Source organism: Streptomyces sp. NPDC002926, assembly GCF_053591755.1.
Genome location: NZ_JBSFUK010000022.1, coordinates 52884 through 95713, shown reverse-complemented (window position 1 = coordinate 95713; position 42830 = coordinate 52884). Strand labels below are relative to the sequence as shown.

General features: G+C 69.9%; 38 protein-coding genes and 3 tRNA genes (1 of these 41 only partly in view). 19 read left to right on the top strand and 22 right to left on the bottom strand.

The window, feature by feature from the left end:
- The first annotated feature begins 148 nt into the window (after nucleotides 1–148).
- The 5 genes from ACWDZ6_RS26080 to ACWDZ6_RS26060 all read left to right on the top strand — a co-directional run bounded on the left by ACWDZ6_RS26080 (nucleotide 149) and on the right by ACWDZ6_RS26060 (nucleotide 4533).
- Nucleotides 149–1771: a hypothetical protein gene (locus ACWDZ6_RS26080; RefSeq protein WP_451504767.1), complete on the top strand. Its 1623-nt coding sequence runs from the start codon at nucleotides 149–151 to the stop codon at nucleotides 1769–1771.
- A 43-nt stretch (nucleotides 1772–1814) separates the two neighbouring features.
- Complete coding sequence (locus ACWDZ6_RS26075; protein ID WP_451504766.1) at nucleotides 1815–3152, top strand: AAA domain-containing protein; 1338 nt, start codon at nucleotides 1815–1817, stop codon at nucleotides 3150–3152.
- 158 nt (nucleotides 3153–3310) lie between these two features.
- Nucleotides 3311–3649, top strand: a complete 339-nt coding sequence (locus ACWDZ6_RS26070; protein ID WP_366730768.1) for a hypothetical protein — start codon at nucleotides 3311–3313, stop codon at nucleotides 3647–3649.
- 163 nt (nucleotides 3650–3812) lie between these two features.
- A complete protein-coding gene (locus ACWDZ6_RS26065) occupies nucleotides 3813–4469 on the top strand; it encodes a bifunctional DNA primase/polymerase (RefSeq protein WP_451504765.1) in 657 nt (218 codons plus the stop codon).
- Nucleotides 4460–4533, top strand: a tRNA-Lys gene (locus tag ACWDZ6_RS26060). Before ACWDZ6_RS26065 ends, ACWDZ6_RS26060 begins: the two co-directional genes overlap by 10 nt.
- A 119-nt stretch (nucleotides 4534–4652) precedes the next feature.
- Here the strand turns inward: ACWDZ6_RS26060 and ACWDZ6_RS26055 are convergent.
- The gene (locus ACWDZ6_RS26055; protein WP_451504774.1) at nucleotides 4653–5915 is read right to left on the bottom strand and encodes a M6 family metalloprotease domain-containing protein; all 1263 of its coding nucleotides are present in this window, start codon (nucleotides 5913–5915) and stop codon (nucleotides 4653–4655) included.
- A gap of 398 nt (nucleotides 5916–6313) precedes the next feature.
- On the opposite strand from ACWDZ6_RS26055, the gene ACWDZ6_RS26050 reads away from it, so the two are divergent.
- A complete protein-coding gene (locus ACWDZ6_RS26050) occupies nucleotides 6314–8128 on the top strand; it encodes a putative bifunctional diguanylate cyclase/phosphodiesterase (protein WP_451504764.1) in 1815 nt (604 codons plus the stop codon).
- 161 nt (nucleotides 8129–8289) lie between these two features.
- Here the strand turns inward: ACWDZ6_RS26050 and ACWDZ6_RS26045 are convergent, their stop codons facing one another.
- The 4 genes from ACWDZ6_RS26045 to ACWDZ6_RS26030 form a co-directional block, all read right to left on the bottom strand.
- The gene (locus ACWDZ6_RS26045) at nucleotides 8290–10008 is read right to left on the bottom strand and encodes a glycosyl hydrolase family 18 protein (protein ID WP_451504763.1); all 1719 of its coding nucleotides are present in this window, start codon (nucleotides 10006–10008) and stop codon (nucleotides 8290–8292) included.
- Between the two features lie 220 nt (nucleotides 10009–10228).
- On the bottom strand, nucleotides 10229–11347 hold the full coding sequence (locus ACWDZ6_RS26040) for an LLM class flavin-dependent oxidoreductase (protein WP_451504762.1): 1119 nt from the start codon (nucleotides 11345–11347) through the stop codon (nucleotides 10229–10231).
- Between the two features lie 100 nt (nucleotides 11348–11447).
- Nucleotides 11448–12173: a maleate cis-trans isomerase family protein gene (locus tag ACWDZ6_RS26035; protein ID WP_451504761.1), complete on the bottom strand. Its 726-nt coding sequence runs from the start codon at nucleotides 12171–12173 to the stop codon at nucleotides 11448–11450.
- On the bottom strand, nucleotides 12170–13006 hold the full coding sequence (locus tag ACWDZ6_RS26030) for a maleate cis-trans isomerase family protein (RefSeq protein ID WP_326650085.1): 837 nt from the start codon (nucleotides 13004–13006) through the stop codon (nucleotides 12170–12172). The genes ACWDZ6_RS26035 and ACWDZ6_RS26030 overlap by 4 nt, the downstream gene beginning before the upstream one ends.
- A gap of 96 nt (nucleotides 13007–13102) precedes the next feature.
- Here ACWDZ6_RS26030 and ACWDZ6_RS26025 point away from each other — a divergent pair, with 96 nt between their 5' ends.
- Both ACWDZ6_RS26025 and ACWDZ6_RS26020 read left to right on the top strand, forming a co-directional pair.
- On the top strand, nucleotides 13103–14065 hold the full coding sequence (locus ACWDZ6_RS26025) for a D-2-hydroxyacid dehydrogenase (RefSeq protein WP_451504760.1): 963 nt from the start codon (nucleotides 13103–13105) through the stop codon (nucleotides 14063–14065).
- Complete coding sequence (locus tag ACWDZ6_RS26020) at nucleotides 14049–15464, top strand: amidase (RefSeq protein WP_451504773.1); 1416 nt, start codon at nucleotides 14049–14051, stop codon at nucleotides 15462–15464. The genes ACWDZ6_RS26025 and ACWDZ6_RS26020 overlap by 17 nt, the downstream gene beginning before the upstream one ends.
- Here the strand turns inward: ACWDZ6_RS26020 and ACWDZ6_RS26015 are convergent.
- A complete protein-coding gene (locus ACWDZ6_RS26015) occupies nucleotides 15442–15945 on the bottom strand; it encodes a DUF3830 family protein (protein WP_326650088.1) in 504 nt (167 codons plus the stop codon). The genes ACWDZ6_RS26020 and ACWDZ6_RS26015 overlap by 23 nt on opposite strands.
- 42 nt (nucleotides 15946–15987) lie before the next feature.
- On the opposite strand from ACWDZ6_RS26015, the gene ehuB reads away from it, so the two are divergent.
- The 6 genes from ehuB to ACWDZ6_RS25985 all read left to right on the top strand — a co-directional run bounded on the left by ehuB (nucleotide 15988) and on the right by ACWDZ6_RS25985 (nucleotide 20110).
- Complete coding sequence (gene ehuB, locus ACWDZ6_RS26010) at nucleotides 15988–16869, top strand: ectoine/hydroxyectoine ABC transporter substrate-binding protein EhuB (protein ID WP_451504759.1); 882 nt, start codon at nucleotides 15988–15990, stop codon at nucleotides 16867–16869.
- A complete protein-coding gene (gene ehuC / locus ACWDZ6_RS26005) occupies nucleotides 16866–17594 on the top strand; it encodes an ectoine/hydroxyectoine ABC transporter permease subunit EhuC (RefSeq protein ID WP_451504758.1) in 729 nt (242 codons plus the stop codon). Before ehuB ends, ehuC begins: the two co-directional genes overlap by 4 nt.
- A complete protein-coding gene (gene ehuD / locus ACWDZ6_RS26000; protein ID WP_366730777.1) occupies nucleotides 17591–18241 on the top strand; it encodes an ectoine/hydroxyectoine ABC transporter permease subunit EhuD in 651 nt (216 codons plus the stop codon). The genes ehuC and ehuD overlap by 4 nt, the downstream gene beginning before the upstream one ends.
- Nucleotides 18231–19025, top strand: a complete 795-nt coding sequence (locus ACWDZ6_RS25995) for an amino acid ABC transporter ATP-binding protein (protein ID WP_451504757.1) — start codon at nucleotides 18231–18233, stop codon at nucleotides 19023–19025. The genes ehuD and ACWDZ6_RS25995 overlap by 11 nt, the downstream gene beginning before the upstream one ends.
- Before the next feature lie 167 nt (nucleotides 19026–19192).
- Complete coding sequence (locus ACWDZ6_RS25990) at nucleotides 19193–19951, top strand: IclR family transcriptional regulator (protein ID WP_366730778.1); 759 nt, start codon at nucleotides 19193–19195, stop codon at nucleotides 19949–19951.
- 85 nt (nucleotides 19952–20036) lie between these two features.
- Nucleotides 20037–20110, top strand: a tRNA-Lys gene (locus ACWDZ6_RS25985).
- 127 nt (nucleotides 20111–20237) lie between these two features.
- Here ACWDZ6_RS25985 and ACWDZ6_RS25980 read toward each other — a convergent pair.
- The 4 genes from ACWDZ6_RS25980 to ACWDZ6_RS25965 all read right to left on the bottom strand — a co-directional run bounded on the left by ACWDZ6_RS25980 (nucleotide 20238) and on the right by ACWDZ6_RS25965 (nucleotide 25305).
- Nucleotides 20238–21902, bottom strand: a complete 1665-nt coding sequence (locus ACWDZ6_RS25980; RefSeq protein ID WP_451504756.1) for an AMP-binding protein — start codon at nucleotides 21900–21902, stop codon at nucleotides 20238–20240.
- A gap of 26 nt (nucleotides 21903–21928) precedes the next feature.
- Nucleotides 21929–22540: a lytic polysaccharide monooxygenase auxiliary activity family 9 protein gene (locus ACWDZ6_RS25975; protein ID WP_366730780.1), complete on the bottom strand. Its 612-nt coding sequence runs from the start codon at nucleotides 22538–22540 to the stop codon at nucleotides 21929–21931.
- Between the two features lie 127 nt (nucleotides 22541–22667).
- Nucleotides 22668–23825 (bottom strand): SPFH domain-containing protein, encoded by a 1158-nt coding sequence (locus ACWDZ6_RS25970; protein ID WP_451504755.1) that lies wholly within the window; start codon nucleotides 23823–23825, stop codon nucleotides 22668–22670.
- A 109-nt stretch (nucleotides 23826–23934) separates the two neighbouring features.
- The gene (locus tag ACWDZ6_RS25965; protein WP_451504772.1) at nucleotides 23935–25305 is read right to left on the bottom strand and encodes a peptidoglycan-binding protein; all 1371 of its coding nucleotides are present in this window, start codon (nucleotides 25303–25305) and stop codon (nucleotides 23935–23937) included.
- Between the two features lie 191 nt (nucleotides 25306–25496).
- Here ACWDZ6_RS25965 and ACWDZ6_RS25960 point away from each other — a divergent pair.
- The 3 genes from ACWDZ6_RS25960 (at nucleotide 25497) to ACWDZ6_RS25950 (ending at nucleotide 29890) form a co-directional block, all read left to right on the top strand.
- Nucleotides 25497–25570: transfer RNA gene (locus tag ACWDZ6_RS25960), tRNA-Lys, on the top strand.
- 445 nt (nucleotides 25571–26015) lie between these two features.
- Nucleotides 26016–27941, top strand: a complete 1926-nt coding sequence (locus tag ACWDZ6_RS25955) for a glycosyltransferase family 2 protein (protein ID WP_451504754.1) — start codon at nucleotides 26016–26018, stop codon at nucleotides 27939–27941.
- Nucleotides 27938–29890, top strand: a complete 1953-nt coding sequence (locus ACWDZ6_RS25950; RefSeq protein ID WP_451504753.1) for a galactose oxidase-like domain-containing protein — start codon at nucleotides 27938–27940, stop codon at nucleotides 29888–29890. The genes ACWDZ6_RS25955 and ACWDZ6_RS25950 overlap by 4 nt, the downstream gene beginning before the upstream one ends.
- Before the next feature lie 87 nt (nucleotides 29891–29977).
- Here the strand turns inward: ACWDZ6_RS25950 and ACWDZ6_RS25945 are convergent, their stop codons facing one another.
- Nucleotides 29978–30982: a glycoside hydrolase family 6 protein gene (locus ACWDZ6_RS25945; protein ID WP_351447709.1), complete on the bottom strand. Its 1005-nt coding sequence runs from the start codon at nucleotides 30980–30982 to the stop codon at nucleotides 29978–29980.
- A 203-nt stretch (nucleotides 30983–31185) separates the two neighbouring features.
- Here ACWDZ6_RS25945 and ACWDZ6_RS25940 point away from each other — a divergent pair, with 203 nt between their 5' ends.
- Both ACWDZ6_RS25940 and ACWDZ6_RS25935 read left to right on the top strand, forming a co-directional pair.
- Entirely contained in the window at nucleotides 31186–31902 is a 717-nt protein-coding gene (locus ACWDZ6_RS25940; RefSeq protein ID WP_451504752.1) for an ANTAR domain-containing protein, read from the top strand.
- Nucleotides 31903–31907: 5 nt separating this feature from the next.
- Complete coding sequence (locus tag ACWDZ6_RS25935) at nucleotides 31908–32660, top strand: ANTAR domain-containing protein (RefSeq protein ID WP_451504751.1); 753 nt, start codon at nucleotides 31908–31910, stop codon at nucleotides 32658–32660.
- A gap of 304 nt (nucleotides 32661–32964) precedes the next feature.
- On the opposite strand, the gene ACWDZ6_RS25930 is transcribed toward ACWDZ6_RS25935, so the two are convergent.
- From ACWDZ6_RS25930 to ACWDZ6_RS25880, 11 genes are all read right to left on the bottom strand, one after another.
- Nucleotides 32965–33630 carry a class F sortase gene (locus ACWDZ6_RS25930; RefSeq protein WP_451504750.1) on the bottom strand — a complete coding sequence of 222 codons (666 nt, stop codon included), beginning with the start codon at nucleotides 33628–33630 and terminating at the stop codon, nucleotides 32965–32967.
- Nucleotide 33631: 1 nt separating this feature from the next.
- Nucleotides 33632–34240 (bottom strand): hypothetical protein, encoded by a 609-nt coding sequence (locus tag ACWDZ6_RS25925; RefSeq protein ID WP_451504749.1) that lies wholly within the window; start codon nucleotides 34238–34240, stop codon nucleotides 33632–33634.
- A gap of 94 nt (nucleotides 34241–34334) precedes the next feature.
- Entirely contained in the window at nucleotides 34335–35114 is a 780-nt protein-coding gene (locus ACWDZ6_RS25920; RefSeq protein WP_366730788.1) for an HAD-IIA family hydrolase, read from the bottom strand.
- Nucleotides 35115–35249: 135 nt separating this feature from the next.
- Complete coding sequence (locus ACWDZ6_RS25915) at nucleotides 35250–36320, bottom strand: 2-aminoethylphosphonate ABC transporter substrate-binding protein (protein ID WP_451504748.1); 1071 nt, start codon at nucleotides 36318–36320, stop codon at nucleotides 35250–35252.
- A gap of 14 nt (nucleotides 36321–36334) precedes the next feature.
- The gene (locus ACWDZ6_RS25910; RefSeq protein WP_451504747.1) at nucleotides 36335–37132 is read right to left on the bottom strand and encodes an ABC transporter permease; all 798 of its coding nucleotides are present in this window, start codon (nucleotides 37130–37132) and stop codon (nucleotides 36335–36337) included.
- Nucleotides 37119–38165 (bottom strand): 2-aminoethylphosphonate ABC transporter permease subunit, encoded by a 1047-nt coding sequence (locus ACWDZ6_RS25905; protein WP_451504746.1) that lies wholly within the window; start codon nucleotides 38163–38165, stop codon nucleotides 37119–37121. The genes ACWDZ6_RS25910 and ACWDZ6_RS25905 overlap by 14 nt, the downstream gene beginning before the upstream one ends.
- Complete coding sequence (locus tag ACWDZ6_RS25900; protein ID WP_451504745.1) at nucleotides 38158–39225, bottom strand: ABC transporter ATP-binding protein; 1068 nt, start codon at nucleotides 39223–39225, stop codon at nucleotides 38158–38160. The genes ACWDZ6_RS25905 and ACWDZ6_RS25900 overlap by 8 nt, the downstream gene beginning before the upstream one ends.
- Nucleotides 39222–39914 carry a phosphonatase-like hydrolase gene (locus ACWDZ6_RS25895; RefSeq protein WP_451504744.1) on the bottom strand — a complete coding sequence of 231 codons (693 nt, stop codon included), beginning with the start codon at nucleotides 39912–39914 and terminating at the stop codon, nucleotides 39222–39224. The genes ACWDZ6_RS25900 and ACWDZ6_RS25895 overlap by 4 nt, the downstream gene beginning before the upstream one ends.
- Complete coding sequence (locus ACWDZ6_RS25890) at nucleotides 39911–41032, bottom strand: TIGR03364 family FAD-dependent oxidoreductase (protein WP_451504743.1); 1122 nt, start codon at nucleotides 41030–41032, stop codon at nucleotides 39911–39913. The genes ACWDZ6_RS25895 and ACWDZ6_RS25890 overlap by 4 nt, the downstream gene beginning before the upstream one ends.
- 140 nt (nucleotides 41033–41172) lie before the next feature.
- Nucleotides 41173–41955 carry a GntR family transcriptional regulator gene (locus ACWDZ6_RS25885; RefSeq protein ID WP_451504742.1) on the bottom strand — a complete coding sequence of 261 codons (783 nt, stop codon included), beginning with the start codon at nucleotides 41953–41955 and terminating at the stop codon, nucleotides 41173–41175.
- 30 nt (nucleotides 41956–41985) lie between these two features.
- A protein-coding gene (locus tag ACWDZ6_RS25880; RefSeq protein WP_451504741.1) for a hypothetical protein crosses the window boundary here: on the bottom strand, nucleotides 41986–42830 show its 3' portion. Its footprint extends 100 nt past the window's final position; only the last 845 of its 945 coding nucleotides appear in the window; its start codon lies off the right edge, out of view; the stop codon is at nucleotides 41986–41988.

Genomic DNA, 42830 nt, shown 5'->3' with positions numbered 1-42830 from the left:
GTGTTTTCAGACGTGTGCCCTTCACTTCTGCGGTGCTTGGGGGGGTTACCGCGCCCGCCCCCCCGGTGTCGGTTCCGGCGACGTATCCGCCGGTCGCGGCCCTGCGCAGGGCCGCGACGCTGCGGGCCGAGGCGCTGGAGGAGGCCGGATGTCGCTGATCTCCATCCTTGCCCGGCTGGAGGCCGTGGAGTCGGGGCGGGCCACCCCGCTGGCGACCGTGCGGCACCGGCATCTGTCCGAGCGGCCGCTGGTACTCGTACCGCTGACCACGGCCGGTGAGGCGGGTGCGCCGCTGGGCGCGCTGGTGGGAACGGATCCCCAGGAGCCGCGACTGCTGGTCGTGCTGCAGCCGCGCGACCGCGATCTGCGCTTCACCTTCCTGGCCGAGCTGGCCGATGCCGTACTGCCGCACCTCGACGCGTACGCCGACGATGTCGAGCCTGTCGAGCCCGGGGGCACCTCCCGGCCGAAGGCTGGGGGAGAAACCGGCCCCGAGACCGGCAAGGGCGACAAGGCCGATGTCGAACTGTGCGCGGACGCACCGCAGTTGATCGTGCCTGGACGGGCCGGCGTCGACTTCGTACGGCTCCTCGGCCGCTCGATGCGCTTCCGGCGTACGGCCGAGGACGACCCCGACGCGCCCTACCCCGCGCCGCCTCGCGTCCCGCTCCTCGGCCGCTGGCTGACGCACTACGGCGAGCGCGCCCGGGTGCCCGGCTCCTCGCTGCTGCTCGCGGCGACCGATCTGCTGAACCGGCACTGGGCGACCGGCCAGTCGAGCCTGGAGGACCAGCATCTGGGCGCGTTGCTCGCCTGGATCGACCCGCCCGACGGCACATCGGGCGCTCAGGCCGCGCTGCGGGCGGAGCTGGCGCGGGACCGGGCCGGGCAGTTGCTCTGCCCGCCGGCCGGCCCGGCAACCGACCCGGCCTTCGACAACAGGCTGCTGGCCCCGGCCGTCGAGCGCTACGACCGGGCGCGCCAGGCGCTGGCGGCGGCCGAGGACGGTGCGGCGGCCGACGCGCGTCTTGGCGAACTGACCGTCGCCGAGCGGGAGATCCGCCGACTCGTGGCCGGCCAGCTGCAGCCCACCTGGCAGGCGGTGTGGCGCGGCCTCGAGCTGCTCCGGGAGCTGCCGGAGGGGTCGCGGGCGGCGGATCGCTGGACGCGCGACCGCTGGTCGTTCACCGCGCACCGCGATCGCGTACGGGCCGGGGAGCCGCCGCAGCCCCGGCGCGACGACGCGGTGACGGCCGCGCGGAAACTCGCCTCCCGCGAGACGGCCCAGGCGCAGCTGAAGGCCCAGGAGGCGCTGGACGACCCACTGGTGCTGGCGGGGCGCAGGCTGGCGGGCGAGGCGTTCATGGGTGAGGTGACCGAGGTCGTGATGGCCTGGTCCGAGTCGAAGCGGCCGAGCCCGCGTCCCCTGCTGACCGTCCGCACGGACGACCGCCCGCATCTGAGCGAGCGCGTGAAGGTGTACCGCTCGCTGGACGGCAAGCCGCAGACGGCCGAGTTCGTCGGGTTCACAGGGTCCGAGGCCGAGGGTGTGCTGGTGCTGCGGCTGACCGACCGCATGGGCCGGTCCAGGGACCCTGCGGCAGGCTCCGTACCGGAGAAGGGCGAGCGGATCGCGTGGACCCTGTTCGAGCACGGCCGGCGGGGCGGCCCGAAGCTGCCGGACCAGGAGGAAACCCCATGGACCCACGGCGGCCCTCCGGGCACGGCCGCGGAGAGCCCGGACCCCGTGACCCCGGAGGACATTCTGTGACGGCCACTGTTGACCCCTCCGCCGCTGCGGGCGGAGGTGCGCTGTGAGCGGGCGCGTCTTCGATCCGTCCGCCGAGGCCGGCCGGGCCACCGACGCGATCCTCTCCGACACACTGCACGGGACACACCGTGGCGTCGTCGTGGACTCGCCTCCCGGCGCGGGCAAGTCGACGCTCGTCGTGCACACCGCGCGGGAACTGGCGGCTGCCGGGCGACCGTTGATGGTCATCGCGCAGACCAATGCGCAGGTCGACGACCTGGTGGTCCGGCTCGCCGAGAAGGAGCCCGACCTGCCGGTCGGACGGCTGCACAGCAACGAAGCCGACCCGTACGACAAGGCCCTCGACGAGCTCGACAACGTACGCAAGTCCGCCAAGGCCGGTGACCTGGCAGGCCTGGACGTCGTCATCTCGACCGCCGCGAAGTGGGCGCATGTGCAGGGCGTGGAGCCCTGGCGGCACGCCATCGTCGACGAGGCGTACCAGATGCGTTCCGATGCGCTGCTCGCCGTCGCCGGGCTCTTCGAACGGGCGCTGTTCGTGGGTGACCCGGGCCAGCTGGACCCGTTCTCGATCGTGGGCGCGGACCAGTGGGCCGGGCTGTCGTACGACCCGTCCGCGAGCGCGGTCTCGACGCTGCTCGCGCACAACCCGGAGCTTCCGCAGCACCGGCTGCCGGTCTCCTGGCGGCTCCCGGCGTCCGCCGCACCGCTGGTCTCGGACGCGTTCTACCCGTACACACCCTTCCGCAGCGGCACGGGCCCGGACGACCGGCGGCTGGCCTTCGGTGTGCCGTCGGACGGCTCGGGGCCGGACCGGGTGCTGGACGAGGCGGCGGAGTCCGGATGGGGTCTGCTGGAGCTGCCCGCGCGCAGCACGCCCCGTACGGACCCCGAGGCGGTACGGGCCGTGGCCCTGGTGGTCCGCCGGCTGCTGGACCGCGGTGGCGCGGCGACCAGCGAGCGGTCGGCGGACCCGGTCCCGGTGACCGCGGAGCGGATCGCGGTCGGCACGGCCCACCGCGACCAGGCGGCGGCGGTGCGGGCGGCCTTGGCCGAGGTGGGCGTCGCCGACGTCACCGTGGACACCGCGAACCGTCTCCAGGGCCGGGAGTTCGACGTCACGGTGGTCCTCCACCCGCTGTCGGGCCGCCCGGACGCGACGGCGTTCCATCTGGAGACGGGCCGGCTGTGCGTACTGGCCTCCCGCCACCGGCACGCGTGCATCGTGGTGTGCCGCGCGGGCGTCACGGACCTGCTGGACGAGCACCCCTCGACGGAGCCTGTCCAGCTGGGCGTCACGGTCAAATTCCCGGATGGCTGGGAGGCGAACCACGCCGTGCTGGCCCACCTGGCGGAACACCGTGTGAGCTGGCGACCGTGAGTACCGGGAAACGCGGTGTGCGGCGGCAACCGCAGGCCCCCTTGCGGGGACCGGGACAATGGACGGTGGCCCCGGGCACCGGGCGGAGTCCGGCCACACGCGCGAGTCGAGGAAAGGCGGCCGGATCAGGGGCCGCACCGTACGAGGAGGAGAACCACATGGCGGATCCCGAGCGGAGCGAGCGGAAGCTGCGACCGGCCCCGCTGCTCTTCGAGCCGTCGGAGGCTGCCGCCGATCCCGAGCACTTCTTCGACCTGGAGTCCATCGAGGACCCACGGGAGCTGCTGGCCCGGGCCACGGAACTGACCCTGGCGTTCCGCGCGGCGACCGACCGGGCGGCGGAGTACCAGGCGCTCGCGGCGGCCCAGCTCGCCGACCCGCGGCGCTTCGACCGGCTCACCCCCGCGGACATCGCCGAGCGGGCGGAGTGGACGGAGGACTACGCCAAGAAGATGATCGAGTTCGGCCGCGACCTGCTCCGCAACACCACCCCGTAGCCGCCGGAAGCAGCCGAACGGGCACCGGCACGCACGGGGCACGCACCGGCCAACATCCCGCCTGGCATATGCAGGGGGGCAAGGTACCCCTCCCCGTCCCGCCCTGTCCTCATTTCCGCAAACTCTCAGAGACAGAACCGTCACTCACGGTAGATCTTGTGTCATGAGCGCATGGCTGCGAGACGAACTCCTGCGAGACCCCGGCGTCGCTGACGACGAGCGCCGTACGGACATCCTCGCCCTCCTGCAGGAGGAGGGCAGCCATCGCGCGGCACAGGTGACCACCCCCGGCGCCCGCTGGCTCACCTCGGCCGGGGCGTATCCGCGCTCGATACTCTCCCTTTGGGAGACCCGGCCGACCGCCCCCGCCGTGCTCCCCTGCGGCGCCGTCTTCGATGTCGTGAACGTGCCCACGATCTTCGGCCGGCGGATGCTCGACCGACTCTGGGAGGAGGGGCCGGGATCCGGCCCCGTCGCCATGCACCGCGGCCGGATGATGATCTTCGCCGCGCCCGGCACCGCCCAGCGTCTGCCGTCCCTGCTCGACTGGGAGGAGTGGGGCTGTTCCGTACCGCCGATGATCTACCACGGCATCGGCGACGCCGTGACCGTCCCGCCGCTGGCGCAGAGCCAGGACGCCACCGGGCCGCGCTGGCTGGTGGCCCCGGACGCCCGCCATCCGTGGCTTCCGGGGCCCGAGGTACTGCTCTGGTCGTGCGTCCGGGCGGTCCGTGCGGCCTCGTCATCGAGCGTGCGTATATCGATTTTTCCTCCCGCCGATCAGGATGCTAAGGTCTACGACGTCAGCAGGCGCCGCTAGCTCAGTTGGTTAGAGCAGCTGACTCTTAATCAGCGGGTCCGGGGTTCGAGTCCCTGGCGGCGCACAGACGGAAGAAGCCCCTCGCGAGAGCGAGGGGCTTCTTCGCTTTCCCGCACCGGGGCGACCCGAAGGGCCACCGCACCAAGGCGACGCCCCGCATCGCGGCAGCCCGCACCCGCGCCGCTACGCCGTCGTGATCCTGATCGTCCACGCGCCCGACCGCGTCCGATCCACCACCTGCACCCTTGTGCGCTCGCCCGGCGTCCCCGGCATCGTGAACGTCTCGCCGACCCCCAGCGGCGCGTCCGCGAGCGGCGGATAGACCGACCGGTCCCAGCACGCCTCGGTGTCCGGATGCGTGTCCACGACCTCGATCGGACCGCCGCCCGACGCCGTCTCGGCCTGTACGCGGTACAGCAGCACACCCTCGGCGCAGGTATCCCGGTCGTTGCCCATCGAGCTGCGCGCCTCGATCGCGAGCGCGGTGTCCTCCCCGGTCCTGACGACGGCGAGCCGCGTGCCGAGGCTGCCGCCGGGCGCGGCCTCCACCGTCTCCAGCGTGATCAGCTCGGACTTCTGCACACAGCGCACGGACCGCTGGTCCAGCCATCCCAGCTTCCACTTGTGCCAGGCGAAGAGATCCGGCGCGAGCCCGAACTGGCTGCCCATCACATCCCAGTCCCCGACGTAGGTGTCCCAGTCCCCCTTGCCGTCCGTCGGCCGGTGGTAGAGATCCGGCAGGTCGAAGGCGTGCCCGGTCTCATGGGCCAGCACGTTGTGGTCCGGCGGATGGCTCTCGAAGACGGTGACGACCCGTTTGATGTCCGTGCCGTCGGCATGCAGCGGCTGCTCCAGGTTGACGACCTTCGTCGCGTCGGCGTCCACACCGGGCGCGTCCGGGTCGGCGACGAGATAGACGACGTCGTAACGGGAGAAGTCGACCGTCGAGTCCGCCGCGGCGACCGCGTCCCGCAGATAGGCGCTGCGCCGCGGCGAGTCCCAGTCCCGCTTTATCCCGTACCCGGTCGAGGACTTCGGCATCGGCACCCACTGGTGCTGCGGATGCGGGCGCAGCGCGAACTTCCCGTACGAGGCACGCGCGAAGAACTGGCTGGTGGCCGGGAAGTGGTCCCTCGCGAGGTCGTCCGGTGAGTTCAGCGGCACCGAGTCCGGGAACGACAGGAAGATCATGACCGCGTCCAGGTTCCCGACAGGTCGCGGGTAGGCGGAGTCCCAGGAGTCGACGCCGAGCGAGTGGTGAGCGGCAGTGCGGGGCAGCGCACAGGGCCCTCCGGGTGACTCGGCCACGGCCGGGCCGGCCACCAGGCCCGTGGCGGCGAGCGCCGTGAGGGAGGTGAGGGCGGCCGCGGCGCTGCGCAGGCGCCCCCATTCCACTCCCGGGGCCACTCCCACGGGTGTTCCCTCGGGTGACTGCTGACCCTCCACGTGGACCTCCGGCTGAGGAATGCGGGACACCTCACCCACCCTGTGTTGATTTCAGCTGGTACGCCCTGCCGGCTGCCCCACTCGGGTGACCGACCCGACACCGGGCCGACACCGACCCGAGACCCGCCGACACTCCGATGGCTCACGGAACGTCACAATCGGTCAGGACGGAATCGGCCCCCGCGCAGACCTGTGCAGAAACGATCGTCCGTAGCCCTGGGGCGGCCTGATCCACTACGCCACAGCTGGAACAGCCGCCGGGCGGCCTCTATGATCGGCACACTTTCCAGGCGTCTTCCCCGAGTTCATACCGGCTTCATCGCCGATCGCGTGGGGCGGCCATCCCGACCACATCTGTACGACCCTGTACGAAAACAACTGCACTGCGGGAGCGAGCGGTGAGCGGAACCTCCGAAGGAACAGGGCCGGCCGGAGTCGCAGTCCCCGGAAGCAACCGGCCGTTACTCACAGAGCGTCACAGCGCCGGCCGGGCGGCCGCCGAACTGCGTGACTACCGCGCCGCGTTCAACGCCGCGCACCTCGCGATGGCCGTCGTCGACCACGAGGGCCTGACGGTCACCGCGAACGAGGCCTTCGCCGCGCTGCTCGGCACCGAACCCGTCACCCTTCTGGACCAGTCCGCGGCCGATCTCGTCGACCTGGCGTCGGACGGCCGTACCTGGCAGGCGTACCGCGAAGTGCTGCGCGGCCGCCGCTCCAGGTTCCGCTGCACGCGCCGCCTCAAGCACCCGGACGGCCGCACGCTCTGGGCCGAGGTCACCGTCGCGCCGGTGCCGGAGAGCAGCAATGTGCTGCTCTCCATCACGGACGTCAGCGACCGGCGCGAGCTGCTCGCGCGGCTGCGGCAGGTCCAGATGCACGACCCGGTGACGCGGCTGCCCAACCGCACCCTCTTCTTCGAGCGGCTCTCGGCGGCGCTGGAGTCATCGGCCTACGACCAGGGCTCCACCGGGCGGATCGGGCTCTGCTACCTGGACCTGGACGGCTTCAAGGCCGTCAACGACACGCTCGGGCACCGGGTCGGCGACCGGCTGCTGGCCGCCGTCGCCACCCGGCTGACCGAGTGCGCGGACAGCGACGGCCACACGCGCAGCGGCAGCCATCTGGTGGCCCGCCTCGGGGGCGACGAGTTCGCGATCCTCGTCGAGGACTCCACCGGTACGGAGCAGCTCGCCGACCTCGCCAGATCCGTACTGGTCGCGCTCCAGCAGCCGTTCGACCTGGCGGGACAGCGGCTCTCGGTGTCGGCGTCGATCGGGGTCGTGGAGCGGGTAGCGGCCGGGACGACCGCGACGGGTCTGATGCAGGCCGCGGACACCACGCTGTACTGGGCGAAGGCGGACGGCAGGGCTCGCTGGACCCTCTTCGACCCCGAGCGCAACGCGCACCGGATGACGAGACAGGCGCTCTCCTCCACGCTCCGGCCGGCCGTGGAGCGCGGCGAGTTCGCCCTGGAGTACCAGCCGCTGGTGGGGATGGCGGACGGGGTGCCGCGGGGCGTGGAGGCGCTGGTGCGCTGGAACCACCCGCAGTTCGGCACGCTCGCGCCGAATCGGTTCATCGCCATCGCGGAGGAGGACGGCTCGATCGTCCAGCTCGGCCGGTGGGTGCTGCGTACGGCGTGCCGCCAGGCCCGCCAGTGGCAGAAGGACCACCCGGACGCCCTGCCGCTGTTCGTGAGCGTCAATGTCGCCGTACGGCAGGTCTGGGACTCCGACCTGGTCGCGGACGTGGCGGAGATCCTGGCCGAGACCGGCCTGCCACCGCATCTGCTGCAGCTGGAGCTCACCGAGTCCGCGGTGATGGGTTCGGCGGGTCGCCCGCTCCAGGCGCTGCAGGCACTGAGCGACATGGGTGTGCGGATCGCGATCGACGACTTCGGGACCGGGTACTCGAACCTGGCGTATCTGAGCCGGCTGCCGGTGTCCGTACTGAAGCTCGACGGATCGTTTGTCCGCGGCTTCCAGGACGAGGCGCACCCGAACCCGGCGGACGAGACGATCGTCGAGGCGATGGTGCAACTGGCGCACCGGCTGGGCCTGACGGTCACGGCGGAGTGCGTGGAGACGGCCGGCCAGGCGTCGCGTCTGCGACGGATCGGGTGCGACACGGGTCAGGGCTGGCTGTACTCACGGGCGGTGGCGCCGGAACGGATCGCGGAGCTGATCGGCTCCGGCGCGCTGTCGGTCTGAGGTCGTCGGCCGGGAGACAGGCCGGGAGGCAGACCGGGAGACAGACCGGGAGACAGACCGGGAGACAGGCCGGGAGACAGGCCGGGAACGCCGAACCGCCCCCGGCCGGAACTGGGTTCCGGCCGGGGGCGGTCGCCTGTGGGGGGACTGGGGAGGTCGGGTCAGCAGGCGCCCAGGTCCTGCCAGACGCCCCATTCACCCGTGGTGCCCGGCTCCTCGCCCTGGGTCCACCACTTGGCCTTCCAGACATGGCCGTTGTGGGAGACCTGCGTCGATCCGGTGTACGCCGGAGCCGGGGACCAGGCCGGTGCCGTGCAGCCGGCCGGCGGGGCGGAGGGCGAGGGGGTGGGGTTGCCCGGGGACGGGGTCGGATTGCCCGGGGTCGGCGTCGGGTCCGACGGAGACGGGGTCGGGTCCGGGGTGGCCGAGCCGCCGACCGCGGTCACGATCTGGTTGAGCAGCGTGGTCTGTTCGTCGAGGCCGAGCAACGAGTACATCATCGCGCCCGCCAGGCCACGGTTGTGCGCGTAGTCCGCGCGCGCCTGGATCGCCCGCTTGTCGAGGCCGGTGAAGAACTCCCCGTCCTTGTAGAAGTACGCCGCCTTCGCCTCGTCGTCCCAGAACGTCGTCGCCGCGTTGTCGACGATGCCGCCGAGCTCCTTGTAGTGCGCGATGCCTGCCTGCTGGCTGACCGGGCGGGCACCCGAGGCGCCGGTCGCGGACTGCGCGAGGCCGTTCTTCGCGCCGGCCGGGACGCCCTTCCAGCCGCGGTAGTAGAACTCGTACCCCAGCGTCAGCTTGTTCGCCGGGAAGCCGCCCGCGATGCCGTACGCCGCGTTCCCGTCCAGCCAGGAGTCGATGGCGTTGTCGATCGAGTACTTCTGCGTGCCCGGCGCGATCACGTCGGTCGGGTCGGAGGCCGGCGAGTACAGCGGCGACTGGTGGTACGCCGGTCCGTCCGCGTCCCAGGCGCCGTGCATGTCGTACGTCATGATGTTCGCGTAGTCGAGGTACGCGCCGATCTTGTCCGTCTCGATGTTCTTGATCTTGTCCTGGCCGGCCGGGAGCGCCGCCGTCAGCAGGTACTTCTTGCCGCCGTGCGCCGCGCCGTACTCGTCGAGCTGCTTGCGGAACTCCGCCAGCAGCAGCGTGAAGTTGGCCTTGTCCTCGGCGCCGTAGTGGTTGCCGAGATGGCCGCCCTCCGAGCCCGGGTACTCCCAGTCGATGTCGATGCCGTCGAAGATCCCGGCAGCCGCGCCCGCGCCGCCGTAGCCGCCGTCGACCGGCAGGTCGCCCGCGATGTACTGCTTGACGCAGGAGGCGACCAGCTTCTTGCGGCTCGCGTCCGTCTTCGCCGCGTCGTGGAAGTACTTGGAGTAGGTCCAGCCGCCGATCGAGATATTGATCTTGAGCTTGGGGTGTTTCGCCTTCAGCTCCTTGAACTGGTTGAAGACGCCCACGATCGGCTGGTTCCAGGTGTCGGCGACGCCGTCGACGCTGTCCGCCGCGGCGAAGGACTTCTGGTAGTCGGCGTACGAATCGCCCGCGCCGTCACCGGCGTTGGGGTTGTTGTCGTCGCCCGCCGCCTTGTTCGCCTCGAAGCAGGTCAGGTCGGTGGGGTGGATGTTGCCGAACGAGTAGTTGATGACATCGAGCTTGTCCGCGATGCCCCGGGTGTCCAGGTGCTTGGGGTAGAAGGCGTTGCCGTACACGCTCCACTGGTCGTAGTACGCGATCTTCACCCCGCCGGTGGAGGCGGCGGCCGTGGCGTCGCCGCGGGCCGCGGCCCCGGCGGTGCCGAGGCCTGTGAAACCGGCCAGGGCGCCGGCGGCGAGCGCCGCGGTCGTCAGGGCCGCGAGCAAGGGTCTGCGGGAGCGCACGTACAGCCTCCGGGGGTGTGGGGGACAAAATCCGGAACGGGAGTTGGAGAAGAGATAGCGATCCGGCCACTGCCGCGTCAATGGTCTGAACCAAATAAGGACTAGACCAATTTCTTGGAGAAACCGCTTGTCAGACACCCGCGCCCGAAATGTGAAACCGCCCGCCACCATCGGTGACGAGCGGTTTTAGGACTCCCTTAAGGAACTGCGGACAAGAGGTTCAGGAATGAACCAGTCCACCCGGCAAATCGTAGGCATCCGCGATCAGTTCGTACGAGCGCAGCCGCGCGTCGCCGCCGTGCGCATTGGCCGTGATCATCAACTCGTCGGCGCCGGTGCGCTTCTGGAGGTCGTCCAGGCCGGTGCGCACCGCGTCCGGAGTGCCGTGGATGACATTCGACAGCCAGCTGTCCACGAACTCCCGCTCGATGGCGCTGAATTCGTACGCCGCCGCCTCGTCGGGCGTGGGGATCAGCCCGGGGCGGCCGGTGCGCAGCCGGACCATCGACAGCGCGCCGGTCAGTACCTGACGGCGCGCCTCCCGCTCGTCGTCCGAGGCGAGCGCGGAGACGCCGATCACCGCGTACGGGGCGTCCAGGATCCACGAGGGGCGGAAGGAGTCGCGGTAGAGGTCCAGCGCCGGGACGGTGTTCTGCGCCGAGAAGTGGTGCGCGAAGGCGAACGGCAGTCCGAGGACGCCGGCCAGCCGCGCGCTGAAGCCGGAGGAGCCGAGCAGCCAGATCGGCGGGCGGGCCGAGGGTCCCTGGACCGGTCCGGGGACCGCGTGGATACGGGCGTACGGATGGCCGTCCGGGAAGTCGTCGTCGAGGAACCGGGTCAGCTCGGCGAGTTGCTGAGGGAACTCGTCCGCGCCCTCTCCCCTGGCCTCCGGCAGGGAGGACCCCAGCCGGTCGGCACGCCGGAGCGCGGCGGCGGTCGCGCCGTCGGTGCCCGGCGCGCGGCCCAGACCCAGGTCGATCCGGCCCGGCGCGAGGGCCTCGAGCGTGCCGAACTGCTCGGCGATCACGAGCGGCGCGTGGTTGGGGAGCATCACACCGCCGGAACCGAGACGGATGCGCTCGGTGTGGGCGGCGAGGTGGGCGAGGATCACGGCCGGCGAGGACGAGGCGACGCCCGGCATGGAGTGGTGCTCGGCGACCCAGTGACGGTGGAAGCCGCGGCGCTCGGCGAGCCGTGCGATGTCCACGCTGGTACGCAGGGCGTCGGTCGCGGTACGGCCGCTGCCGACCGTCACCAGGTCCAGTACCGACAGCGGTACGGGTGCGGTTCCGTTCGCCGTGCCTCGAATCTCGTCCACCGGTGGGGCCCTCCTGCGCATGAAGATACGTACAGCACAGAAGAACAGGAGGGTCTCTCCGGTTATTCCCGCCCGGCCGTCCCCTTCGTCGTCCTCTTGGTCGTTCCTGTCGCTCCCGCCGTCATTCCCGTTTCGCGAACAGCGTGCCCAGTTTCGGCCCGTACACCCAGGCCCTGCGGTCGGCCAGCCGCAGCCCCTCCCACACCGTCACCTGGTTGGCGGTGAGCACCGGCTTGCCCAGCATCTCCTCCAGGTCGGCGAGGTACGCCGCGGTGTGCAGGGCCGTGTCGGGCAGCAGCACCACTTCCGCGTCCGGATGGTCGCCCGCGCGCGCCAGCTCCAGCACCTCCGCCCGGCCCCAGGTGCCCACCTCGGCCGCCGTGATGATCCCGCTCGCCCTGTCCGCGACCACCTCGGCGCCGGACGCCTTGAGGAAGGCGGTGAAGTGCGCGGTGACGTCCTCCGGATAGGTCGCGGCGACGGCGACGCGCCGCGCGCCCAGCTCCCGTACCGCATGGGCGAAGGCGAACGACGTACTCGACGCGGGCAGACCCGCGGCCCGGGCGAGGGAGCGGATCTGTTCCTGCGCCCGGTCCCAGCCGTACACGAAACTCCCGCTGGTGCACGCCCAGACCACCGACTCCGCCCCTTCCAGCCGGAGCTCCTCCACACCCGCGGCGAGCCGCTCCGCCGATCCCATCTCCAGCAGCGCGTCGACGCGGTGCGCGTCCTCGCCGATGTCGGTGTGGACGACGGGCAGTCTGATGTCGCTGTCGAGCAGCACCTCGAACCGGGGATAGTCGTCCTCGGCGGAGTGCCCGGGGTAGAGAAGTCCGACCGTGGTCATGTCCAGCCTTCCTGTTCTTCGGGCTGAGCCGGCTGGGCCTGCTGGGGCTGCGGTGCCTGGTGAGCCGACGGCATCTGTGGCGGCTCCACCTCAGCGGCCTCCGGTTGCAGCAGCAGCGCCTGGTAGGGGCCGACCGCGTGCACCCCGATCCCGCGCAGCGCCGCCCACATCGTCACCTGGTTCGCCGAGAGCACCGGCATCCTCAGTTCGGCCTCCAGTTGCGGAATCGCGTCGTACGTCGGCAGATTCGTGCAGCTGATGAAGAGCGCGTCCGCCGCGCCCACCACCGCTTGCCGCGCCATGTCCACGACCGACCGGTACGGCACCTTCCAGATGTGCCGGGTCAGCCCCAGAAAAGCGCGGCCCGTGACCGTTACCCCGGCTTCTGCCAGATACTCCTCCAATGCCTGGGTCACCGATTCCGTATAGGGCGTGACCAGGGCGATACGGCCGGCGCCCAGCTCGTCGAGTGCTTCGAGCAGGGCGCCGGAGGTGGTCAGCGAGGGCACTTCCCCCGCCGAGCTCATCGCCTCGCACATGGCCCGCTCCCCGGCCAGGCCGCCCACGAAACTGCCCGACGTACAGGCGTAGGCGACCACCTCGGGCTCGGACGCGCCCAGTGCCCGCACCGCATCGCGCAGCGTCTCGTGCTCGCTCACCAGGCGGGCCAGGTCCAACGAGACCTCGACGGGCACATAGGGGGTACGGGTCAGACGCAGCGAGACATTGTCGGGGACCCAGCGCCACAGCTCCCGGTCCAGGGCGAAATCGAACGGGGCGACCACACCGACACCGCGCTGTGGCCGTGGCCCGCCGAGAAAGGAGACATCCATCGCTGGCCCCCTTAGCGTGTTATTGACGACGTTAGGTTCGGGTGCGAGCGTGGGTCAATCCGTACATGTCAGACGTTACGAAACGGCTTCCGCTTGATGTCTGAACCCACCCTCCTTGTCCTGGCGGCCGACCCCCCGCCGCGTCTCGGTCAACTGGCCGGAAGGGTCCGCGTCCAGTACGCCGACGAGCAGACGCTCGCCTCTCAACTCCCGTACGCAGACGTCCTGTTGGTATGGGATTTCACCTCCGACGCGGTACGCCGCGGCTGGCCCGGCGAGGGCCCGCGGCCGCGCTGGGTGCACACCCCGAGCGCGGGCGTGGACCGGCTGCTGTGCCCCGAGCTGATCGCTTCCGAAACGGTCGTCACCAACGCCCGCGGAGTCTTCGAGGAACCGATCGCCGAATACGTGGCGGGACTGGTGCTCGCCATGGCCAAGGACCTCCCCGGAACCCTCGAGCTCCAGCGGCAGCGGCGCTGGCGCCACCGCGAGGGCCTGCGGGTCGCGGGCACCAGGGCGACGGTCGTCGGAGCGGGCCCGATCGGCCGGGCCGTGGCCCGCACGCTGGAGGCTCTCGGCGTCACCGTGGCGGTCGTGGGCCGCACCGAGCGTCCCGGAATCCACGGCACGCAGGATCTCGACCGGCTGCTCGCCCGCGCCGACTGGGTCGTCTGCGCCGCGCCGCTCACCGACGCGACACGCGGGATGTTCGACGGGCGGCGCTTCGCACTGATGCAGCCGTCGGCGCACTTCATCAATGTGGGGCGCGGTCCGCTGGTGGTGGAGGACGATCTCGTCACCGCGCTGAACAACCGGTGGATCGCGGGCGCTGCCCTCGATGTGTTCGTGTCCGAGCCGGTCACGCCCGACAGCGCGCTGTGGGACGTCCCCGGGCTGATCGTCTCGCCGCACATGAGCGGCGACACGGTCGGCTGGCGGGACCGTCTGGGTGAACAATTCGTCGAGTTGTACGAACTGTGGGAGGCCGGAAAGCCGTTCCCGAACGTGGTGGACAAGAAACGTGGGTACGTCCCCATGCATGATGTCTCCGCTGACTGACCTGACCGCACACCAACTGCTGGCCGGCTACGCGTTGGGCGACTTCTCCCCCGTCGACGCGACCCTCGCCGCGCTGGAACGGATCGAGGTGGTGCAGCCGCTGGTCAATGCCTTTGTCCGGGTCGATGCCGAACAGGCACTGGCCCAGGCGCGGGCATCCACCGAGCGGTGGCACAGGAAGCAGCCGCAGGGGCTGCTCGACGGAGTGCCGGTGACGGTGAAGGACCTCCTGCTGCAGCGCGGGGTCCCGACCCTGCGCGGCTCCAAAACCGTTTCGGCGGAGGGCAACTGGGACGAGGACGCGCCGTCCGTCGCCCGGCTGCGCGCGCACGGCGCGGTCTTCCTCGGCAGGACGACGACGCCGGAGTTCGGCTGGAAGGGCGTCACCGATTCGCCGCGTCACGGGGTGACGCGCAATCCGTTCGATCCGGCGCGGACATCCGGCGGCTCCAGCGGCGGCAGCGCGGTGGCCGTGGCGGTCGGCGCGGGTCCGCTGTCGATCGGCACCGACGGCGGCGGCTCGGTCCGTATCCCCGCGTCCTTCTGCGGGATCTTCGCGCTGAAGCCGACGTACGGACGGGTGCCGCTGTATCCGTCCAGTCCCTTCGGGACGCTCGCCCACGCGGGCCCGATGACACGGGACGCCGCGGACGCCGCGCTGATGCTCGATGTGATCAGCGGCGAGGACTGGCGGGACTGGTCGCATCTGGGCCCGGCGAGCAGCGTCCGCGACGGCCTCTCGGACGGAGTGAAGGGGCTGCGGATCGCCTACTCGCCGTCCTTCGGCGGTCAGGTCGCGGTGCGCCCCGCGGTCGCGTCCGCGGTGCGGCGGGCGGTGGGAGCGCTGGCGGGCCTCGGCGCGTACATCGAGGAGTCCGATCCGGACATCACCGACCCGGTGGAGGCCTTCCACACCCTGTGGTTCAGCGGCGCGGCCCGGCTGCTGGAGCATGTCGGGGCGGAGCAGCGGGAGCTGCTGGACCCGGGGCTGCGCGAGATCTCCGGGATCGGGGCGCGGTACAGCGCGCTGGAGTATCTGGCGGCCGTGGACACCAGGATGGAGCTGGGCCGGCGCATGGGGAGGTTTCACACCTCGTACGACCTGCTGGTCACGCCGACCCTGCCGATCACGGCCTTCGAGGCCGGGTTCGAGGTGCCCGTGCACTCGGGGCAGCACCGCTGGACGGGGTGGACGCCGTTCACGTACCCCTTCAACATGACCCAGCAGCCCGCCGCGACCGTGCCGTGCGGCGTGGACGAGGACGGGCTGCCGATCGGTGTCCAGTTGATCGGGCCGCGGCACGCGGACGCACTCGTACTGCGGGCGGCGCACGCCCTGTACGAGTCGGGCGCGGCCGCGATGCCGGTGCCCGCTCCTACGGCGCCCGGCGGAAGCTGAGCGTCTCGCCGAGCGCACCCGCTCGCCACAGGTCGTGGCAGGCCTCGGCCATCCGGTCGAGGCCGTCGACCACCGATCCCCAGACGATGCCGGGGACCCAGCCGGTGTCGCCGTTGAGCAGCAGGTTGTTGCGCTCGTAGAAGAGCGCGAGGTCGACGACGGTACGGCGGCCGTGGTGGGCGGCCTGCTCCCCGTATCCGTACGACGCCGTACCCAACTGCACATCGGAGAAGGTGAAATAGCACAGATCCCCCGGAATGGGGGTCACCGTCGGGTTCTCCAGCGGTGGCTCCTGCTCCGCGAACGCCGGCAGCAGGGCATAGATCTCATTGCGCGCATACTTCGCGTGGTAGACATCCCCGGCCAGGGGCAGCGCGTCCCACACAGCCGCGCAGGTCAGCGGGGCCTTTTCGGTCAGCAGTTTCGCGGTGCACTGCACACCGCGCTTGTCGAGGGCAACGGTCACGTATCGGTCGGCCATCCCGTACGCATACCCCGCGCGGAGCCGGGTAGCCGCGCGGCCATGGCTCGTACAAGACAAGCAGGATCGATACGCAGACGCACACTGCTGTTCGGCACCGCTGCCGCCGGTGCGCTCGGCGCCGCGGGCGCGGCGGGCTGCGGACGGGTGCCTTCCGGGGACGCCCTGGCCCGGCTGAAGTCCCAGCGCACGGTGCGCCTCGGCATCGCGGGCGAGGTGCCTTACGGCTATGTCGACAAGAACGGCGAGTTCACCGGCGAGGCCCCTGAGCTGGCCCGTGTCATCTTCAAACGACTGGGCATCGACACCGTCCAGCCCGTCGCCACCGATTTCGCCTCGCTCATCCCGGGTCTCAACTCCCAGCAGTTCGACGTCGTCTCGGCCGGGATGTACATCAACAAGGAGCGCTGCCAGCAGGTCATATTCGCCGACCCCGAGTACCAGATGCTCGACTCGTTCATCGTGCGCAAGGGCAATCCGAAGAAACTGCGGACGTACGAGGACGTGGTGAGGAGCAAGGCGAAATTCGCCACCGGCACCGGCTATGCGGAGATCGACTACGCGGTCGCCGCCGGCTACCCGGAGAAGGACATCGTCATCCTCCAGGACCAGGTGGCGGGGCTGAACGCGGTCGAGTCGGGCCGGGTCGACGTCTTCGCCGGCACCGCGCTCACCACCCGCGAGGTGGTGAAGAAGAGCGCGAAGGCGGAGGCGACCGAGCCGTTCGCGGCCGTGGTCGACGGCAAGAAGAAGATCGACGGCGGCGGGTTCGCGTTCCGGCCCACCGACACGGAGTTGCGCGACGCCTTCAATGTCGAGATCCACAAGATGAAGAAGAGCGGCGAACTCTTCCGCATTCTGCGCCCGTTCGGCTTCACCGAGAACGAGATGACCAAGCTCACTGCCAAGGAGCTGTGCCGATGACAGCCGGACTCTGGCAGAACTGGGTACTCCCGGGCATCTGGATCACCGTCCAACTGCTGGTGTACAGCGCCGCGCTGGCCACGGCGGTGGCCTTCACGGTCGGCATCGCCCGCACCCACCGCTCGCGCCTCGTCCGCTTCCTCGCGGGCTTCTACACCGAGATCTTCCGCGGCACATCTGCGCTGGTGCTGATGTTCTGGCTGTTCTTCGTGCTGCCGCCGCTGCTGGGCTGGCAGCTGGTCCCGATGTGGGCCGCGGTGCTCGCGCTCGGACTCTCCTACGGCGCGTACGGCGCGGAGATCGTGCGCGGCGCGCTGAACGCGGTGACTCCCGCGCAGCGCGAGGCGGGTGTCGCACTCAGCTTCACGCCCTGGCAGCGGATGCGGCTGATCCTGCTGCCGCAGGCGGTGCCGGAGATGATGCCGCCGTTCTGCAATCTGCTGGTCGAGCTGCTCAAGGGCACCGCGCTGGTGTCGCTGCTCGGCGTGGGTGACGTCTCCTTCGCCGCGTACCTGGTGCGCCTGGCCACACAGGAGAGCGCGCAGATCTACACCATCAGCCTGGTGATCTACTTCGTGCTCGCGTTCGTCGTGACACGCTCCATGAAGGCGCTGGAGAAGAAGACCAAGCGGAACATCGGCATCGCGGTTCCCGGAAGCGGCCCCGGTGCGTGGTTCGCCAGGCGGGCCGTCACCACTTCCACCCCCGGAGGTGGTTCGAAGTGACCTGGGACTGGTCCGCCGTCGCGGACTTCATGCCACGCTTCTGGGACGGCGTGCTCGTCACGCTGCAGATCCTGGTACTCGGCTCGCTGATCTCCTTCACGCTCGGCCTGGTCTGGGCGATCGGATTCAGGGCGCCGACCCGTTTCCTGCGGTGGCCGGTGAACGTCGTCACGGAGTTCATCCGCACCACCCCGCTGCTGGTGCAGCTCTTCTTCCTCTACTTCGTACTGCCGGAGTGGGGCGTGCAGTTCTCGGCACTGACGACCGGAACGATCGCCATCGGGCTGCACTACTCGACGTACACCGCGCAGGTCTACCGGGCCGGTATCGAAGCCGTGCCGGCCGGTCAGTGGGAGGCGGCGAAGGCACTGAGCCTGCCCGCCCACCGCACCTGGTCCGCGGTGATCCTGCCGCAGGCGGTCCGGCGCATCACGCCGGCCCTCGGCAACTACGTCATCGCGATGCTGAAGGACACACCGCTGATCGCCGCGATCGGCGTACTGGAGATGCTGCAGCAGTCCCGGCTCGAGAGCGCCGCGACCTTCCAGTACACCGAGCCGCTGACCGTGATCGGCATCGCCTTCATCCTCATCGCCTACCCGGCTTCTCTTCTCGTACGAGCCCTGGAGCGCCGCCTTGTCTCCTGACACCACCCCCGATATCGCCACCCCCGCCACCACGATCCCCGACAAGTCCGGTGAGCTGATCCGCTTCGAGAATGTGACGAAGAGCTTCGGCGACAACACCGTGCTGGACGATCTCTGCTTCTCGGTGAAGCCGGGCAAGCACGTCACGCTGATCGGCCCCTCCGGCTCCGGCAAGACGACGATCCTGCGGCTGCTGATGACTCTGGAGTCACCCGACCGGGGCACGATCCAGGTGAACGGGCAGCGACTGTTCCCGGCCGCGGAGAAGGAGCGCCGCGAGGCACGCAAGCAGATCGGCATGGTCTTCCAGCAGTTCAATCTGTTCCCGAACATGACCGCCCTGCGGAACATCACCGAGGCCCCGGTGCGGGTGCTCGGCATGTCCAGGGACGAGGCGGAGGAGCGCGCCAAGGAGTTGCTGGACCTGGTCGGCCTCGGCGACCGCTGCGACGCGAAGCCGACGCAGCTGTCGGGCGGCCAGCAGCAGCGGGTGGCGATCGCCCGGGCGCTGGCGATGCGGCCGCAGGTGCTGCTCCTCGACGAGGTCACCTCGGCGCTCGACCCCGAGCTGGTCGCCGGTGTGCTGGACGTGCTGCGGGACATCGCCCGCTCCACCGACATCACGATGCTCTGCGTCACACACGAGATGAACTTCGCCCGGGACATCTCGGACGAGGTGCTGATGTTCGACTCCGGCAAGGTCATCGAGTCCGGATCTCCGGAGAAAATCTTCTCCGCGCCGGAGCATGATCGTACCCGCGAGTTTCTCGGTGCGGTGCTCTGACCACTTACTCCTACCGGTAAGTGTGACGCTGGCATATGCCAAGCGAGTGCGCCCCAGCGTATGACGCCGGGGCGCACGATACTTCTCGCCAACAGGCGCCCTCTGAACGGCTCTTGGCCGCTATCGTGGTAGGGAAACTTGCGGTCACAACCTGCTAGGGGGAAACCGTGGCGCTGAAGCCCGAGCCGACCGCGCCGTTCCATTCAATACAGTATGTCCTGCGTGTCCTGGAAACGATCTCCAAGCACGGTGGCGGTGTCACCGACGTCCAGGTCGCACGCGAGACAGGCCTGCCGACCGGCCACCTGGCCCCCATGCTGGCGATGCTGCGCCGCGAGGGCTATGTCGAGCAGGTCGCCGACGGCGCCTATGTGATCGGCGACTCACTGATCCTGCTGGGCTCCGGGGTCACCCGCCAGCAGGCGCTCCAGGCGAAGCTGCAGGAGACCCTCACCGAGCTGCGCGACTCGGTCGGCGCCGCGGTCTACATCAGCCGGTACATCGACGGCGAGGTGAAGATCACCCAATTCGCCGACAGCCCACGCACGCCGAAGGTCAACGAGTGGGTGGACTTCCGCTCGGCCGCCCACGCGAGCGCGGTCGGCAAATGCCTGCTGACCCAGCTCGACCAGAACGGCCGCCGCGACCACCTCTCGCGCCACAAGATCGCCCGCCTCACGTCGCGGACGATCACCAGCGAGAAGCTGCTCTTCTCCAAACTGGACAGCCAGCCCCCGACGGTCCCGATGCTGGACCTCCAGGAGTACGCGGTGGGCACGGTCTGCGCGGCGGTTCCGCTGACGGCGGGCTCGGCAGTGGGCTGCCTGGCGCTGTCCCTGCCGATCGAACACGCCCACCGGCTGCGCGCGGCGGCGGACACGCTCAACCGCAAGGCGGCGCCGGTGGTGCTGTCGCTGGCGATCTAGGGCGGACGCCGACGGGTGTCCGGACCACCCCCCGGGGCCAGGTACTATTAGCTAGTCATCAGCCGCGCGCGGCTGGTGCCAGTAAGCGCCGCTAGCTCAGTTGGTTAGAGCAGCTGACTCTTAATCAGCGGGTCCGGGGTTCGAGTCCCTGGCGGCGCACAACTGATCATCTGGGGCTTCTCGGTCATCCGAGAGGCCCCAGAGGCGTTTGCGGGGCCGGAGGCAACCGCCACGCCCGTCGCCCCGAGTCCTGGCGCCCACGGCGGAGGCAACCCGCGGCCGCACTTCAGGGTGCGAGCAGATCCGCCCTGCCGTGGTCCCCGTACCGCGCCAGCAGCGCCGTCCTGTCCGCCTTCGTCAGCCGGCGGTAGGCCGCGCCGCCCGGGGGCAGCCACCAGACCGGTTCCTCGCAGCCGAAGCCCGCGCGCCGGAGCGCCACTCGGTGGATCTTGTTCGTCGCGGTCACAGGCAGCTGCCGCAGCACTCTCACAAAGCGCGGCGCCATCTTCGTACCCAAGTCCGTCTGCGACGCCAGAAAGTCCCCGAATCCCACCGGATCGAACGAGACGCCGTCCCGCAACGCGAGCGCCGCCATCACCTGATCTCCCGCCACCGGGTCCGGCACCGCGTAGACCGCCACTCCCGCCGCGTCCGGCCACCGGGCCAGAATGTTCTCGATCATCGCGGCGGCCAGGTTCTCGCTGTCGACGCGCAGCCGGTCGTCCGTGCGTCCCGCGAAGTACAGGAAGCCGTCCGCGTCGCGGAAGAAGAGGTCGCCCGTCCAGTACCAGCCACCGCGGGTCCGGGCCGCGTCCGCCTCCGGGTGGCGCCAGTAGCCCTCGAACGGGTTCGGCCCCCGGTTCACCAACTCCCCTATCGCATCCGACCCGTTGAGCAGCCGTCCGCCCGCGTCCAGTACCGCGGCCGCCCGCTCCTTCCCCGTATCGGGGTCGACCACCGCCAGGTCGTCCCCCGCGCCGGCCCGGCCGATCGCGCCGACCGGGGTGTCCGGGGTGCGCTGGATCGCCGCGCCGCCCTCGGAGGAGCCGTAGCCCTCCACCAGCCGCACCCCGAACCGCGCCTCGAAGCGCGCCGCGTCCACCGCGCCCGCCTCGGTGCCGAAGCCGAGCCGCAGCCCGTGCTCGCGGTCGTCGTCCTGTTCGGGCGTGGCCAGCAGGTACTGAACCGCCCGCCCCACGTAAGTGAAGTAGGTCGCGCGAGATGTCCGTACGTCATCGAGGAAACCGGACGCCGAGAAGCGGCGGCGCAGCGCGACCGCCGCCCCGCCCACGAGTGCCGGTGCCCAGTTGGCGATCACCGCGTTGCCGTGGAACAGCGGCATGCAGATGTAGTGGACGTCGTCCTCGCGCACACCGAAGTGCCGCACCAGGGACGCGCCCGCCGCCGCCAGCCGCCCCTGGGAGCAGATGGCGGCCTTGGGCGCGCCCGTCGACCCGGAGGTGAAGCAGAGCAGCAGCCGACTGCCGGGCCCGACCCGCCCGAGCGTGGCGTCGCCGGGTTCCGCGGCGGCGTACGGGGCGAGCAGCTCGGCGTACGCGGCGTTGTCGGGATCGGTCACCAGCACCCGTACCCCCGGCAGGGCGAGCCCGTCGAGGAGGGGAAGGTGGGCGCGTTCGGTGACCAGTACCCGGCAGTCGGTGTGCAGGATGTCGCGGGCCAGTTCGGGCCCGCGCCGGGTCGGATTGATGCCCGCCACGGCGGCCCCGGCCAGGGCCGCCGCGCTGAGCCACAGGGGAAACTCCGGGGTGTTGTCGAGCAGTACCCCGAGGTGCGGCTCGGCTCCGCGCGGCAGGAGATCCACGAGGAGCGCGGCCCGTGCGGCGGCGCCCGCGGCGACCTGGTGGTGGCTGAGTGCGACGTTCTGGTCGCTCAGCCCCACCCGGTGGTCGCCCCATTGGCGCTGTACGAGTTCCGCGACGGTACTCATCATGGCGCCGCACGGTAACTGACTACCTGTCAGAACTGAACATCCGAGCAGGCGTAGAATGCGTTGCCCGTGTCATGCACGGTCCACACAGCCAGGATCAGATGCCGGCCGGACTTCGACGGCAGCGTCCCGGAGTGACTGAGCGTGGCCGGCGGGCGCTGGCCGTTGTACGGGATCGTCAGGAAGGGCTGCGAATCGAGCGAGGCGCGGGTGAGCTTCTGACTCGGGTTCCAGCCGTTCTTGGTGATGTAGTACTTGAAGTCGGTCGTCGCGTGCATGGCGGTGAACTGCCACCGGAAGGTGTAGTTCTGCCCCGAGGAGACCTTGGTGGTGGGCCAGGTGCCGCCGCGCGGATCGTCCAGCTGCGCGAAGCGGCTGTTGCCACCGGCGCAGATCGTTCCGTCGGCCGGACCCGCCGCAGGGAAGCCCTTGGGGCCTTCGACGCTCTGGGGTTCGTAGATGATCTCGCCACAGTTGGCGACCGTGCGGTTGGCGCACAGCTTCTGGCGGCTGATGGGCGAGTCGGTGTAGCCGTGGCTGGTGGCGCTGCCGGTCGCGAGGACGGTGGTGCCCGCCACTACGAGGCCGACTATCGCCGCACTTACCCGCGGCGGAGCCGCGAATCGAGAGAGTTTGCGCATGCTTCGCTCCAGGAGAACGTGGGGGAGTTCTGTGGGCCGTGCTGCACGCGTGCGGTAGTACACATTCCGGTTTCCGGTCTAGACCAAGTACCAGAGTATTAACGGAACTTGAACATGTCCAGACCAATCACGAGCCTTCCGGAAGCCCCGGACGCCCCTGGTGGAAGGCGACGGTGAGGGCCTTCACCAGAGCCTTGCGCCCGTAGCCGTCGAGCTCGACGAGCCCGCGTTCGGTGAGCCGGTTCACGGTGTCGTCCACGGCGTCCACCACCGAAGTCAGCGCACCCTCGCGGTGCTTGGCGTCGATCGCGGCGATCCGTCGGCGCTGCATCGCGACCGCCACCTCCGGCGCGTACACGATCGCCGTCGGCTGCGCCGAGAAGAGCTGGATCCCGGCCGGCGCGCACTCCGCCGACAGCAGACGCGTCAGCGCGTCGCCGACCGCCTCGGCATCGCGCAGGGTGGGCGCGTCCTCGTGGAAGGCGTCGGCCGGCAGCTGCGAGAGCACCCGCGCCATCGCCGCGCCGACCTGCTCGCTCAGATAACTCTCGTGGTCCTCGATGCCGAGCACCGCCCGCGCGGTGTCCTTGACCCGCCACACGACCAGCACCACCACGCGCAGCTCCGTGCCGTCCGCGTCGACCGCCGGCATCGGTTCGCTGCGCCAGTGCCGCAGCCGTACGTCGACCCCACGGCGCAGCAGCGTCGGATTCACCCACACCAGTCCCGTACGCCGCACACTCCCCTGGTAGTCGCCGAAGAGCGTCAGCACCCAGGCGTGTCCGACCCGGCCGCATCCGAGCCCGCCGAAGGCGAAGAGTGTCAGCAGTACGCCCAGCGTGAGCAGGCACCACAGCCCGATCCCGATGCCGTGGTACGGATACGAGGGCAGCCCGAGCGGCCTCGTCACCCTGCCCGGAAGCGCTCCGACCCCCCACAGCAACGCGCCGATCCCGGCCAGCGCGCACAGCCCGGCGACCACCGCGGTCCAGCCGGGCAGCACGGGCGCGGCCCGCTCGACCAGGTCCGGGTCGACGGGCGGCGCGGGCCGCGTCTGGACGGCTGCCGGCCGCGGCGACGCGGGTCTGCGTCCGACCTTCGGCTGCTCACCGGTGCTCTGACGCCGCGGCACGACGGTGGACCACGGGGCGAGCGGCTGGGAGTCGTCTTCGCGGAAGAGGAGGTGCACCGGGATCTCGGTGGTGACCTCCTGGGCGATGACCGGGGTGTGCCGCGGGCTGTCGGACGGCACGGTGCCGTCCGGCTCCGGGGTCGTGGTGTTCATGACTGCCACCTCCACTGGTCGTTCCGTACTGCCACCGCTCTGCCGGGCAGCGCGGGCGGACGCCCTGCCGCGCCGCCGGGCCCGTCGGCCGCGCCGGACAGGCGTGCCGTCAGCCGAAGAGCCGCCGCCAGGTCTCGGGTCCCGGGAAGCCGTCGGCCGCGCCGCCGCGCCAGCCCTGCGCCCGCTGGAACTCCTCGACACTGCGCCGGTCGGCTTCACCCCAGACCGGCCCGGGCCCCGACGTGAAGTGCTTGGTGTAGCCGCGCTTCACCAGCTGCCGGCCGAGCTGCGTGACGAAAGGACTGGACCGGCCGGCACGGAAGTGGTCACCACCCGGGTACGCGGGCGCGACGTTGCTCTTGCCGGCGGGCTGCTTCGCCGCCGTGCCGGTGATGTTCCTGCCCTTCCTGGTCACCAGCAGCCGCCAGGTCTCCGGTCCCGGCAGCCCGTCCGCTTCCGCGCCCTGCCAGCCCTGGGAGAGCTGGAACGCCTGGGTGGCCAGCCGGTCCGGGGCGTCCCAGAGCGGTCCGGGCCCCTGCGGGTAGAAGTGCTTTCCGCCGCGGCCGGCGAGCAACTCGGCGAGCCGGGTGACGTATGTGTTGTTCGCACCGGGGCCGAAGGCCGCCAGCCCCGGATAGACATCCATGCCGGGAGGGACGACCGTCCCGGGGGAGACAGTCGTGCCGGGAGAGACGGCCGTCGCGGCACCGGCGTTTGTGGACGCCGACTCGACCGCGGCGCTGGTGAGGCCGTTGTAGCGGTAGGGCAGGTACTTGCTGGAGTTGGTCCAGTACGCCATGGGCGTGGCCTGCCTACGGGTATGCGGCTTCACCTGTTCGTACGCGATGTAATTGGTGTGCGTGTAGTCGGTCCAGCCCCCGAAGAGCACCACGTGCGAACCCGTGGTCGGGTTGTCCGGGTTGTGGAAGAGCAGCATGTCGCCCGGCTGGAGTTCCTCGCGCGTGATCCGGGTGCCGAACTCGGCGAGGCTCCCCGTCCACTCGTTGGACTCCAGGCCCCATGCCATCGAGACATAGCCCGAGCAGTCCTGGCGGTATCCGTCGGACCAGTACCGCTCCATGCTGTAGGGGACTTGGGCGCTCACCCATTTCTTGGCCCGGTTGATGATCTCGGCGCGGGTCGTCCTGTGCAGCGGCGCGCCGGGCGTGGCCGACTCGCCCGAGGGGCCGTGCAGCGGCCCACTGCGGCCCTGCTCGGTCGCGGGCTCCGGGTCCGTGGTGGCTCGCGCGTCGACAGCCTCGCCCGGCGGCGCGGTAGCGGCCGGGGGGCCGAGGGCGTCCGCCACTCCTGTTCCACCGCTGCCGAGCACCACGCCCGCCGCGATGAACACGGCCAGCGCCCGGCGGAAGCCGTGCGCGCTCGAGTGTCCTCCCGCCGCGAGGACGCGGTGCTGCTGGGCGCAGCCCGCGCAGTGGCAGTCGGCAGCGGGCTCGAACTCCTCGAACACCGGCATCGTTATTACCCTCCGCACTCATCAAGATCCCTTGGGACTGTCGTACGGGTGCCGGCGCCCACGGTCGGTCACCAACTGTCCCGCCTCATCGCATTTTGACGGGATATAGGTAATAAAAGACGATTCGACAGGCCGGAACGATCAGAGAATGGTCATGAGCACCCGCGGCCGTCGGGTAGAGTTCTCGAGGTCAGCAGGCGCCGCTAGCTCAGTTGGTTAGAGCAGCTGACTCTTAATCAGCGGGTCCGGGGTTCGAGTCCCTGGCGGCGCACGCAAACCAAGGCCTCCTCACCGCGCGTGAGGGGGCTTTGGTCGTACATACGGACGTTTTCGGCCACTCAATGCCCGTGTGAACCATGCCCGCAAGAGGGCCTCAAATCGCGCATATAAGCGATTAACGCCCCGTTTCACCCTTGCGATCATGACGGGGGTCGTAGACCCTGTCCTGGAGCCAATGCCCTCAATGGGGCATCCTTTTAACGCAGTTGGGCGTATTTGGAGAGGAAAATCCCGCTGCCGGAATACGGGGCAGGGGGCCCGTTCACAGACCGAACACGTTACGGGCATCATGCAACCAGCAGGTGACCGTTTCGTGTCTGTAGTGACGGTGGCCCGCCACTGATGCGTCCAGGGCTGATGGTCGAGGGGGACCGACGGTCAGGACGAAACGACCGACCACAGCTCACGCAGCCAGCTTGCGTGCGGGGGGATAACTCATGACGTCGACGCCAGACGGCGCCCGGCAGCCCAACGACGCTTCCCGGACGACTCAGCTCCGGATACCGGCGCACCTGCGCACCGCCGGGCAGCGACTGCGCCCCAAGAAAGCGCTGCCGCGGTACGACTACGAGCACTACAGCCGGCTCGCCGGACCCCTGACCCAGCCCGACCCGGCCAAGCCGTACACCGTGCAGTACCGCTCGCTGCTCTCGCAGGAGCCGCACCGCATCCGGGCGGCCCTGCTGCTCGGCGCGGCGCCGCTGGTCTCGCTCGGCCTGTTCGCCTGGCTGATGCAGCCCCAACACTGGACCGAGCGCGACCCGAACCTCAAGAACGACACGCTGCTCATCCTCGACGTCGTCATGCTCGTCTCGATCGGTCTGATCGAGCTCTTCCGCACGATGAACGTCCTGTCGAACGCGCACGCCACCCTGGTGGCACGCGACCCCGTCCCCGTGGTGCCCGAGACCGGCACCAAGGTCGCCTTCCTCACCTCCTTCGTACCGGGCAAGGAGCCCCTGGAGATGGTGACGAAGACACTCGAGGCGGCCGTGCGGATCCGGCACCGCGGGCTGATGCACGTCTGGCTGCTCGACGAGGGCGACGACCCCGCCGTCAAGGAGGTCTGCGCGCGGCTCGGCGTCCACCACTTCTCCCGCAAGGGCATCGCGCACTGGAACCAGGCCAAGGGGCCGCACCGGGCCAAGACCAAGCACGGCAACTACAACGCCTGGCTCGAGGCGCACGGCGGCAACTACGACTTCTTCGCCTCCGTCGACACCGACCACATCCCGCTGCCCAACTACCTGGAGCGGATGCTCGGCTACTTCCGCGACCCGGACGTCGGCTTCGTCATCGGCCCGCAGGTGTACGGCAATTACGACACCTTCGTCACCAAGGCCGCCGAGTCGCAGCAGTTCCTCTTCCACGCCCTGATCCAGCGCGCGGGCAACCGCTACGGCGCGCCCATGTTCGTCGGCACGTCCAACGCCGTACGCATCAAGGCCATCAAGCAGATCGGCGGTCTGTACGACTCGATCACCGAGGACATGGCCACCGGCTTCGAGATGCACCGCGCCAGCAACCCGGACACCGGGAACAAGTGGCGTTCGGTCTACACGCCGGACGTGCTTGCCGTGGGCGAGGGCCCGACCGCCTGGACCGACTTCTTCACCCAGCAGCTGCGCTGGTCCCGGGGCACGTACGAGACGATCATCAAGCAGTACTGGAAGGGCTTCTACTCGCTGCCCCCGGGCAAGCTCTTCAACTACACGATGATGATCATCTTCTACCCGATGTCGGCCCTCAACTGGATCCTGGCGGCGCTGAGCTGTGCGCTGTTCCTGGGTATGGGCGCCTCCGGTGTGCAGATCGACCCGACGATCTGGATGATGCTGTACGGCAACGCCTCGGCACTCCAGATCGGCCTCTACATCTGGAACCGCCGCCACAACGTCTCGCCGCACGAGCCCGAGGGCTCCGGCGGACTCGCGGGCATGGTGATGTCCGCACTCTCCGCGCCGATCTACGCACGCTCACTGATGGACGCCGTACTGCGCCGCAAGAGCAATTTCGTCGTGACCCCCAAGGGCGACTCGTCCAGCCCGGACACCCTCTTCGGCACCTTCCGGATCCACCTCTTCTTCATCCTCGTCTTCGGCGGATCACTCGGCTCCTCCTTCTACTTCGGGCACGACCATCCGGCGATGATCACCTGGGCCACGCTGGCTCTGCTGATCACCGCAGCGCCGATCTTCGTCTGGCGGCACGGCATCCGCGAGGAGAAGAAGAAGCGCAGACGGCGGCACGGCGGCGGACAGCCGCCCGCCCCCACCCCGGAGGCCCATGTGCCGCAGCAGCGGCCGCACCCTGCCACCACCGACCAGACCATGCAGATCGCCCTTGGGGGACGTAAGAAATGAGCACGATGCCCGTGCGGCCTAACCACCGCAAGAACCGCGCCCGTCGGGTGGCGATAAGTGCGGCGGTGGTCGTCGTGGTGGCCGGGTTCAACGGGCCGGCGATGTGGCGCTTCGGCTCGGAGCAGTACCACGACTACGAGATCAACAAGCCGGAGTACAAGGCGGCCAACGGCCACTGGGACTTTCTGGACGTCCCCGCCGAGTACAAGATCAACACGATTCACGCCGCGCTGCTGCACACCGGCAAGGTGCTGCTGATAGCGGGCTCCGGCAACAACCAGAAGAACTTCGACGCGAAGAAGTTCGAGTCGGTGCTGTGGGATCCGAAGACCAATGACTTCAAGATGATCCCCACGCCCAAGGACATGTTCTGCGCCGGGCACACCCAGCTGCCCGACGGAAAACTGCTGGTCGCGGGCGGCACCAAGCGGTACGAGAAGCTCAAGGGCGACACCACCAAGGCCGGCGGCCTGATGGTCGTCCACAATGAGGACCCCGACGAGCCCAAGACCCTGCCCGCCGGCACGAAGTTCACCGGCAAGGAGAGCGGCAAGACCTTCGTGTCCAAGGACCCGGTCCTGGTGGAGAAGGCGAAGAAGGTCTTCGACAAGAAGACCGGCAAGTTCCTGCGCAACGACCCCGGCCTCGGCCGTATCTATGTCGAGGCCGAGGAGTCCGGGAAGGACTACGAGACAGGTACCGAGGACAACTACCGGGTGCAGGGCCTCAATGGCCCGGACGCCCGCAATGTCTACGGCATCGCGCAGAAGCTCGCGCTCGACAAGAAGGACTTCCAGGGCATCAAGGAGGCCTACGAGTTCGATCCGGTGGCGGAGAAGTACATCACCGTCGACCCGATGAACGAGGCCCGCTGGTACCCGACGCTGACCACGCTCAAGGACGGCAAGGTCCTCTCGCTCTCCGGTCTCGACGAGATCGGGCAGATCGTCCCCGGCAAGGACGAGATCTACGACCCGAAGACCAAGACCTGGAAGTACACCGGGATCATCCGGAAGTTCCCCACCTACCCGGCGATCTTCCTGATGGACAACGGCAAGCTCTTCTACTCCGGCTCGAATGCCGGGTACGGGCCCGCCAACGTCGGCCGCGTCCCGGGCGTCTGGGATCTGGAGACGAACAAGTTCGACAAGATCCCGGGCCTGAGCGACCCGGACAGGATGGAGACCTCGGCGACCGTCATGCTGCCGCCCGCCCAGGACCAGCGGTTCATGGTCATCGGCGGTGGCGGGGTCGGCGAGTCCGAGAAGGCCAGCGAGAAGTCCCGGCTGGTCGACCTCAAGGCGCCGAACCCCCGCTTCAAGGACGGTGCCTCACTCGAGAAGGGCACCCGCTACCCGAGCGCCTCGCTGCTGCCCGACGACTCGGTCCTGGTCACCGGCGGGTCCGCGGACTACCGCGGACGCGGCGGCTCCAATGTCCTCCAGGCGCGTACGTACGACCCGAGGACCGGCACGTACAAGCGGGTCGCCGACCCCGCGGTGGGGCGCAACTACCACTCCGGCTCGGTGCTGCTCCCCGACGGCCGCGTCATGATCTTCGGTTCGGACTCGCTCTTCGCGGACAAGGCCAACACCAAGCCGGGCGTCTTCGAGCAGCGCATCGAGATCTACACCCCGCCGTACCTCTACAGGGACTCCAAGCCCGAGGTGAGCGGCGGGCCGAAGGCCATCAAGCGTGGGGACACGGGCACGTTCAAGGTCAAGAACGCCGCGTCCGTCAAGACGGCGAGGCTGCTGCGGCCGAGCGCCGTCACGCATGTCACCGACACCGACCAGCGCTCGATCGCGCTCGACATGAAGAAGACGGCGGACGGAATCCAGGTCACCGTGCCGAAGAACCGGGCGCTGGTGCCGTCCGGCTGGTACATGCTCTTCGTGACGGACGACAAGGGCACCCCGTCCGAGGGTGTGTGGGTCGAGGTGCCGTAGATCCGCAGCGTATCCGCAAGCGCTCGACCGTACGGGAGAGGGCCCAGCAGCTTCTCGGCTGCTGGGCCCTCTCCCGTACCGCGAAAGCTACTTGGTGTTGCGCGCCAGACCGAGCGCGTACTCCGGCCACCACTCGCCCGCCTTGGGCCCGCCCTTGCAGTCACCGTCCGACTCACCGGGCCGCTTCACCCACAGATACGCGTCGACCAGCGGGTCACCGGTCCTGGCGGTGGGCTCCTCGCCGAGCGCGCGGCCCGGCGGATTGCACCAGTTCTCCTTCGGGTCACCGCCGGTGTACGGGCCGTTGCCGTTGCGGCTGGTGTCGATGACGAAGTGCTTTCCGCCGACCTTCGCGGAGAGCTTCTTGCCGAAGTCCTTGCTCAACGCGGTCGGAAAGAAGTTGGAGACATTGACGGAGAAGCCGTCCGCCTTGTCGATGCCGGCCCGCTGGAGCGGCTCGAAGAGCGCATCGGGCTGGGACCAGCCGGCGTTGCCCGCGTCCAGGTACACCTTCGTGTTCGGCTGCCGCTTCAGCCGCTCGACCGCGCCCTTGAGCAGGTCGAAGCGCTCCTCGTGGAACTCCTGCGGCGTACAGCTGTCGACCAGGTGCAGCACCGCGTCCGGCTCCAGGATCACCGTGGCCCGCCGGTCGCCGATACCTCGCGCGACCTTGTCCACCCATGCCCGGTAGGCGTCGCCGTCGGCCGCGCCGCCCTTGGAGAACTGGCCGCAGTCACGGTGCGGAATGTTGTAGAGGACGAGCAGCGCGTCCCGGTCGGTCTTGGCGGCCGCCTCGGTGAAGCCCTTCGCCTCGGACTCCGGATTGTCCGGACCGATCCACTCACCGACCGGCTGACCCGCGATCTTCGTGATCAGCTCGGCGTTCTTGTCGTCGCCGTCCTTACGGTAGGAGGCGACCTGCTTGGCGGCCTTCCCGTCGGGATTGACCCAGTACGGATCCTTCTCCTTGGGCTGCTGGCTCACCACCGGCTTCTTGTCCTCGTCCCCGTCGGACGAGCAGCCCGCCAGCAGCAGCACCGCCCCCGCCGCGGCCACGCACAGCCGGGCATGCCCGGTGCAACTCCCGTACATCCACTCCCCCTTGGGTGCACTGATTCCAGGCCGTCTCCAGGCGCCCCGTCCCGGACAAGACCGGTCGAATCCATCCTGGCACACCCGCCGTGAGCGCCACGAGGCCGGCTTCGCTTCGTGGACATCCTGTGACCGGGCAGCGGGGATATCATGTGCCAGCTGTTTCGTCACACTCCCTGGAGGAGGGCTTGGTCAGTGCTCGCATGGCTGCCCTGCTGGACGAGCTGGCACTGCGGCGGACCGACGGACTCGACGCGTCCTTCGCGCGCCGGTGCGCCGATGTCCTCGGCGTCGACGGACTGGCGGTCACACTCTCCGGCGACGGCTCCTTCGGCGAACTGGTGTGGGCGAGCGACCCGGTGAGCGCCCGGCTGGACGACCTCCAGTTCACTCTCGGTGAAGGACCTGGTGTGGACGCGGCGGACGGCGGCGTGCTGGTACTCGACGCCGATCTCCACCTGGTCCCGCGTTCACGCTGGCCCGGTTTCCTCTCCGCCGCCGGAACACTGGGCCTGCGCGCGGTCTTCGCCTTTCCCCTGCAGATCGGAGCCATTCAGGTGGGCGTACTCACCTGCCGCCGGTCCACGCCGGGACGGCTCGACGCGACCGAACTGACCGATGCCCTGGTACTCGCGGACGCACTGACCCTGACCCTGCTGGGGGACGTGGCACACGGATTCGCCGAGCATGCCTCGCTGCACCGTGCCGAAGTCCACCAGGCGACTGGGATGATCGCAGCGCGGCTGGGTGTCACACCCGCCGTGGCGCTCGTACGACTGCGAGCGCACGCATACGCGACAGAACGCCCCATCGTGGATGTGGCCAGGGACATCGTGGCGCGGAGGCTTCGGCTTCCCGCCGATGGGGTAGAGCGGGACGGCGACGACACCGGCCCGCGAAACCCCGACGGAGGTGGGTGACAAGGATGGACAGCACCTTGCGCGAACAACGGATCGCCTCGGCCTTCGTGGAGCTCGCCGACACTCTCGTCGCCGACTTCGACGTGATCGAATTACTGCACCGGCTGTCGAGCCACTGCGTCGACCTGCTGGACGTCGAGGCCGCCGGACTGATGCTGGTGAACCAGCGCGGCCAGCTGCAGACCGCCGCGACCTCCGACGAACGGTCCTGGCTGCTCGATCTGCTGGAGCTCCAGCACAGCGAGGGGCCCTGCCTGGACACGTACGGCAGTGGTACGGCGGTGCCGCCGATCTCGCTCGACAGCCGCGAAGCGAAGCTCCGCTGGCCGCAGTTCGCCGCACAGGCCCGGCAGTACGGCTTCGAGGCCACCTACGCCGTACCCCTGCGGCTGCGCGAGCACGTGATCGGCGCACTGAACTTCTTCCTGATGAATCACCAGGAGCAGCAGTCACGAGGGCAGTTGACTCTGGCGCAGGCCCTCGCGGACGCCGCCACGATCGGCATTCTGCAGCAGCGGACCATACAACAGGGTGAACTCCTCGTAGAACAGCTGCAGTCGGCGCTCACCAGCCGGATCCGGGTGGAGCAGGCCAAGGGCATGCTCGCGGAGCGGTGGGGCGTCTCCGTGGAAGAAGCGTTCGAGTCGATGCGCCGGTACGCACGGACGAAGCGGGAACCGCTCTCCCGCCTCGCGCAGCAGATCGCCAATGGAACACTGCCTTCCGAGGCGCTGCGGTGGGCCGCCGACGGGAACTGAGGGCGACGACGTCACGACAAGGCGTCATCCGGCCTCTAGGCCGGACCAGTTCCCCGCCCTAAGGTGTGGGGCAATGGCCCGGCTCACATGAACCGGACCACAAGACCTCCTGCGCCGGCCCGGGCTTCTCCCGCAGCCCGGGCACCCGCGGTAGAGGACCGGCTCGGCCGGCGGCTCCGGGGGGAGCGCGTCGCCGGTCGAGCCAGGTTGCCGGTCGGGCCGGGTTGCCGCACTCCGGAGCGGCTGTCCACGGCATCCACTTCCCGGTCCACTTCCCGGTCCGCCTCTTGATTCACTTCTTGATTCACTTGTTGGCGACACCGGTCAGATATGCCGACACCACCACATTGGCGCTGTACGTGCGCGTCGCCCGGTCGAAGGTGCCGCCGCAGGTGATCAGCCTCAGTTCCGCGCGCCCGTCCTTGCGCGGCCCGTAGACCTTCTTCGCATCGAACCGGTCCCGGCCGAAGACCTGGACGTCGTCAATGGTGAATTCGGCGACCGAGCCGTCAGTCCTGGTCACCCGTACCTTCTCGCCGGGCTTGGCGGCACTGAGACCGTAGAAGACGGCCGGTTTCGTCTCGGTGTCGACATGGCCGACGAGCAGCGCGGTACCCACCGCGCCCGGCTTCGTACCCCTGCCGTACCAGCCGACCGTGCGCGGCATCGCGTACGGAGGCGGGTCTATGGCACCCGTGACATCCAGGCCACGCGGGACCACCGCGGCGGTGATGCCTATCGACGGGATGTCCACCTGGTGCGGCTTCGCCGGCCGCATCGGGTCGTGGGCGGGCGGCAGGGGCACGCCGAGCGGGCGGCCGACCGCGGCCACATCGCCTGTGGTGGGGGCTGAGCTGCCGCCGGGGCCGCCGGTGACCTCACGTCCCCACAGCCACAGCCCGAGCAGCAGTACCGCCCAGGCCACTCCGATGAGCAGCCGGCCGGTGCCCGCCGGACGTTCGGCTGACATGTCAGTCAGCGTCCGTGCGCCGGCGCCGCGAGGTGCGGGAGGCCACGGCGACCGCCGCCACGCCCGCGAGGACCAGACCGATCACGGTGTGCGGGGTTCCGGGGCCGGCGTCCTGCGGGTCCGCCTCGCGGGCGGCGAGCTCGGCGGCAGCGCCGCCGCCGCCTGCCCGTACCGGTGCGACGGGCGTCGGCTGCTCGGTCGGCGCGTGCGTCGGCTGCTCGGTCGGCGCGTGCGTCGGCTGCTCGGTCGGCTGGTGCTGGACGACCTGGACGCGGCCGGTGCCGGCGTGGGTATGGCCGTCGCAGGTGACGCTCACGTTGTACGTGCCGGGCTTCACGGTGGATTTGACCGACGTGTTCCCGAACAGCTGGGTGCTCTGTCCCTCCCGGCGCAACAGCTCGGCGTCCAGGACGAAACCCTGCGACGCGACGGCTCCCGTCGTGCCCTTGCAGCCCGTGACACGGAACTGCACCTCGCCGCCGGGTGCTGCGGAGGACGGGGCGACCGTGACCGTCACGGAATCGCTTGCGTACGCGGTGGGGGCCGCGGGTGCCAGGACGAGTACGGCGGCCGCCCCTGCGGCACGGAGAGCAATCAAACCTGAACGCATCGTGAACCTCCTGATACCCAAAAGATTCACCCGCGCCGGGCGTTTTCGCATCCGCAGGGGCCGGCTCACTGCTCCATATGGGCCTCTGACGTGCTCAGATACGGTCGACGAGATCCGCGATCGAATTGACCACACTCGACGGCCGGAACGGATACTTGTCCACGGTCTCGCGGTCGGTGAGCCCGGTCAGCACCAGAAACGTCTCCATACCCGCTTCCAGGCCGGCCAGCACGTCGGTGTCCATGCGGTCGCCGATCATGGCGCTGGTTTCGGAGTGCGCACCGATCGCGTTCAGTCCGGTCCGCATCATCAGCGGGTTCGGCTTGCCCGCGAAGTACGGATCCCTGCCCGTCGCCTTGGTGATCAGCGCGGCGACCGCACCGGTGGCGGGCAGCGGGCCCTCGGCGGAGGGGCCCGTCTCGTCGGGGTTGGTGCAGATGAACCGGGCCCCGGCGTTGATCAGCCGGATGGCCTTGGTGAGCGCCTCGAAGCTGTAGGTACGGGTCTCGCCGAGCACCACATAGTCGGGCTCATGGTCGGTCAGCACGTAGCCGATGTCGTGCAGGCAGGTGGTCAGCCCCGCCTCGCCGATGACGTACGCCGTGCCGCCGGGACGCTGGTCGTCCAGGAACTGCGCAGTGGCGAGCGCCGAGGTCCATATGTTCTCCACGGGCACGTCCAGGCCCATCCGGGCCAGCCTGGCATGCAGGTCGCGCGCCGTGTAGATGGAGTTGTTGGTCAGTACCAGGAACGGCGTCCCGGTCTCCCGCAGCTTCTTGATGAAGGCGTCGGCGCCCGGGATCGGCACGCCCTCATGGATCAGGACACCGTCCATGTCGGTGAGCCAGGATTCGATCGGCTTGCGCTCTGCCATCTGACGGGACTCCTGCCGTGTGCAGTGTGCAGTGTGCTGTTCTGGGACGCCGGAGGCACGGCTCTGCGGCCCTCCGGCATCCCAGCCTAATCACGTGGTGCTGATCTTGACCCCGGCGGTGCCCCGGTACCGGTGTCAGCTGCCGGTCGCGGACTTCCAGGCGTCGACGTACGCCGGGAGGTTCTTGTCGATGTCCTGCCAGTCGGGCTCGAAGACATCGACACCGTCGATCAGCTTGGCGAGCTCGATGGCGTTGGCGTCGGTGGCCTTGACGTCCGTGCGGGCGGAAAAGCCGCCGCCGACCGCGCTGACCTGCCGCTGGGCCTTCTCCGTGAGCATGAAGTCGAGCAGTTTCCGGCCGTTCTCGCTGTGCGGGGCCGCTGTGACGAGCCCTGCGGCGTACGGCAGCGCGAAGGTGGTGGGCCTGCCGCCGTCCTTCGCCGGGAACCAGATACCGAGGTTCGGCATGGACCTGGACTGCCCGAAGTTCATCTGTACGTCGCCGTTGGCGACCAGGATCTCACCCTTGTCGACCTTGGGCGCGAGCTTGGAGGTGGAGGAGGACGGGCCGACATTGTTGGCCTGGAGCTTCTTGAGGTAGGCCATCGCCGGCTCCTTGCCGCCGAAGTCGTGCATCGCCTTGATGACGACTGCGGTGCCGTCGCCCGCGACGCCGGGCGTGGAGTACTGCAGCTTGTCTTTGTACTTCGAGTCCAGGAGCTGCTCCCAGGTGGCGGGCGCGGTCGTCAGCTCCTTCTTGTTGTAGACGAACCCGAAGTAGTTGTTCACGACCGAAGTCCACTTGCCGTCGCCGGACTTGTCGCCGCCCTTGACCATGTCGGAGCCCTTGGGCTCGTACGACTGGAGCAGCCCCTTGGAGTCGGCCTGCTGGATGAAGGGCGGGAGGGTGACGATGACATCGGCCTGGGTGTTGGCCTTCTCGCGGACGGCGCGCTGCACCATCTCGCCGGAGCCGCCTTCCACGTACTTGACCTTGATGCCGGTCGCCTTCTCGAAGTCCTTGAAGACCCGGTCGTACCAGCCGTCGCCCTTCTCGCCCTTGAGGCCGTCGGCGCTGTAGACGGTGACGACCTTCTCGTCGGAGGCGGCGGAGGAGGAGCCGCAGGCGGTGAGGGACGCGGCGAGCGCAAGGCTGCCGGTGACGGCGGCGATCGGCTTGAGGGAGCTGCGTACAGAGCTGTGCATGGCGTGGTGCACTCCTAGCGGTAAGAGGCTTTGGTGCGGATACGGGATACGGCGATGAGCACGAGCAGCGTCGTGCCCATCAGGACGACCGCGAGGGCCGAGCCGGTGAAGAGGGACCCGCGGTCGGTGGCGGTGAAGATCTGCACCGGCAGCGGCATCCAGTCCGGCGGGTAGAGCATCATCGTGGCGCTCAACTCGCCCATGGACAGGGCGAAGCAGAGCCCGGCGGCCGCGTTCAGCGACGGCAGCAGGAGCGGGAGCTTCACCCGCCACAGGACGTACGAGGGCCGGGCTCCGAGGCTCGCCGCCGCCTGTTCGTAGATCGGGTCGAGACGGATGACGGCCGCGGCGACCGACTGGTGGGCGAACGCCGTGACAAGAACGGCGTGCGCGAGGATCACGAGCCAGCGCGTGCCGTTGAGGAGCATCGGCGGCCTGGAGAAGGCGACGAGAACCGCCAGGCCGACGACGACGGAGGGCACGGCGACGGGCAGCACGAACAGCGCGTCGAGTGCGCGTCGGCCGCGCTTGCCGAGCGCGGAGCCGGCGAGCGCCGCCCAGCTGCCGACGGTGAGTGCGAGCAGGCTGGCGGTGACGGCGGTGATCAGGCTGGTGGTGAGGGCCTGCAGGGACTCCCCGCGGACGGCGGCGCCGTAGTGCTCGGCGGTGGGCCCGGATGGGAAGGCGCCGGACCAGTTCGTCGAGAAGGAGGCGGTGACGATCACGAGGAGCGGCAGCGCGAAGAGCGGCAGAAAGAGGATGAGGAAGAGCGCCCAGGTGACCCTCTTCCCCTTGCGGCTAAGCACCAACACGGCGGCTGACCATTCGGTAGAGGCTGTAAAGGCCCACGGAGATGGTGATGTTGACGACGGCGACGACGCAGGCGGCCGGGTAGTCGGACTCGAGGATCGCCTTGCCGTAGACGAGCATCGGCAGGGTGGTCACGCCCTTGGCCCCGGTGAAGAGGACGATGCCGAACTCGTTGAGGCACATGACGAGGACGAGACTGCCGCCGGCTGCGAGGGCGGGAAGAGCCTCGGGCAGGATCACGCGCCGGACGATGCGCGCGGGCCGCGCGCCGAGTGAGGACGCCACCTCCAACTGCGCGGTGTCGAGCTGCGAGAAGGCCGCGAGCAGGGGGCGTACCACGAAGGGAGTGAAGTAGGTGATCTCCGCGAGGAGTACGCCCCCGGGGGTGGAGAGGAAGTGGAACGGCCCTTCGGCCGCGCCGGTTACGTCCGTCCAGAGGCCGTTGGCCATGCCGACGGTGCCGTAGATGAAGAGGAGGGCGAGCGTGATGAGGAAGGAGGGGAAGGAGAGGAAGACGTCGATGAACTTGGCGACCGCCTTGCCGCCGGGGAAGGGCACGAAGGCGATGATCAGGGCGAGGGTGAAGCCGAGGAGGAGACACCCGAGGGTGGCGCCGACGGCGAGCCAGACGGTGGTGGTGAGGGCGTCGCGGAAGGCCGCGGAGGCGAAGACACGGGTGTAGGGGGCGAAGGAGGTACCGCCCTCGTCCGGCGAGAGCGACTGCTGAACGACGAGGGCGAGGGGGTAGACGAAGACGAGCCCCAGGATGGCGACCGGGGGCAGGGCCCATACGAAGCGAGGTGTCCCGCGCGGCTGCCGGGGGGTGCCGGGCCCGTCCGGGCCGGCCGCGGCACGTGGACTTGCCGCCTCCGTCCGCTCCTGGCCGGCCGCCGCGTCACTCACGGGCGGCGACGGCGTGCCGGCGCCCGCCGGGTGACCCGCACCATCGACCGGGGTAACCCGGGCCGGAACCTCTGCCCGGCCGGAGGCCCGGCGCAGCCCACGACGGGCCGTCGGCTGCGGCACGTCAGGCATCGGACGCCCCCTGTCCCGCCGGCAGCAGCACCGCGTCCTCCGGTGCGAAGTGCAACGTCACCGTGTCGCCCAGCTCCGGTGTCCGGCGCAATTCGCGGACGTCCGCCGTCACGCGATGACCCGCCACATCCACGTACAGGCGATGCGTGGAGCCGCGCCACTGAATCTCCGTGAGCCTGCCGCGCAGCGGGTTGGGGCCCTTGCCGAGGCCGACGAGATGTGGGCGTACGCAGAGCGTGGCCTTCGCGCCGGCCGACGCCCCGCCCGTCGAGACCTTCACTTCAGCTCCGGCGAAGGAGACCGAACCGGAACCGACCGTCACCGGCAGCAGATTCGCGTTGCCGACGAAGGACGCGGTGAATTCGGTACGGGGGCGGCGGTACAGCTCGTGCGGCGTACCGCAGTCCTGGAGCCGCGCCTTGTCCATGACCGCGATACGGTCCGCGAGCGTCAGCGCCTCGGCCTGGTCGTGCGTGACGTACAGCATCGAGACGTCCGGCAGCTCCCGGTGCAGCCGCGCCAGTTCCGCCAGCATCCCGGACCTGAGCTGCGCGTCGAGCGCCGACAGCGGCTCGTCGAGGAGCAGGACCATCGGGCGGATCGCGAGCGCACGCGCGATCGCGACGCGCTGCTGTTGCCCGCCCGAGAGCTCGCGCGGGTAGCGGCTCGCGTACGACGCCATGCCCGTCATGTCGAGGGCCTCGGCCACCCGGACGGCTACGTCGCGCTTCGGGGCCTTCTGCGCCCGGAGGCCGAAGGCGACGTTGTCCTTGACGCGCATATGCGGGAAGAGCGCGTACTGCTGGACCACCATGCCGATGCCCCGCAGGTGTGGCGGCAGCCCGGTGACGTCCCGGCCGCCGATGAACACCCGCCCGGAGACCGGCCGCACAAAACCCGCGACCGCCCGCAGCGCCGTCGTCTTCCCCGATCCGGACGGCCCCAGCAGCGCCATGACCTCTCCCGGTTCGACGGTGAGGTCGAGCGAGTCGAGCGCTGTGGTCCCGCCGTTCCCCCCGTACGCGACCGAGACGTTATCGAAGCGGATGCCGCTCGTCATCGGTCCGCCCCGGCGAGCAGGCCGGGCAACTCGGCGACCGAGCCCAGCACATGTGTCGCGCCGTGCTGCTCGAGCTGCCGCTTGTCGTGCGCGCCGGTCAGCACGCCCGCGACGACGCCCGCTCCGGAGCGTACGCCGCTGAGCATGTCGTACGAGGTGTCCCCCACGACCGCGATCTGCTGTACGCCGTCCACCGCCCCGGTGCGCAGGAACGCGGTGAGCACCATGTCGGGGTAGGGGCGGCCGCGGCCTCCCGCGTCGGCCGGGCAGAGGGTGAGCTCCACCAGGTCCTGCCAGCCGAGCGCGGCAAGGATCGCGTCCTGGGTGGCGCGGGCGAAGCCGGTGGTCAGGACGACGGTGCGGCCCTGTGCCCGTAGCTCCTCAACGGCCGTCCTGGCGCCGGGAACCGGTGCGATGCGGCCGGCGTCGACCAGCTCCCCGTACGCCTCCTCGAACGCGGTGTTGGCCTGCCCGGCGCGCGTCTCGTCACCGAAGAGGTGCCGGAATACGGAGATCTTCGACTCGCCCATGGTCGCGCGGACGTAGTCGAGCATGCCGGGCATCGAGTCCGGCTCGGCACCCACGCGCTCCGCGGCCGCCACGAAGGCCTGCTCGACCAGCCCCCCGTCGGCGACCGTCGTACCGGCCATGTCCAGTACGACGAGGTTCAGCTTCGTCAACTTCCTCACCAGCCCAGTTCGTTCGCGGTTGTTTCGGCAATGGCGGGCGAGCAGGTCATCCCGCGCCCGCCAGGCCCGGTCACCAGCCACACGCCGTCGCGCACCTGCTCCCGGTGCACGACACGGCTCTTGTCGGTGCACTGCGCGTACACCCCGGCCCAGCGGCGGCGGATCTTCGGCAGCGGCCGGCCGAGGAAGGACTCGACGACCCCGGCGAGGTGCTCGTAGGGGTCCTCGAGGGTGTCGAAGGCGAACGGGTGCTCGTACTCATGGGTGTCGCCGATGGTCAGCCCGCCGTCGCGGCGCTGCACCATCAGCAGCTGCATCCTGTGCGCGGCGGCGGCCGGCGCCTGTGCCTGGCCCGCTTTGAGCGCTTCCAGGGCCTCGCTCGCGTACGCCGGGTAGTAGCGGAAACTGTCGGCGTCGGCGATCGACGTGGTGAGCGGCTCTCCGAGCGGATCGGTCTGCATCATCTGCAGGCGCACCCGGCGTACGGGGAGGCGGGGGGCGAGCTCGCGGACGAGACCGGAGAGCGACGCGCCCGTACAGAGGACGACGGCGTCACCGGTGTGCACATCGCCGTGGTCGTCGCGGACGGATCCCTCACCGGGCACGTCGCGGACCTCGCGCCCGCCGAGGTATGTGTACCGCCCGGACGCCAGCAGAGCCTGCTTCAGCGCGACTTGGGAGGGGCGCGGCTCGACGGCGGCGTCCCGCTCGCACCACAGCGCCGCCGCGAACCCGCCGCGCAGCGCCGGGTTGATCCGGCGCGCCTCGGCCGCGGTGACCAGCCTGTAGCCGCGGGCAGCCGCGTCGGGCCCGGCCACGGCCGCCTCGGCGACGGCCAGCTCCAGGTCGTTCCGTACGGGAGTGAGCGAGCCGATGGCCCGGAAGCCGAGCGCCGGCACGCGCTCCCCGATGGACTGCCACAACTCGCGGGCACGGAGCGCGGTTTCGAGCTCCTCGCCACCCGCGCGACCGCTGACCCATATCTGGCCGAAATTGCGCAGGCTCGCGCCTCGCGCCTCCGTCTCGCGCTCGATCTGAACGACCTGGTGGCCGCGTTCCACTGCGTGCCAGGCGTGCATGGTTCCCACCACGCCGGCTCCTACGACGATGACTCTCACGGCCGCAACGCTCCTGGGGACTGGTGGCCCGGATGACTCCGGACAGCAACGGGAGGGTGAACGGGCACCCAAACTTGGACTAGACCCGTTACCTTCTCGTTATCTTCGTGCCACGTCCAGAGTGCGTTGCAAAGTTTGCGTCAGCCGCCGTCGCCCAGAGGATTCTGGTCGCCCAGATGCGTGGTGAAGCTGAAGCGGTCGCCGCGGTAGAGCGTGCGCACCCGCTCCAGGGGCTCGCCCTCCGTGTCCCGCGAGACGCGGTGGAGCAGCAGCATCGGCAGGGCCGGCGGCGTACCGATCAGCAGGGCCTCGCGCGGCGTCGCGAGCACCGTCTCGATCCGCTCGTCCGCGTCGCCGAAGGAGATCGACAGGCGCTCGCGCAGATAGGCGTAGAAGGACGAGTCGGGGTCGAAGTCGGCGTCCAGCCGTGGCACCCGGGCCACCGCGACATACGTACTCTCCAGGCCGACCCGCTCGTCGTCCGCGAGGAGCACCCGCTCCATGTGCCAGACCGGCTCACCGCGCGCCGCCCCGATCTGGCCGGCCAGCGCGTCGGAACAGGGGAAGCGGTCGAGGCTGATCAGGCTGCGGCCGGGCCGGCGCCCCTGGCGCCGTACGCCCTCGGTGTAGCTGGCCAGCGAGAGCGGCTGCTCCAGCTTGGGACCCGCGACGACCGTGCCGCGGCCCTGGCGACGCAGCCGGCCCTCCAGGAGCAGTTCGCGCAACGCCTGGCGCACGGTCTCGCGCGAGACCTCGTACCGTACGGCGAGATCGCGCTCCGTGGGCAGCGGTCCCCCTTCGCCCAACTCCTCGATCAGGAGGGAGATACGGGCCTTGACGGCGTAGTACTTGGGGATCCGTCCGTGCTCCGGGATGCCGGACCGGACAGCGGCGCCGGGCGCCTGGTCGTTCGGGTAGTCCACCCGGGAATGCTCGCAGACGGAGGTGAACGCTCAGCGTCGCCCGGCACGCAGCCGCCGGGAGGCCAGGACCAGCGCCCCGCCGCACAGCAGTACGGCACCGAGGGCGGCGCTGAGGCGCAGCGGCGGGCCGGTGCCGGTCGCGGCGAGCTCGTCGGGGGTGTCGGTGACCCCGGAACCGTCGCCGTCCACGACGGTGAAGTGGTAGTCGCCGGACTCACCCACCCAGTCGCCGTCGTCGCCCTGCCGCTGCACGATCGCGGCGTTGACCGTGACGTCGTTGGGCGGGGTATCGGCGGCGAGGGCGACCCGGACCTTGACGGTGACCGACTTACGAGCCGGGACGACGAAGCCGGGGAACCCTCCGTCGAGGACCCCGACGACCTCGTCCTCGGCGGTCGTCTCGAGGGCGACGGGGCGCCAGCGGGCCGTCAGGTCGTCGTAGAACTCCAGGCCGACCCGGGCGGCGGTGAGACCGCTGTCGCGTCCACTGAAGATCATCACCGGGTGGATGCTGCGACAGCTCTCGCCGGTGGTGTTGGCGAGGTCGACGGACCACTCCTGGAAGCCGGCGCCGGGCCGGTGGGCGGTGGGGCCGCCGTGGATGCGGGTGTCGATGGGGAAGTCGGGGTCGGAGACCTTGCCGCAGGTGGGCTGCTGGTCAGCGGGCTTTCCGGCCGCGGGTACCGGCACCGGTGCGGCGGCGGTCCGAGGCGGTGCGGGCTGCTCAGGTGCTCCGGCCTGCCGAGGCGCCGCTGCCCGCCCGGGTACCGCGGCCCGCTCACGCGCCGCCGCCTGCTCGCGCGAGCCTGCTCGCTCAGGAGCCCCGGCGGACCCGGGCGTCTTGGCGGGCCCGGCGGCGGTTTCGGCGGCGGCGC

What these genes read in the sequence shown, in the direction of transcription:
- ACWDZ6_RS26070 (WP_366730768.1), top strand. Translation starts at nt 3,311, where the DNA reads ATGGCGGATCCCGAGCGGAGCGAGCGGAAGCTGCGACCGGCCCCGCTG.
- ACWDZ6_RS25945 (WP_351447709.1), bottom strand. Translation starts at nt 30,982, where the DNA reads ATGTACGGGAGTTGCACCGGGCATGCCCGGCTGTGCGTGGCCGCGGCG.
- ACWDZ6_RS25925 (WP_451504749.1), bottom strand. Translation starts at nt 34,240, where the DNA reads ATGCGTTCAGGTTTGATTGCTCTCCGTGCCGCAGGGGCGGCCGCCGTA.
- ACWDZ6_RS25920 (WP_366730788.1), bottom strand. Translation starts at nt 35,114, where the DNA reads ATGGCAGAGCGCAAGCCGATCGAATCCTGGCTCACCGACATGGACGGT.
- ACWDZ6_RS25940 (WP_451504752.1), top strand. Translation starts at nt 31,186, where the DNA reads ATGGCTGCCCTGCTGGACGAGCTGGCACTGCGGCGGACCGACGGACTC.
- ACWDZ6_RS25935 (WP_451504751.1), top strand. Translation starts at nt 31,908, where the DNA reads ATGGACAGCACCTTGCGCGAACAACGGATCGCCTCGGCCTTCGTGGAG.
- ACWDZ6_RS25975 (WP_366730780.1), bottom strand. Translation starts at nt 22,540, where the DNA reads ATGCGCAAACTCTCTCGATTCGCGGCTCCGCCGCGGGTAAGTGCGGCG.
- ACWDZ6_RS25970 (WP_451504755.1), bottom strand. Translation starts at nt 23,825, where the DNA reads ATGAACACCACGACCCCGGAGCCGGACGGCACCGTGCCGTCCGACAGC.
- ehuB (WP_451504759.1), top strand. Translation starts at nt 15,988, where the DNA reads ATGGCTCGTACAAGACAAGCAGGATCGATACGCAGACGCACACTGCTG.
- ACWDZ6_RS26025 (WP_451504760.1), top strand. Translation starts at nt 13,103, where the DNA reads ATGTCTGAACCCACCCTCCTTGTCCTGGCGGCCGACCCCCCGCCGCGT.
- ACWDZ6_RS25950 (WP_451504753.1), top strand. Translation starts at nt 27,938, where the DNA reads ATGAGCACGATGCCCGTGCGGCCTAACCACCGCAAGAACCGCGCCCGT.
- ACWDZ6_RS26015 (WP_326650088.1), bottom strand. Translation starts at nt 15,945, where the DNA reads ATGGCCGACCGATACGTGACCGTTGCCCTCGACAAGCGCGGTGTGCAG.
- ACWDZ6_RS25980 (WP_451504756.1), bottom strand. Translation starts at nt 21,902, where the DNA reads ATGATGAGTACCGTCGCGGAACTCGTACAGCGCCAATGGGGCGACCAC.
- ACWDZ6_RS25955 (WP_451504754.1), top strand. Translation starts at nt 26,016, where the DNA reads ATGACGTCGACGCCAGACGGCGCCCGGCAGCCCAACGACGCTTCCCGG.
- ACWDZ6_RS25900 (WP_451504745.1), bottom strand. Translation starts at nt 39,225, where the DNA reads ATGACGAGCGGCATCCGCTTCGATAACGTCTCGGTCGCGTACGGGGGG.
- ACWDZ6_RS25915 (WP_451504748.1), bottom strand. Translation starts at nt 36,320, where the DNA reads ATGCACAGCTCTGTACGCAGCTCCCTCAAGCCGATCGCCGCCGTCACC.
- ACWDZ6_RS26080 (WP_451504767.1), top strand. Translation starts at nt 149, where the DNA reads ATGTCGCTGATCTCCATCCTTGCCCGGCTGGAGGCCGTGGAGTCGGGG.
- ehuC (WP_451504758.1), top strand. Translation starts at nt 16,866, where the DNA reads ATGACAGCCGGACTCTGGCAGAACTGGGTACTCCCGGGCATCTGGATC.
- ACWDZ6_RS25930 (WP_451504750.1), bottom strand. Translation starts at nt 33,630, where the DNA reads ATGTCAGCCGAACGTCCGGCGGGCACCGGCCGGCTGCTCATCGGAGTG.
- ACWDZ6_RS26040 (WP_451504762.1), bottom strand. Translation starts at nt 11,347, where the DNA reads ATGCGCAGGAGGGCCCCACCGGTGGACGAGATTCGAGGCACGGCGAAC.
- ACWDZ6_RS26065 (WP_451504765.1), top strand. Translation starts at nt 3,813, where the DNA reads ATGAGCGCATGGCTGCGAGACGAACTCCTGCGAGACCCCGGCGTCGCT.
- ACWDZ6_RS26020 (WP_451504773.1), top strand. Translation starts at nt 14,049, where the DNA reads ATGTCTCCGCTGACTGACCTGACCGCACACCAACTGCTGGCCGGCTAC.
- ACWDZ6_RS25905 (WP_451504746.1), bottom strand. Translation starts at nt 38,165, where the DNA reads ATGCCTGACGTGCCGCAGCCGACGGCCCGTCGTGGGCTGCGCCGGGCC.
- ACWDZ6_RS26030 (WP_326650085.1), bottom strand. Translation starts at nt 13,006, where the DNA reads ATGGATGTCTCCTTTCTCGGCGGGCCACGGCCACAGCGCGGTGTCGGT.
- ACWDZ6_RS26035 (WP_451504761.1), bottom strand. Translation starts at nt 12,173, where the DNA reads ATGACCACGGTCGGACTTCTCTACCCCGGGCACTCCGCCGAGGACGAC.